This window comes from Cupriavidus sp. GW821-FHT02F09 (assembly GCF_059421605.1).
Window position 1 is genome coordinate 1 of sequence record NZ_JBWKVH010000041.1, and the last position, 56,514, is coordinate 56,514.

Consider the following 56,514-nt stretch of genomic DNA (forward strand, 5'->3'; position numbering starts at 1 on the left):
CTTCTTTGCCTACTTTCTTGGCAAGACAAGAAAGTAGGTCGCCGCCCCGCAGGGGTGGTGAAACTGCAGTTGAAGTTGCCTTTGACGTTAGACCTTTGACTTACCCCAACACGCCCCAACATCACCCCTACGCAAATCCAAACTCAGCCAATCCGCCCGCAAAAGAACCACTTACCCCAAAACCGGCTCCAATAAGCCACTCCCCCGATTAACGCCGTCTCCCCACCATGCCTATCTTCCCCTCCCTCCCCGAATGGCTAACCCATCTCGAATCCGCCCACCCGGTCGGCATCGACATGGGCCTGGCGCGCATCACCCGCGTCAAGGAGGCCCTGGGGCTGCGCATCGATGCGGTGGTGTTCACCGTCGGCGGCACCAACGGCAAGGGGTCCACCTGCGCCATGCTGGAGCGCATCCTGCTTGAGGCGGGCTACAAGGTGGGTTGCCATACGTCGCCGCACCTGATGGCGTTCAACGAGCGTGCGCGCATCAATGGCGAGTTCGCCACCGACGCGCAGCTGTTGCCGCATTTCGAGGCGGTGGAGCGGGCGCGCACGAGCTTTGCGGATCCGGTGAGCCTGACGTATTTCGAGTTCACCACGCTGGCCATCATCCATGCGTTCGCCGCGGCGGGTTTGGATGCCATGATCCTGGAGGTGGGGCTGGGCGGCCGGCTGGATGCGGTGAACGTGATCGATACCGATTGCGCCATCGTGACCAGCGTGGATATCGACCACACAAATTACCTGGGCGATACGCGCGAGAAGATCGGCTACGAGAAGGCGGGGATCTTCCGTCCGGGCGTGCCGGCCATCGTGGCGGATCCGGTGCCGCCGCAGTCGGTGATCGACCATGCCGTGGCGATCGGCGCGGATCTCTGGCTGGTGGGCCGGGACTTCCATCAGCAGGCCTCCAAGGGCCAGGAGCGTCAGCAGTGGGACTGGAGCAGCCGCGAGCGCAAGCTCAACGGGCTGGGCTATCCCGCGTTGCGCGGCGCCAACCAGTTGCTCAACGCTTCGGCTGCGCTGGCGGCGCTGCAGGCGATGCGCCCGCGGCTGCCGGTGAGTGCACAGGAAGTGCGCAACGGCTTGGCCTTCGTGGAGTTGCCGGGGCGCTTCCAGGTCATGCCGGGGCGCCCGACGGTGATCCTGGATGTGGCGCATAACCCGCATGCGGCTGCCACGCTTGGCCAGAACCTCGACAACATGGGCTTCTTCCGCTACACCTACGCGGTGTTCGGCGCGATGGAGGACAAGGACATCGCCGGCGTGCTGCGGCATCTGGCCGACAGGGTCGACCACTGGTGCCTGGCTGATCTGCCGACGGCGCGCGCGGCCAGCGCGGCGGACCTGCTGGAGAAGCTGGAAGAGGGCGGTTTCCATCCGGGGCCAGATGTCACGGCAGCCTGCTTTGCCAGCCCGGAGGCGGCTTACCGGGATGCCCTCGGCAGAGCGACCGAGGATGATAGAATTCTGGTCTTCGGATCGTTCTACACCGTGGCGGGCGTGATGGCATATCGCGCCACCCGGGCAAATTGAGTCGCGCGGCCGCCGGGCAGTTTTCCGGGGCTAACACCGGGGCAAATCGCCGCGCAATCTGAGCGACAATTTCAACGGCCGGTTTTACGGCCGTCGCACCGAACCAATCTATGGGCCTGCTTTCGCTGTTTTCTTCCCGCAAGGGCAACGCCCCGGCACCGGAGCGTGGGCGCCGCTCGCGTTCGGACCCGGGGGCAGGCATCGCGTCGTCGCGGCGCCTGGCCGAGGAGTACGCGGACGACACGCTCGACCCCGAGTTTCCGCAAAAGCAGCGGGCGCGCCGGCGCCTGATCGGCGCGGTGGTGCTGATGGCGGCTGCCGTCATCGTGCTGCCGATCGTCTTCGAGACCCAGCCAAGGCCGGTCGTCGACAATATCGCGGTCAAGATCGATGGTGGCCCGGGGGGCGCCGCGGGCAAGGTGAAGCCTGATGCCCGCAAGGCGGATCCGTTGCCGCCCGCGCCGCAATCCAAGCTCGATAGCCAGGCGCTCGATGCCGGCGAGGAACTGGTTGCCGATTCGGCAGCGGCCAAGCCGGCCGCTGCGGCTACCGTCGCAGCGACCGCGGCAGCGCCTGCCGAGAAAATCGCCGACAAGCCGGCCACCCCCGCAGCCAAGCCGGGCAGCGGCAAGTTCCTGGTGCTGATCGGCGCGTTCTCCTCGGAGGAGAAGGCCAAGCTCTGGCTGAGCAAGCTCAAGGCAGGCAAGGTGCCCGCCTATATCGAGAAGAAGGTGTTGGCTGACGGCGAGCGTGTGCTGCTGCGTGCCGGTCCTTTTTCGGATCGCGACGCGGCTGACGCCGCCGAGAAGCGGGTGCGCGCCGCGGGCCTGACCGCCAAGGTGATCGAACAGTAAAGCCCGGCGCGGGCTGGTTGCCCCATGAGCCCCACTATCCTCATTACCCAGCCGCCGCACCGGGACACCGTATTACGCATGCAGCCGACTTTTTTCGATTACAGCGTTGTTTTCATCCTTATCGCCTCGGGCCTGATCGGCGTGCTGCGCGGGCTGGTGCGGGAAGTGCTATCGCTGATCGGCTGGGTGGTGGCGTTCCTGGTGGCCTACCACTTCGCCGGCACCGCGGCAGGCTGGATCCCCGAATCGGTGCCCGGTGGGCAGCTGGCGCGCAGCGCGCTGGGCTTCGCGGTGGTCTTCATCGGTACCGTGATCGCCGCGGCACTGGCCGGCACGGTGCTGGGCCAGTTGCTGGAGAGCACCGGGCTCAAGCCCGCCGACCGTGGCCTCGGGCTGGTGTTCGGGCTGCTGCGCGGCGCGCTGGTGGTGATGTTCGTGGTGACCGTGGCTGGGTTCACCAAGCTGCCTGAGGAAGCATTCTGGCGCGATGCGCTGTCCCGGCCCTACGTGATGCAGGCGATGGAGTCGCTGCGGCCCTGGCTGCCTCCCGAAGTCGCCAAATACGTCAAGACATGACATGAGGCCGGGCAGACCCGCCCGGCTGGTAGTACGCGGGCTCCTCCCTGAAGGGCGGGGCCGCCCCCTGATTCAAACGCCTTTCCTGGGAGCTTGGCATGTGCGGTATCGTCGGTGTGGTTTCATCCACGCCCGTTAACCAATTGATTTACGACAGCCTGCTGCTGTTGCAACACCGCGGACAGGATGCAGCCGGCATCGCTACCGCAAACGGCAGCACCTTCCACATGCACAAGGCCAACGGCCTGGTGCGCGACGTGTTTCGCACGCGCAATATGCGCGGCCTGCCGGGTGCCGCCGGCATCGGCCAGGTGCGTTACCCCACCGCCGGTTCGGCCTCGAGCGAGGAAGAAGCCCAACCGTTCTACGTCAATGCGCCCTACGGCGTGATCCTGGCCCACAACGGCAACCTGACCAACTGGAAACAGTTGCACGAGGAGCTGTTCAGCCGCGACCGCCGCCACATCAACACGCACTCCGACACCGAAGTGCTGCTCAACGTGCTGGCCGACGAGCTGCAGCGTGCCAGCAGCGGCCTGGCGCTGGATCCGCCCACGATCTTCAAGGCCGTGGCCGGCATGCACCGCCGCGTGCGTGGCTCGTACGCCATCGCCGCGCAGATCGCTGGCTACGGCATGCTGGCCGTGCGCGATCCGTTTGGCATCCGTCCGTTGTGCCTGGGCAGCGTGGAAACGCCGACCGGCAAGGAGTGGATGGTGGCGTCGGAGTCGGTGGCGCTCGAAGGCATCGGCTACAAGCTCGAGCGCGATGTGGAGCCTGGCGAGGCTATCTTCATCGACCTCGACGGCAAGCTCTACACCCAGCAGTGCGCGGATAATCCCGTGCTTACGCCGTGCATCTTCGAGTACGTCTACCTGGCCCGCCCGGATTCGTGCATCGATGGCGTGCCCGTCTACGACGCGCGCCTGCGCATGGGCGACTACCTGGCCGAGAAGATCCGCCGCGAAGTCTCCGCGGGTGACATCGACGTGGTGATGCCGATTCCCGACTCCAGCCGTCCGGCCGCGATGCAGGTGGCCAACAAGCTGGGCGTGAACTACCGCGAGGGCTTCTTCAAGAACCGTTATATCGGCCGCACCTTCATCATGCCCGGCCAGGCGGTGCGCAAGAAGTCGGTGCGCCAGAAGCTCAACGCCATGGGCGTGGAGTTCAAGGGCAAGAACGTGCTGATCGTGGACGATTCCATCGTGCGCGGCACCACGTCTTTCGAGATCGTGCAGATGGCGCGCGAAGCCGGCGCCAACAAGGTGATCTTTGCCTCGGCCGCGCCGCCGGTGAAGTTCCCCAACGTGTACGGCATTGATATGCCCACCCGCAGCGAGCTGGTTGCCTATGGCCGCACGGATGAAGAAATCGCCCGCATCATCGGCGCCGACAAGCTGGTTTACCAGGACGTCGAAGCCATGAAGCAGGCCGTGCGTGACATCAACCCCAAGCTGAACGACTTCGATGCCTCGTGTTTCGATGGCCGTTACGTCACAGGTGATATCGACGAAGCCTACCTGGAGCGCCTGGAAACCGCGCGCAGCCAGGCCGATCGCGATGGCACCGGTGGCCTTGGCGATAGCGAGCGCTCGCAACTGCACTTGCAACGCTCCGGCGGCAACGAGTAAGACGGCGCACGCCCGCAATCGCCGTGATGACCGGCGTGGAGTTGACGAGAAGCGAGGCCCGGCCGTAACATTGCCGGGCGTCGATTTGATTGTCAGCTTGCGGACGCGGGTACTGCCGGAGCGATAGGTTGATCGTTGGTGTTGATCATTGCTCGCGGAACAGGAAATTGCCCGTCACAGGGAAATGCCCGAAACAGCTAAAGCGGAACGCCGGCTTCCCGGTTGTGCGCACCACAGGCACATTGGCAAGCCGGATTCCCGCCGCAGCGCGGGGCCTATCCCAACGAACACAAGCAGCCCGTCGATTCGGCCCCCGGCCAAAGATCGCACGGGCTTTTTTATTGCTGCCGCCGGCGCGCAGCCGGGGCAGCCAGGCTACCACCACTTACACGGATAACCGCGCGGGTACCACCGCCTCCCCATCATGAACGAACCGCTTCCCCTCGACTCCCTTGGCATCGATACGCTTGGCGTGCGTGCCGGCACCATGCGCAGCGAGTTCATGGAGCACTCGGAGGCGATGTACCTGACCTCCAGCTTCTGCTTCAACAGCGCTGCCGAGGCCGCGGAGCGCTTCGCCAATTCGGAGTCGGGCTTCACCTACTCGCGCTTCACCAACCCCACGGTAGCGATGTTCCAGAGCCGCCTGGCGGCGCTGGAAGGCGCCGAGGCGTGCATGGCAACCGCATCCGGGATGAGCGCGATCATGTCGATCGTGATGTCTGCGATGCAAGCGGGCGATCACCTGGTCAGCTCGCGCGCCATCTTCGGCTCCACCATGACGCTGTTCTCCAACATCTTCGCCAAATTCGGCGTGGAAACCACCTTTGTCGATGGCACCGACCTGGCGGCCTGGCGCGCGGCGGTCAAGCCGAACACCAAGCTGTTCTTCCTGGAAACGCCGTCCAACCCGCTCACCGAAGTGGCCGACATCGCCGCGGTGGCGGACATTGCCCACAACGCTGGCGCGCTGCTGGTGGTGGATAACTGCTTCTGTTCGCCGGCGTTGCAGCAGCCGATGAAATTCGGCGCCGATATCGTGGTCCACTCGGCCACCAAGCATATCGACGGGCAGGGCCGCGTGCTGGGCGGCGCGGTGCTGGGCTCGCACGATTTCATCATGGGCAAGGTGTTCCCCTTCGTGCGCACGGCCGGGCCGACGCTGTCGGCATTCAACGCCTGGGTGCTGCTCAAGGGCATGGAAACGCTGGCGATCCGCATGGAGCGCCACAGCCAGAGCGCGCTGGCACTGGCCGAGTTCCTGGAGTCGCATCCGGCGGTCGCGCGCGTATATCACCCGGCGCTGAAGTCCCACCCGCAGTACGAGGTGGCCCAGCGCCAGCAAAGCGGCGGCGGCGCCATCGTGTCGTTCGAACTCAAGGGGGATACCCCGGAGCAGCAGCGCGCCAATGCCTGGCGCGTGATCGACAACACGCGCGTGTGCTCGATCACCGGCAACCTGGGCGATACGCGCACCACCGTGACCCATCCCTACACGACCACGCATGGACGCGTCAGCCCGCAAGCCAAGGCGGCCGCGGGCATCGGCGAAGGGCTGATCCGCCTGGCTGTCGGCCTCGAATCGGTAGCAGACCTGAAGGCGGACTTGCTGCGCGGCCTGCAGGGCTGAAGCGTCAGGGCGCCAAGGCGCCCGAGCGCTCAGTGCGCCGGCACGGCGTCGTCGCCGCTGCCGGCCACGGCCTTGACCCCGGCCTTGGTCACGTCGTAGGTCGTCTCGACCACGGTCGATCCCACGCTCACTGCCGCGGAGCCAACCGTGGCCACGGTAGAGACCGCAGCACTGCCCACTGCCACAGTGGCGCCAACCACGCTGCAAGCGGCCATTGCGCCGCACAGGCTCAAAGCGGCCAACGTTGCAGCAGCGCGCATGACGCGGCTCTCCTGCGGCTCTTTCTTCGCTGGCGCGACGCGGACGTACATTGGAAATGGCATGGACACTGCTCGCGCTTGCGGGACGGTGGAGGTGATGTGGGCGGCCGGCCTCAGGTTTCCAGGGACACCGGACACCTTGCGCCGTGCCCGGCATCATACTCTCCCCCGGGCCGCTCGCTACCGCTATTCGCCCGCCAGCGCCACCACCGGATCCAGCCCCGCCGCCCACGTTGAGCGCCAAGGAGACGTCCCGCGCCAGGGGCAATGTCCGGCGCGGGCGCTCGCGGCAGTCCCTTCCCTCTACCGCAACCTCAGCGCAGCAAGCGCCGGCGCAGCAGCATCAGCGCCACGACCAGCGCCACGGCTGCGTAGGCACCGAGCACGATCAGGTGCAGCGCCAGGTTGTCGACCGGGCGCCCCAGCATGATGGGGCGGATCAACGCCACGGCATGCGCCAGCGGCAGCACCTGCGTGGCGGCCTGCGCGCCTGCGGGCAATTGCTCCAGCGGGAAGAACACGCCGGAGAGCAGCAGCATCGGCGTCATCACCAGCGTCTGGTAGAACATGAAGAAGTCGTAGCTGGGCGCCAGCGCCGTGACGATCATGGCCAGGCTGGCAAACGCGATGCCCGCCAGCACGATCACGGGCAGCGCCAGCAGCGCGCCCGGCAACTGCGCATAACCCAGCACGCCGGCCACCAGCATGATGGCCATGCCCGACAGCACCGCCTTGCTCGCGGCCCACATGATCTCGCCCAGCACCACGTCGCCGAGCGTCAGCGGCGCATGCATGATGGCTTCCCAGGTGCGCTGTACATGCATGCGCGAGAAGGCGGAATACATCGACTCGAAGCTCGCCGACATCATCACGCTGGACGCCGTGGTGCCAGCCGCGAGAAAGGCGATGTAGGACACGCCGTTGACCTGTCCCACCAGCAGGCCGAGCCCGAGGCCAAGCCCGAACAGGTAAATCATCGGATCGGCCAGGTTGCCGATCATCGAGGGAATCGCCAGCTTTTTCCACACCATGAAGTTGCGGTACCAGACCATGGTCCAGTTGCGCATGTTCATCGGCAGCAGCGGCTGCGGGTAATGCTGCCGCGGCGCGGCGCCAGGGCGCGCCGCGGTGGCGGCGGCCGGCGCGACGGCGGGGCGGGGGTCTTGTTCGCTCATGTTCATTCCGTTGTCAGTCTGGCCTCAGTCCCGCATCTCGCGGCCGGTCAGCTTGAGGAAGACGTCTTCCAGGTTGGCGGGGCGGTGCAGGTAACGCACGCCACTGCGGCCGTGCAGCGCCGCCAGCAATGGCGCGGGCTCCTTGACGTAGCAAAACAGCGTCTCACCGCTCATCTCTGTGCGCGTCGCCAGCGGGTGCAGCTCGCCGCGCAGGGGCGCCAGGTTGTCGCCATACACTTCCACCACGTCGCAGCCGATCTGGCTGTCGATCAGTTCATGCGGCTTGCCTTCGGCAATCTTGCGGCCGCTGTCGATCACGCACAGGTAGTTGCACAGGCGCTCGGCTTCTTCCATGAAGTGCGTGGTCAGCAGGATGGTCTTGCCGTTGGCCAACAGCGACTTCAGGCGCTCCCAGATCAGGTGGCGCGCCTGCGGGTCCAGCCCCGTGGTGGGCTCGTCCATCACCAGCAGGTCGGGGTCGTTGATCAAGGCGCGCGCCACCGTCAGCCGCCGGCGCATGCCGCCCGACAGGTCTCTTACCTGCGCCTTGGCACGGCTCTCCAGTCGCGCGAATTCCAGCAGCGCCGGCACGCGCGCCTCGATCACGGCGCGCTCCAGGCCGAAGTAACGGCCAAAGATGCGCAGGTTCTCCACCACGGTGAAATCGGGATCGAGGTTATCGAACTGCGGCACCACGCCCACCCGCATGCGGGCCTGCGGCGCACGTTGTGGAATCGGCTCGCCGCACAGCGTGAGCGTGCCGGACGCCGGCGTGGTCAGTCCCAGCAGCAAGCGCAGCGTGGTGGTCTTGCCGGCGCCGTTCGGGCCCAGCAGGCCGAAGCACTGGCCGCGCTGCACGCTCAGGCTGAGATCGTCGACCACGACGGTGTCGCCGTATTGCTTGCTTACATTGCGTAGTTCAAGAATGGCAGTCAAGGCAGGAGCGGGAGTTGGGCGCGCCGCGGGCGCAATATCCATCATTATGCAGGCAGCTGCGCGGATGCTCTGTGGCGCGCTGCAGCAAGAATTCGTGGATGCGGTTATCTTGCTGGTTCGCGCCGGGGCGCGCCTGCCGGAAAAAGTTGCTGCGTGCACGGGACACAAAAACAGATCAGAGCGGATCATGGAAACAAAGCAGATGAGTGCGCAAGACACCCTGGCACAGTGGCAGGAGGCGGAACGACTGGCGCGCGCCAGGCTGGGAGGACCGGGTGTGGCAACGCTCGCGCAGTTGAGCGAACGTGCCGGGCTGCAGTTCTTCGAGGACATGCTGGCCGGCAAGCTGCCGGGTGCGCCGATTGCGCAACTGATGGACTTCTTCCCGGTGGAGTTCGAAGCGGGACGCTTCGTCTTCCAGGGCACACCTGGCCCCCAGCATTACAACCCGATCGGCAGCGTGCACGGTGGCTATGCCGCGACCTTGCTCGATTCCTGCGTGGGTTGCGCTGTCCATACCATGCTGCCGGCCGGCAAGGGCTACACCACCCTGGAGCTGAAGGTGAACTACGTGCGCCCGCTGACCGCCAAGACCGGTCCGATTCGCGCGGAGGGCAAGGTCATCAGCCTGACCACGCAGATCGGGATTGCCGAGGGCCGCATCGTCGACACGCAGGGCAAGCTCTACGCTTACGCCACTACCACCTGCCTGGTTTTTCCGATGCCGGCTGGCTGAGACGTGGCAGGGCCGGCGCCGCTGTCACCGGCAAGCCACGTTGCTTATACTGATGCGTCACCCGCAGGGTGCCCAATCAACGAAACCTGGAGTTGCAATGTCCTTCGAGCACTGGCTGGCCTTTGTGTTGACAAGCATCGTCGTACTGATCATTCCCGGCCCGACCATCCTGCTGGTGATTGGCGATGCGCTTGCCCATCGTGGCCGCTCCGCCTATGCCACCGTGGCTGGCGTTGCTGCGGGCGACCTGACCGCGTTCACGCTGTCGATGGCCGGCCTCGGCGCAGTGCTGGCCACCTCGGCGGCCTTGTTCACGGCATTGAAGTGGGCCGGTGCGGCTTATCTTGTCTACCTGGGCATCCAGGCCTTGCGCGGCGCCTCGCGTGCCGGCGCCATGGCGGTCACGGCACAGTCCGGGAGCAGCCGCCAGCGCTTTGCCAAGGCATGGCTGGTCACCGCGCTGAATCCCAAGAGCATCGTGTTCTTCGTGGCCTTCGTGCCGCAGTTCCTTGACGCGCGCCTGGCCTTCTGGCCGCAGGCCGTGGTGCTGATTCCCACCTTCGTGGTGATGGCGACCGCCAACGCGGCTGTCTACGCGCTGCTGGCGCGTGCGCTGGCCAAGCGCCTCACTACCCAGCGCGCCCAGGCCAATGTACAGCGCGCGGGCGGCATCACGTTGATTGGTGCGGGCGCGCTGATTGCGGCGCGCAGCTGACGCGGGGGGCGTTGCCGACCAAGCGGGCCGCCATGCATAGTGCGGCCTGTTTGTTGCCAGTCGCAGCGGCAAGTGCCGTAGCATTAACGCGAGGCAACGCGGCAGTAGCACATACGTGCGTCTGGAACCATTAAAAAGCGAAGAGGGGAGTAAAAGTGCTGGCCGTGTCGCACGCAAAGGGCGAACGCAAGCATAGCGCCGGCCGCGCTCGATCCGATTGGAGCGATGGGCAGGGCGGTATCAGGGCCGGTCGGCGGTTGTCAGGCCACGAAGGGCCGGACATCCGACGGCGCCGCTAAAACAAGAAAAATCCGCCAGGCAATGACTGGCGGATTTATGCGGCCTGCGGCAGAAACGCGTCGAAGCGCGCTCGCCGCTTGCTGTGCCGAATCAGTACATCTTCTTCGGCAACATCTGCATGCGCAGGCGTTTGCGAAGGCGCGATTCCGCGGCTTTCTTCTTGCGCTTGCGCTCGGTCGTGGGCTTCTCGTAAGCGGTACGGCTCTTGAGTTCAACGATCAGGCCGGTCTGGAGGATGGCCCGACGGAAACGCCGCATTGCAACTTCAACGGGCTCACCTGGTTTCAAGACGATCTTAGTCAATTCTGTCCTTTAGCTTTGCCGCAAAGCGGCGGGTTCAAACGGGGGAAACATTGGCCGCTTCAGGACCCTTCTTGCCCTGTTGCGACTGGTATTGCACTCGCTGGTTATCTTGCAGCGGAGCACCCCCGCGAACCTGAGAGATGTGGACGAACAAGTCCTTGCCACCAGCGTCCGGGGTGATGAAGCCAAAACCCTTCTGGGCGTTGAAGAACTTGACGGTACCAGTTTCCATGGAAAAATCCTTTTTTGAGCGCAAAGAATGCGCCCACTTGCTTTTACACGTTTACGTAAACGCTGTCAAGAAAGCGTGCCGGAAAAGCTATGCAAATCCGTCAGGGTGGCGTATAGTACGCCCCTCTGACGCGGGGTGGAGCAGTTGGCAGCTCGTCGGGCTCATAACCCGAAGGTCGCAGGTTCAAGTCCTGCCCCCGCAACCAGACCGTATTCTACTAAAAAGCCTGCCCGGAGTCCCGGCAGGCTTTTTGTTTTGTTGCGCGGGCAGATTCCGTCACTACCGCGTTACGACTGCGCCGTCAGGCCGGAAAACGCCATCGCCAGCCAGCCGGCGGCGGCGCAGGCGCCCATCCACGCGAGCAGTACGGTAACAATCGTCGACCATTTCATGGGGGGGCGGCTCCTCAACTCGCCGGCTTGCCGGGCGTGGCGGGCTCGTCCATGGCTGGCAAGCTGATCACAAAGCGCGCGCCGCCCTCGCTGCTGCTGTCCAGCCTGACTTGGCCGCCATGCAGCAGCGCGATGCGCCGCACAATGGCCAGCCCCAGGCCGAACCCCCCGGTATGACGGTTGCGGCTGGAATCGGGCCTGTGGAAGGGCTCGAAAATGCGGGCGCGCTCCTCCGGCGCAATGCCGGGGCCATCGTCCTCCACAGTCAGGGTCAAGGCGCCTGCCGCGTCGGTCTCGGCGTGCAAGTGGATGGCGCTGCGCGCGTAGCGGGTGGCGTTGCGGCAGAGGTTGAGCAGCGCCCGCGCCACCAGCCGCGGATCGCAGACGTGATGGGGCGCCGGGCCGCTGGCGTAGGCCGACAGCGTGAGCTTGTTATCCGCCACCTCGTCGGCCACGCTGGCCGCGACACTGTCGATCAGCTCACTCACTGATACGCGCATCAGCATCATCGGCGCCGCGCCTTGCTCGAGCTGGCCTAGCGTCAGCAGCTCGGTGACCAGCTCGTCGAGCTCGCGCACGTCGCGGCGCAGGTCTTCCAGCCGCAGCACCTGGCGCGCCTGCTCCGCTTCGCCGGTGCCGGCCGACTGCAGCAGCGCGATGCCGAACTCCAGCCGCGCGATGGGCGTCTTCAGCTCGTGCGAGATGCCGTGCATCATTTCGCGCTGGTGCACGATCGAGGCTTCGATCTGTTCGGCCATCTCATTGAATTGCCCGGCGAGTGCGGAGATGTTGGAGCGCCGGGGCAGGTTGGCCCGGGTCGACAGCTTGCCGTTGCCGAAATCCCTCGCCGCCTGCTGCAGCTTGTCCAGGTCGCGCCAGTGGTACCACACCCAGGCGATGATCGACAGCAAGGTTGCGAGGGCGATCAAGCCGTAGGCCAGCACCGAGATGTTGGTGTGGTCGTCTTCCTCGCTGTACGCGTGCAGGATCTGGCCATCGCGCAGCGGCAGGTAGTAGTGCTTGGCGTCCTGGCTCAGCACCAGCTTGCCGGCGGCTAGGTCGCTGCGCTGCTGCGCATCGAGATGCGTCAGGCTGGCGGCGTCGACCAGGTCAAACATCTCGCGCGAGTGCTTTTGCAGGATGGCAAGCGCGGCTTCGCGCTCGGGGCCCTGTTGCGGCCCGAGGAATTGGGAGAGCGTAAAGGCATAACCCTTGCGGTTTTCCCGTTCGGTCTCGGTGAAATGCTCATGGAACAGCGGGATAAACGTGTTGTTGATGACGGTCACTGCCCCGGCCGCGGCCAGGATCACCAGCAGATAGAGCTTGAGTAGCGAGCGGACCATTCATTCCTCCCATGCCGACGGGCTGAACAGGTAGCCGCGGCCCCAGATGGTCTTGATCTTGTGCGGCTCGGGCGAGGCATCCTCGAAGCGGCGGCGCAGCCGCGAGATGCCGGAGTCGACGGTGCGGTCGATGCCATCGAACTCGATGCCGCGCAATGCCTTGAGGATGTCGTCGCGGCTCAGCACGGTGCCGGCGGCGCGCGCCAGGATCAGCAGCAGGTTGAACTCGGTGGTTTTCAGGTCCACCTCCTGTCCGCGCCATGTCACCTGCCGGTTCGGCGGCGAGATCACCAGCGCGCCGAATACCAGTTCATGGTCCCGTTGCGCCGGCGTGGCGGTCTCGGCAACCCGCTCTGCGGCGGCTCGCCGTAGCAGGGCGCGGGCGCGCGCCACCAGCAGCCTCGGCTCGATGGGCTTGACCACATAGTCGTCGGCGCCGATCTCCAGCCCCGCCACCTGGTCATACGTATCGACGCGCGCGGTCAGGATCAGCACGGGCACACGCGAGAAAGCGCGAATGCCGCGGCACACCTCCATGCCATCCATATGCGGCAGCATCAGGTCGAGGATGACCAGTGCCGGCCGCAGGGCCTGGACGGCGGCCACCGCGATATCGCCGCGCCGCACCACCTCCACCACGAATTCGTAGTTGCCCAGATATTCGCTGACAAGCTGCGCGAGGCGATCATCGTCCTCGACCAGTAATACCTTGTACTTGGCCATGGTATCGCTCATGACAGGGCTCCCCGGGGCAGAAAAGTGCCGATTCTATCCGGCGAACGACTTGGTTTGGGTGCCGGAGACGCTTCAAGACAAATTTGCACAATTGAACAAGATTTCGCGCGATTTCAGGACAGACAGCCCGGCGCGCCATCCCTAATCTGCGTGCTTCGACATCAAGGCGGAGCATCCGTGCAAGAGCAAACAAGAAATCAGGGGGGCGTGGCAAGGTTGCCGGCAGCGTGCAAAGGCGTGCTTCTCGTGGCCGCGCTGGCGAGCCTGTGCCCGGCAGCGCATGCGGAAAGAACCTATTCCGTTGGCCTGGCCGCCGGCGCCGCACCGCGCTATGCGGGAAGCCGCGACTACCGGGCTGTCGGCGCACCAATACTGCGCGCCGACTTCGGCAACGGCGCCTTCATCGATATGCTGCAAGGCGCTGGCTATACCTACAAGTTCGGCAACGGCATGTTTGCCACCGCCTCGCTCGGCTACGCGCTGGGCCGTACCGACAAGAACCGCGTGGACCTGCCTGGCTCCGATCACCTGAAGGGCATGGGCGATATCCGCGGCTCGCTGATGGGTGCGTTCCAGCTCGGCGCGCGCGTGTACGGCGACACCACATTGAGCGTGACGCTGGACGCGCCGCTGACGCATCGCGAACGCGGGCTGAGCGGGCACATCGATCTGGTCATGCCGGTGATCCAGTCGGGCGCGCATATCGTGACGCTCGGTCCGAGCGTGCACTACGGCTCGGGCCGCTACATGCAGACCCTGTTCGGCGTGACCGATGCGCAGGCCGCCAACAGTGCCTTCAGTGCATATGCCCCCAAGGCCGGCTTCGACGCCGCGACGCTGTCGCTCGCATGGAACTACACCCTGTCCAAGGAATGGTCGGTGCGCACCCTGGTGGCGGCGACACGCCTGCTGGGGGACGCCGCGAAAAGCCCGATCGTGCAGAGCAAGCAGTCGTACTTCGGCATGAGCTCGATCAACTATACGTTCTGAGGAGAACGCCATGATGTGGGATTGGCACGCCAGCCTGCCCGCGCAGGATCTCGCCGCCCGTGCGCGTGCCTGCGAGACACGCCTGCCCGGCGTCGACTCCCTGCTGCTGACCGGCGCCACCGGCTTTATCGGCGGCAATGTGATGGTGGCCGCCATCAACGCCGGCCTGGCCCGGCGCTTGCTCTGCCTGGTGCGCGGCGTGGATGCCGCGGGTGCACTGGCTCGCCTGCGCGAGAACGCCATCCAGTGCGGCCTGTTGCGCAGCCGGGTGGACTGGCTCACCGAAGACAACGTATTGCTTGGCGCGCTGGACAGCGATTTTGAGCCTGCCGCGCAGGCGCGCCTAGCTGGCGTCACCCATGTCATCAACTGCGCCGCGATGGCCTCGTTCTCCGCCGATGCGCAGGTCACGCGCATCAACGTGCAAGATACGTTGCGCTTTGCCTCGCGCTTCGCGGGCAGCGCAGCCTTGCAGCGCTTCATTCATGTCGGCACCGCGATGGCTTGCGGCACGCAGCGCGGGCCGAGGATTGCCGAGCGGGATGCTGGCCATGGCGGCACCAGCGATCTCAGCCACCTGGTGCCTTACACGCGCAGCAAGCAGGAAGTGGAGGTGCTGCTGCGCCACAGCTTGCCCGACCTGCCGCTGGTGGTGGCGCGTCCCTCCATCGTGGTGGGGCATACCGTGCTGGGCACGCAGCCCTCGGCCAGCATCTTCTGGCTCTTCCGGATCATCCATCAGTCGCGCCGCTATACCGCGGGCCCGCTTACCCGCATCGACGTGATCGCGGTGGACGACTGCGCGCGGGCGCTGCTGCGTCTCGCGGTCAAGCCCGAACTAGCTTTCGATGCCTACCATCTCTCGGCCGGCGCGCGCGCGCCCACTATCGCGCAGGTGATCGCCGCCATGGACGAGGCGGTCTCGAGCGATGGCGAGCCCGCTTATCGCAGGTGCCCGGCCAGCGAACTCCCCGCGCTGGCGAGCGACGTGGCGCGCAAGGAGCGCAACAGCAACCGGCGCCTGATCGAGCGCGCACTGCGGCTGTACTCGGGTTTTGCCGAGCTTGGCTATGTCTTCGACAACGGGCGCATCCGGCAGGAGATCGATTTCGAGCCCTTGTCGATCACGGACTATGTCAGCGAATGCATGCGCACGTCGCGCGGCGTTGGCATCCTCGAGCAGATGAGTTGGGATTTCAAGTCATGACGGGCATGCGTTGCGCCGTGGCCGCTTGCGTTGTCATTGGCCGTGGCATGGTGCTGGCCGGCGGGCTCAGTGCCGTGCTGGCCGCCTGCGGCAGCGGGGACGAGGGCGGGCAGGCACAGGGCGAGCGCTACCGCGCGCAGATTCGCCGCACGAGCTACGGTGTGCCGCATGTGATGGCCAACGATGAAGCGGGCCTGGGCTTCGGCGTGGGCTATGCGCAGGCGGAGGATAGCGTGTGCGTGCTGGCCGACCAGTTCCTGACAGTGGCGGGCGAGCGCGCGCGCTACCTGGGCGGCAGCGCAATGGCTGACCCGGACCGGCTCTTCGACAACCGCGGCTCCGATTTTTTCTACGCGCAGCTCAACCAGGCCAGCACGCTTGACGACGCGTGGCGCGCGCAGCCGCCCGAAGTGCGCCAACTGCTCATGGGCTATGCGGCGGGCTACAACCGCTTCCTGAAGGAAGCCGGCCGGCTGGCGTTGCCTCAGGCCTGCCGCAACGCGCCGTGGGTGCGGGATATCACCGAGCGCGACCTGTTGCGCCTGATGCGCTTCTACACCTCGCTGGACGGCGCGGTGGCTTTCGCCCCATGGTTGGTGGCTGCCGAGCCGCCGCGCGCCGATGCAGCGCCCGAGCCGGCGCGCCGTGCGCGGGTGGCGCTCGCGCAAGCGGCGGTGGCAGGGCGCGCGAGCGCCTATCGGACCGGCAGCAACGGCGTGGCCCTGGGCCGCGATGCTACCGAGAATGGCCAGGGCATGCTGCTGGGCAATCCCCACTTTCCCTGGCAAGGCATTACGCGCATGGTGCAGCTGCATCTCACGCTGCCGGGCCGCATGGATGTGATGGGCGCCACGCTGCCGGGCATCCCGCTGGTTGGCATCGGCTTCACGCGCGAGTTTGCCTGGACCCACACCACGACGTCCTCCGCGCATGAAACCTTGTTCGAGCTGGAGCTCGATCCGGCCGATCCCACGCGCTACCGCGTGGGCGGCGCCTACCGGCCGATGCGGCGCCAGCTGGTGACGATCGACGTGCGCCGCGCCGACGGCACCATCGCGCAAGAGTCGCACACGTTCTACTTAAGCGATTTCGGCATGGTGCTGGCGCTGCCGGACATCGTGCCAGGTTACGGCTGGACCACGGCCAAGGCCTACGCCTTGCGCGATGCCAATACCGAGAATCACCGGATGCTGGCCCAGTGGCATGCGATGAACAGTGCGCGTTCGCTGCGACAGCTCAGGGAGTCGGTCGAGCGTGTCCTGGGCAATCCGTGGAACAACACCATCGCGGTGGACAGCGGCGGCACGGCATTGTTCATGGCGGCAACGCCGGTGCCGAATGTCAGCGAGGCTCAGCTTGCCCAATGCGGGCGAGGCACGGCGGCAGGCAGGTTTGTGCTGCGCGGCACGCAGTTGTGCCATTGGGGCGATTATCCAGACACCCCGCAACGCGGCATCGTTGACGCCGCGCATCTGCCGGCCATCGAGCGCCACGACTACGTGCAGAACGCGAACGACAGCGCCTGGCTGACCCAGCCGGCCGCGCCGATCACCGGGTACTCGCCACTGGTGAGCCAGTCCGGCTATCCGCAAGGCGGGCGTACGCGCATTGGCATCGCGCAGCTGGAAGCCCGGCTCGCTGGCAGCGATGGCCTGCCGGGGCGCCGCATGACGCAGGCGCAGCTCAAGGACATGACCCTCAGCAATCGTGTGTACTTCGCGGAGCAGGTGATGGACGACGTGCTCGCGCTGTGCCGCACCACGCCGGTAGCGCAGACGCGCGATGGCGTGCCGGTCAGGCTGGGCGCCGCTTGCGAACGCCTGGCGCAATGGGACCGGAAGGCCGAGCTGGGCAGCAACATCGGCTATCTCTACTTCGAGAAATTCTTCGCAGCCATCAGCACGCAGCCCTCGGTCTGGGCCGTGCCATTCGATGCGCGCGACCCGGCCCGCACGCCGCGCGGCCTGAAGCTGGGCGATGCCGCCGTCGCGGGGCAGCTGCGGCGGGCGCTGGCCGACGCGGTGCATGCGGTGGATAGCACTGGCATGCGGCCCGATATCACCTGGGGCGAGGTGCAGGGCGCACAGCGCGGCACGCGCAGGGTTCCGATCCATGGTGGCGCCGATGCGCTGGGTGTCTACAACATGATGGAAACCCGGGATCTGCCCGATGGCAAGCGCGAGGTCGTGCATGGCACCAGTTACCTGCAAGTGGTGTCGTTCAGCGTTGCGGGGCCGCATGCCGAAGCGTTCCTTGCCTATTCGCAGTCGTCGGACCCGGCGTCGCCGCATGCAGCCGACCAGACCGAGCGTTTTTCCGGCAAGCGCTGGATTGCCTTGCCATTTACCGACGCGCAGATTAACGCCGACCCTGGTTTCAGCGAGAGGCAGATCGCGCAATGAAGGGGCCCCTGGCCGCGGCACGCTTGCCGGCCTGGCACTGGCGCGAACGTGATGCTGGCGGTACTTGCCGCCGGCGCATGAGCTAGGGCGAGGTAGGCCGGCACTGGCCGTGCCGGCCCGGCGAGCCGCGCGTGGCGTACCTTACGATGCGGCGCCTGTAGAAGTGTTACTCTTTTGAGTGATGCCTACCAGGAGATCACCGTGAGCCGCAAAACCCCCATCGAGCGCTATCGGAACATCGGTATCAGCGCGCACATCGACGCTGGCAAGACCACCACCACCGAACGCATCCTCTTCTACACCGGGGTCAACCACAAGATCGGCGAAGTCCACGACGGCGCAGCCACCATGGATTGGATGGAGCAGGAGCAGGAGCGCGGCATCACCATCACCTCGGCCGCCACCACGGCGTTCTGGAAGGGGATGGCCGGCAATTATCCTGAACATCGCATCAATATCATCGACACCCCCGGGCACGTGGATTTCACGATCGAGGTGGAGCGCTCGATGCGCGTGCTCGATGGTGCCTGCATGGTCTATGACGCGGTGGGCGGCGTGCAGCCGCAGTCGGAAACGGTCTGGCGCCAGGCCAACAAATACAAGGTGCCGCGCATCGCCTTTGTCAACAAGATGGACCGCGTCGGCGCGGACTTCTTCCGGGTGCGCTCGCAGATTGCCGAGCGGCTCAAGGGCACGCCGGTGCCGGTCCAGATACCGATCGGCGCCGAGGAAGGCTTCCAGGGGGTGATCGACCTGGTCAAGATGAAGGCGACCGTCTGGGACGACACCAGCCAGGGGCTGCACTTCGAATATCGCGAGGTGCCGCCCGAACTGCTGGAACTGGCCAAGGAATGGCGCGAGAAGATGGTCGAGGCCGCGGCGGAAGCCAGCGATGAGCTGCTGCACAAGTACCTCGGCGGCGAGCTGCTGACGGAGGACGAGATCAGGGCCGCGCTGCGCAAGCGCACCGTTGCCAACGAGATCGTACCGATGCTGTGCGGCAGCGCGTTCAAGAACAAGGGCGTGCAGACGCTGCTCGATGCGGTGATCGACTACCTGCCGTCGCCGGCGGACGTGCCCGCGATTCTCGGCCATACCGAGGACGACAAGGAGGCTGAGCGCCATCCCAATGACGACGAGCCGTTCTCCGCGCTGGCCTTCAAGATCATGACCGATCCCTTCGTCGGGCAGTTGATCTTCTTCCGCGTCTACTCGGGCGTGGTGAACTCCGGCGACACGGTCTACAACCCGGTCAAGGAAAAGAAGGAGCGGCTGGGGCGGATCCTGCAGATGCACGCCAATGTGCGCAGCGAAATCAAGGAAGTGCGCGCTGGCGACATTGCCGCGGCGGTAGGGCTGAAAGAGGCCACCACCGGTGACACGCTATGCGATCCCGATCATGTGATCATCCTCGAACGCATGAGCTTCCCGGACCCGGTGATCTCGCAGGCGGTCGAGCCCAAGACCAAGGCCGACCAGGAGAAGATGGGCCTGGCGCTGAATCGCCTGGCGCAGGAAGACCCTTCGTTCCGCGTGCATACCGACGAGGAGTCGGGCCAGACCATTATCTCTGGCATGGGCGAGCTTCACCTGGAAATCCTGGTCGATCGCATGCGCCGCGAGTTTGGCGTGGAGGCCTCGGTCGGCAAGCCGCAGGTGGCTTACCGCGAGACCATCAAGCAGGGGGTGAAGGACATCGAAGGCAAGTTCGTCAAGCAGTCCGGTGGGCGCGGCCAGTACGGCCACGTGGTGCTCGATCTGGCGCCGCAGGCGCCGGGCAAGGGCTATGAGTTCGTCGATGCCATCAAGGGCGGCGTGGTGCCGCGCGAGTTCATTCCCGCCGTGGACAAGGGCATCCGCGAAACGCTGGCGTCGGGCGTGCTGGCCGGCTACCCGGTGGTGGACGTCAAGGCCACGCTGGTGTTCGGCTCCTATCACGATGTCGACTCCAACGAGAATGCCTTCCGCATGGCCGGCTCGATGGCGTTCAAGGAGGGCATGCGCCGCGCCAAGCCGATCCTGCTCGAGCCGATGATGGCAGTGGAGGTCGAAACGCCCGAGGAATTCACTGGCAACGTGATGGGCGACCTGTCATCGCGCCGGGGCATCGTGCACGGCATGGAGGACATCGCGGGCGGAGGCGGCAAGTCGGTGCGCGCAGAAGTGCCGTTGGCCACCATGTTCGGCTACTCGACCTCGCTGCGGTCCCTGACCCAGGGCCGCGCCACCTACACCATGGAGTTCAAGCACTACACGGAAGCCCCGGCGAGCGTGGCCGAGGCAGTCATCAACAGCCGGCACACGCGCTAGCGCGCATGGAATGGCAGGGCAGGGAAATGGCGCCGCGCGCCACGCGGCGCCGCTTCGACTTGACGGGAGAGTGCAATGGCCAAGCATCCGTTTTCCCAATTCCCCGAGGACGAACAACGAGAAGTCGTGGCCCTGTGCACGCGGCTCGGCTTTGTGCCGGGGGACTTCGAGATCTCCGACGAAGGCTTCCAGCCCGATGACGGCGACCCGGCGCAACGCCAGGTCAGTGTGCGGCGCCCCGCAATGGACGCGCAGAGCGCCTATGATGCGAGCGAAGGGGCCGGCTGGATCGAGGAGTTCGAGAGCGATCTCGAGTGCGGCCTGTTCGGGCAACCTTCAAGGCAGGCGCCAGCCTAGTGTCCACGCATCGGCGCGGCGTCCTGCCGCGCCACGAAAATAATTTGGAGATAATCTATGCAGCAGGGTTTGCCGGCTGGCGTGTCAGCGCTTGTGCGTTCTTTCTGGCCATCTTTTTCGTCTGCCTTCCCGTCGGTTTTTGCCTCATCGTCCCCGGCCGTGCATGCCGGCAGGCGCAGGCAGCTTGCCGCATGGCTCGCCACCGCGCTCCTTGGCCTGCCGGCGTTGGTCGCGGCACAGGCGGTGGATAGCTATCCCTCCAAGCCGATTCGCGTCGTGGTGCCTTATTCGGCGGGCGGTGGCGCGGACAGCGCGGCGCGCGTCATCACCGCTCAGATGAGCGTGCTGCTCAAGCAGCAGGTGGTGATCGACAACAAGCCGGGCGCCAGCGGCACCATCGGCGCCGCGGCGGTCGCGCAGGCGCCGGCCGATGGCTATGTGGTGCTGTACGACGCGTCCACTTTCGTTGTCAATCCGGCGCTGCGCAAGCTGCCGTTCGATGCGGCCAAGGATTTCCTGCCGGTCTCGCTGGCGGTCACGGCGCCCAATATCCTGGTGGTGCCACCCAACGCCCCCTACAAGACGGTTGGCGAGTTCCTCGGCTACGCACGTCAGCATCCCGGCAAGACAACCTACGCGTCGTACGGTCCCGGCAGCCCCGCACACATGGTTGGGGAACTGCTCAAGAGCCAGGCCAAGGTCGACCTGCTGCATGTGCCGTACAAAGGCGGCGCGCCGGCGCTGACCGACGTGATGGGCGGACAGGTCGATGCCTACTTCGCCAACGCGGCGTCGGGCTTGCCCTATGTGAAGGCCGGCAAGCTGCGGGCGCTGGCCGTGACTTCCGCCAAGCGCATGCCGGCGTTGCCCGACGTGCCGACGTTGGTGGAAAGCGGGCTGGCGGGTTTCGACGTGCTGGAGTGGAATGGTTTCTTCGTGCCCAAGGGCACGCCGCCGCAGGTGGTGGAGCGGCTGGCGGCGGCCGTGCAGGCCGCGGTCAGCGATCCCAAGGTTCATGCCCGGTTGCTGGATCTTGGTGTGGTGCCGGTCGGCAGCGGTCCACAGGCCTTCGGGCAATTCCTGCAAACCGAGCTGACGCGCTGGGCGCGGCTGGTCAAGCAGAACGGCATTGCGATCGAGTAGGGGGGGGGCTGGGCGGGCGGGATGTGGCTGCGGGGCTTGGACCCGCAGCGGTTCCGCGGCCGGGCGCGGCGTTACGATGCCGAAGCACGATGCATCGAAGAAGGTAGACGTACAAATGGAAAAGGCCCGCAATTTCTTGCGGGCCCTTCACATTCTTTGGCTCCCCGAGCTGGGCTCGAACCAGCGACCTGCGGATTAACAGTCCGTCGCTCTACCAACTGAGCTATCAGGGAACAGCTGAGAAAAGGATTGTAACCAGTTTCTCGTTTATCCGTCAACACCTGCGCTGTAATTTCTTACTGCCGGTACTGCGGAACTTCTGGTTCCGCCCCGATGTTCCGAGGCAGGGCCGCATTATAGAAGGTCTTTCAGGTCTTTGCCATAAAAAAACCGCCCCGAAGGGCGATTTTTTTTCCACGCGCTGAGTCAGGCGCGCCAGGTTCAGTCGAACACCGGCGAATCGACACCGAGGATCTTGTGCAGCTTTGGCGAGGTGGTCGTGTACTGCATGTGGATCTTCTTCTCGGGGAAGATGTAGGGCGCGGCGCCGAAGGCAGCCAGCGCGGCTTCATGGAAGCCCGAGAGGATCAGCTTCTTCTTGCCGGGGTAGGTGTTGATGTCACCCACCGCGAAGATGCCCGGGATGTTGGTCTCGAACTTCTCCGTGTCCACCTTGATCTGCTTGCGCTCCAGGTCCAGGCCCCATTCGGCGATCGGGCCCAGCTTGGGCGACAGGCCGAAGAACACCAGCAGGTCGTCGAGCGGCAGGCGGCGGGTCACGCCGTCGGCGCCCGTCACCTTGATCTCCGTGAGCAGGCCGTCCTTTTCCTCATAGCCGCTGATTTGGCCCACCAGGAACTGCATCTCCATCTGCTCGCACAAGTCCTTCATCTTGGCGACCGATGCCGGCGCGGCGCGGAAGCCGTCGCGGCGATGGATCATCACCACCGATTCGGCCTTGCCGACCAGGTCCAGCGTCCAGTCGAGCGCGGAGTCGCCACCACCGACCACGACCAGGTTGCGGCCGTGGAAGCGGCTCGGATCCTTGACGCGGTAGAACAGCTGCTTGCCGTCGAACTTGTCGATGCCGTCCACCTTGACCGTGCGTGGCTGGAATGAACCCACGCCGGCGGCGATGAAGATGGTCTTGGTGATGAAGCGGGTGCCGAGCGAGGTTTCGACGAAGAAGCGGCCATCTTCGCGGCGCTCCACCACGGCCACTTCCTGGCCCAGGTGGAAGGTCGGCTCGAACGGCTCGATCTGCTTGAGCAGGTTGTCCGTCAGTTCCTGGCCGGTGCAGATGGGCACGGCTGGGATGTCGTAGATGGGCTTGTCCGGATAGAGCTCCACGCACTGGCCGCCAACCACCTTGAGGGAGTCGATCACGTGCGCCTTGATTTCGAGCAGGCCCAGTTCGAAGACCTGGAAGAGTCCGACCGGACCGGCACCGACGATCAGCGCGTCGATTTCCAGCGGGTGACCGCCGCCAGCGTTGCCGGCGGCAACGTGGTTGGTGGCGTCGGCAACGGGGTTAGGGATGCTCAAGTCCATATTCGTCCTGATACGTTGTGGGCACAGGCGTGCCCGGCATTACGGGAAAGCGCGTGGGTGGGGACGGCTTTCTGACCTGTCTTTTGGCGTTGCAGGTATCAGCGTTGCAGGTACTGCAGCTTCTCGGCCGTGTCCTTCCATTCCTCGGCTTCGGCCAGCGGGGCCTTGGTCTTAGTGATGGAGGGCCAGTTGCGTGCCAGCTCGGCGTTCAGGTCGATGAACTGTTGCTGGTCGCCCGGCACGTCTTCCTCGGCGTAGATCGCGTTGACCGGGCATTCCGCCACGCACACCGCGCAATCGATACACTCATCCGGGTCGATGGCGAGGAAGTTGGGGCCTTCGCGGAAACAATCGACCGGACACACGTCAACGCAGTCGGTATAGCGGCAACGGATGCAGGATTCGGTGACAACGTGAGTCATTTCGGTTCCAGAAAAACGGGATCGGCTTCGATGGGAATGGATTTGGCCTGTTGTGCCTTGCTCATCACGCCGGTGCGGACCCAACCCAGAGTTCACCGGGTTCACCATACGCGGCGCGAGCGAAGGCCGTGGCCTATCAAAGACCGATATTGTAGCTGAGCCATAACGCTAGGGTAGTCGCTCTATATAGCCAGATCAGATAGTTTTCTTATTTCTTTATGTGCATTTGATCCAAGACAGTTGGCGTCACGCCTGCCGATGTGCTTTTCTGGCCGGTGCGGCGTTGCCGTTGTATGCTGCCTGAGCTTGCCTGCGCGGTATTGCCGCGTGCCTAACCGAGTGAGGAGTGCTCCATGCCAAGACCAGTCCGGGAGTCGCCGCGCAACTGCCGTTTCAGCCAGGCGGTGAGCGCGTTGCTATGCCTGGCGGCGCTGGCCATGCCTGCCGCGCATGCGCAGACCCTGGCCAAGGCCGGACCGCCGGACAGCGTGGTGGCCCGCCTGATGGCCTGGCGCATGATGAGCGACAGGCCGGTATCGCTGAGTGCGCTGGCACTCTTCGACTGGGATGATTTCGGCGTGGTGGTCGAGGCGGCGGGGGAGGGCATGGCCAACTGCGGCCAGGCCGGCTTCCTGCCATGCGACGCCAGCCTGCAGCCCGAACGCGGCGCGCCGGTGCAGGTGCTGGTGTTCCGTCGCGGCACGCGGCGGGTCTACCAGGAGCGCATCACGGCCCGTTCGGCAACCTTCGCCGAACCGCTGCCCGCCGAAGTGCCCCGGGCGCAGGCCACGCTGGTTGGCTGCCCTGGCTATCGCGGGCAGGTCCTGTGGTGCCTGCGCGGCAGCGCGCGGGGCCGCCAGCCTGATCCTTTCCTCGATGGCGCATGAGGCCGGCGTGGCCGATGCGGCTCCATAGCTTGAGCGCCGCGCTTTCGGGTAGCATGGCGCTCTGACCCGGCACTGCCGTTTGGCCCGACATGATCATTACCTCATTGCTCGACACCGACCTGTACAAGTTCACCATGATGCAGGTGGTGCTGCATCACTTCCCGGCGGCACAGGTCGAATACCGCTTCAAATGCCGTAACGCGGGGGTCGACCTGACGCCCTACGTGGACGAGATCCGCGAAGAAGTGGCGCAGCTCTGCCAGGTCCGCTTTACGCCGGACGAGCTGCAATACCTGCGCGAGCTACGTTTTATCAAGAGCGATTTCGTCGACTTCCTCGGCCTGTTCCACCTCAACGAGAAATACGTGACGATCGCGCCTGCCGCTCCCGGCAGCGGCGAGATCGAGATCACCATCCGCGGGCCGTGGCTGCATACCATCCTGTTCGAGGTGCCGTTGCTGGCCATCGTCAACGAGGTCTATTTCCGCCGCACCCAGCCGCAACCTGACTGGAGCGAGGGGCGCAAGCGCCTGGAAGACAAACTGGCCTTGCTGAAGATGCCTGCCCACGCGGACTGCGTGATCGCCGACTACGGCTCGCGTCGCCGCTTTTCGCGCGACTGGCAGGAGGAGGTGTTGCGGACCATGCGCCGGGTACTCGGCCCGCAACTGGCCGGCACCAGCAATGTGCATTTCGCGCGCACGCATAACCTGGTTCCGCTCGGCACCATGGCGCATGAATACCTGCAGGCCTGCCAGGCCCTGGGGCCGCGGCTGCGCGACTCGCAGGTGTTCGCGCTGGAAGTCTGGGCCAAGGAATACCGAGGCGATCTCGGCATTGCCTTGTCCGACACCTATGGCTTCGACGCCTTCCTGCGCGATTTCGACCTGTACTTCTGCAAGCTGTTCGACGGCGTGCGGCACGATTCCGGCGACCCCATCGCCTGGGGCGAACGCATGCTGGCGCACTACGCCGCCAGCCGCGTCGACCCGTTGGGCAAGACGCTGATCTTCAGCGACAGCCTCGACATCCCGCGCGTGATCGAGCTGTACGAGCGCTTTGGCGGGCGCTGCCGGCTTGCCTTTGGCGTGGGCACCAACCTGACCAACGATCTGGGCTACACGCCGCTGCAGATTGTCATCAAGATGACCCGCTGCAATGGCCAGCCAGTGGCCAAGCTGTCGGACACGCCCGAGAAGACCATGTGCGACGATCCCGCCTACCTGGCGTACCTGCGGCAGGTGTTCGGCATCAAGGCGCCGGCGTAGCGCTCGAGTTCGATGCAGGCGCGCCGTTGCTGCAGCCCACAGATCCCTAAGCCACTAAGTCACGAAGCCTCCAACCTCCGGAAACCGACTCATGGATACCACCTCCGCCCGCGATCGCATCTTTGCCCGCATCCGCGCCGCCCAGGGCCGCGCGCCCGGGGTGAGCAACGGCGAGCGCGCGGCGGTGGCCGACTATCTCGCGCGCCATCCCGCCGGGCCCCGTCCGCCAGCGCCGGTGGACCGGATCCAGGCCTTCCACGAACAGGCGCAGAAAATGGCCTCCACGGTGGAGCGGGTGGCCACGATGGCCGATGTGCCAGCCGCGGCCGCGCGCTACCTGGACAGCCTTGGCCTGGCGCGCCGCGCCGTGGCCTGGGATACCCTGGCGGCACTGGACTGGCAAGGGCAGGGCATGATCGTGGAGTGCCGCCCGCCCATCCGCGACGCGCAGGCCGATCACGACCATGGCGACATGGTCGGCATCACGGGCTGCTTTTGCGCGATCGCCGAGACCGGCTCGCTGATGCTGCTGTCCGGCCCGCAGACCTTCGCTTCGGCGGCGCTGCTGCCGGAGACGCATATCGCGGTGGTGCCGGTCTCGCGCATCGTCGATGGCCTGGAGGACGCCTTCGCGCTGGTGCGCAGCGAGCGCGGGGAGCTGCCCCGTGCTACCAATACCATCAGCGGGCCCTCGCGCACCGGCGACATCGAGCAGACCATCGTGCTCGGCGCGCACGGCCCTTACCGCGTGCACGTGATCCTCGTCGAGCAGGACTGAGCGCGGTAGTCCAGGGCGTCCGGAATCGGCGGCGCCGCGCGGCGATTGCTTTACACTTGAGGGTCTCGCCGCGCGCCTGCGGCCCGCTTGCCGGGCCATTCGGGCTCGTGCGCTTTCTCCGCTCGCGGCCGCCATCAGGCCCGGGTGACGCAATCCGATACAAGGAGATCCCGCCCGATGCGACGTGCCCCCGCACTGCTGTCCCCGCTGGCCCCGCTGTTGTTCACCCTGCTGTTCACGCTGGCGCCGAGCCTGGCTCATGCCGCCGATCTCGATGGCGCCACGCTGTCGCCAATGTGGGCGTTGCCCTTCGCCGGCACCTTGCTGTCGATCGCGCTGTTCCCGTTGATCGCGCCGCGCTTCTGGCATCACCACTACGGCAAGATCATCGCAGCCTGGGCAGTGCTATTCCTGGTACCGTTCGCGCAGGCCTTCGGCATGCATGCCGCCGCCGCCAATGCCGTGCACGCGCTGCTGTCGGAGTACATCCCCTTTATCGCGCTGATCGCCGCACTCTATATCGTGGCCGGCGGCATCTGCGTGCGTGGCAACCTGCATGGCACGCCGCGCCTGAATACCGGCCTGCTTGCACTCGGCACGGTGCTGGCCAGCCTGATGGGCACCACCGGCGCCGCCATGCTGCTGATCCGGCCGCTGCTGCGCGCCAACGACAACCGCAGGCATGTGGCGCACGTGGTGGTGTTCTTTATTTTCCTGGCGGCCAATGCGGGTGGCGCGCTGACGCCGCTGGGCGATCCGCCGCTGTTCCTGGGTTTCCTGAAAGGCGTGGATTTTTTCTGGACCCTGCGCAACATCCTGCCCGAGACGCTGTTCATCTGCATCGCGCTGCTGGTGATTTTCTATTTCGTCGATCGCTACTACTACCTGAACAAGGAAGAAGAGTTGCCGCAGGCAGCGGACCCCACGCCCGATTCCGCGGGCATCCGCATTGAAGGCAAGCGTAATTTCGTGCTGCTGCTGGCGGTGGTGGGCCTGGTGCTGATGAGCGGGCTGTGGAAGCCCGGTATCGAGTTCAACGTGATGGGCACCATGGTCGGCCTGCCGGCGGCGGTGCGCGATGTGTTGCTGGTGGTGGTGGCGCTCGTGTCCCTGGCAATCACGCCGAGCACGGCGCGCACGGGCAACGAGTTCAACTGGGAACCGATCCTGGAAGTCGGCAAGCTGTTCGCCGGCATATTCCTCACCATCATTCCCGTGATCGCCATGCTCAAGGCCGGTACCGACGGCGCCTTCGCCAGCGTGATCCGCATGGTCAGCGATAGCGGCGGCCAGCCCATCGACAGCATGTACTTCTGGGCCACGGGCATTCTTTCGTCTTTCCTGGACAATGCGCCGACCTACCTGGTGTTCTTCAACACCGCGGGCGGCGATCCCGCCACGCTGATGACGCGCGATGCCTCAACGCTCGCGGCCATCTCGGCCGGCGCCGTGTTCATGGGCGCCAATACCTATATCGGCAACGCGCCCAACCTGATGGTCAAGGCAATTGCCGAAAGCCGCGGCGTGCGCATGCCCAGCTTCTTCGGCTACATGCTGTGGTCGATCTGCGTGCTGGTGCCGCTGTTCCTGGTGATGACCTTTATCTTCTTCCGCGTGTGAGTGTGAGCATGACCAAGCCTTCCGTTCTCGTGACCCGCGCCGTCTTTCCCGAAGTGATCGAACGGCTCGCGCAGTACTTCGACGTCGACGACAACCAGCCGGACGTGGCGCTGGATGGCGCCGCGCTCAAGGCGCGCCTCGCCGGCAAGGCCGGTGTCCTGGCCAATGCCGCGGACCGCATCGATGCCGGCCTGGTGGCCGGGTTGCCGGCCTTGCGCGCGGTCTGCAACATGGCGGTGGGGTACAACAACCTCGATGTGCCGGCGTTGACCGCCGCCGGGATCGTGGCCACCAATACGCCCGATGTGCTGACCGAGACCACGGCCGATTTCGGCTGGGCCTTGCTGATGGCGACCGCGCGCCGTGTGACCGAGTCCGAGCATTGGCTGCGCGCTGGCAAGTGGGAGCGGTGGAGCTACGACATGTTCCTCGGCATGGACCTGTACCGCAGCACGCTTGGCATCCTTGGCATGGGCCGCATCGGCCAGGCCCTGGCACGCCGCGCTGCGGGGTTTGGCATGTCGGTGCTCTATCACAACCGCAGCCGTTTGCCCGAGGACACCGAGCGCGCGCTAAACGCGCGCTATGTCAGCAAGGCCGAGCTGCTGGCACAGTCCGATCATGTGCTGCTGGTGCTGCCGTATAGCGCGCAGAGCCATCACAGTATCGGCGCCGCCGAGCTGGCGCAGATGAAGCCGTCGGCCACGCTGGTCAACCTGGCGCGCGGCGGTGTGGTCGACGACGCTGCGCTGGCCCGGGCGCTGCGCGAACGGCGCATCTTTGCTGCCGGGCTCGACGTATTCGAGGCAGAGCCACAGGTCCATCCCGACCTGCTGACGGTGCCCAACGTGGTGCTGACCCCGCATATCGCCAGTGCCTCGGAGAAGACCCGCCGCGCCATGGCAGATCTGGCCGCTGACAACCTGATCGCCGCGCTCGGCGTAGGACCGCAGGCAGGGCAACCGCCTTCCGTGATCAATCCCGAAGTGATGGCGCGCCGCCGCTGATCCTCTCGCTGCCAATACCTGCCAACCTATTCATGACTTTGATTTCCCTGTTGACCCTGGTCCTTGCACTGGCAGCCGTACTGCTGCTGGTGGTGTTGCTGCTGCGGCCGCGCGTTGCACAGGACGGCGCCGGCCCGGAGCTGCTGCGCCAGCTCGCCGATCTGCGCGCCGAAGGCGCGCGCGGCAATGAGCGCCTGGAGCGTGAGCTGCGCACCGAGGTCACTGAGAGCGCGCGCGTTGGCCGTGGCGAAGCCGGCCAGCAGATGATGCGTTTCCAGCAGGCTCTGTCCTCGCAGCTCACCAGCATCGCCACGCTGCAGAACAACCAGATCGACATGTTCGCGCAGCAGCTTGCCAAGCTGACCGAGTCCAACGCCCAGCAGCTCGAGCAGGTCCGGCAGAACCTGCTGCAACAAGGCCAGCAGGCGCGCGACGAGCAAGGCAGCGCGTTGCGCCGATTTGGCGACGGGCTGCAGCAGCAACTGGCGCAGATGTCCGAGGGCAACGAGCGCCGCCTGGGCGAAGTGCGCGCCACGCTTGAGCAACGGCTCAAGGAGATCGAGGTCAACAACGCGGCCAAGCTCGAGGAGATGCGCCGCACCGTCGACGAGAAGCTGCACGCCACGCTGGAGCAGCGGCTGGGCGAGTCCTTCAAGCTGGTCTCGGACCGGCTCGAGCAGGTGCACCGGGGCCTTGGCGAAATGCAGGCGCTGGCCCAGGGCGTGGGCGACCTCAAGCGGGTGCTGACCAACGTCAAGTCGCGCGGGACATGGGGCGAAGTGCAGCTGGAGATGCTGCTAGAGCAGGTGCTAACCGCCGAGCAGTACGCCAAGAACGTGGAGACGGTGCGCAATACCGGTGCGCGCGTGGAGTTTGCGATTCGCCTGCCGGGCAAGGACGCTGCCGGCGGGCAGGTGTGGCTGCCCATTGATGCCAAGTTCCCGAAGGAACAGTACGAGCGCCTGCTCGACGCGCAGGAGCGCGGCGATGTCGATGGCGTGGCGCTGGCCGGGCGCGAACTGGAAGCCGCGATCAAGCGCGAGGCTCAGACGATCTCCGAGAAATATGTGTCGCCGCCGGCGACGACGGACTTCGCCATCCTCTTTCTCCCCACCGAGGGGTTGTATGCCGAAGTCTTGCGGCGCCCGGGGCTGGCCGACCTGCTGCAACGCAATTTCCGCGTCACGGTAGCCGGGCCGACCACGCTGGCCGCGTTGCTTAACAGTTTGCAGATGGGGTTTCGCACCCTGGCGCTGGAGCGCCGCTCAAGCGAAGTCTGGGAGGTGCTGGGCGCGGTCAAGACCGAGTTCGGCAAGTTCGGCGATGTGCTGGCCAAGACCCGCGATACGCTGGAACGCGCTGCCCGCAACATCGAGCAGGCCGAGGTGCGTACGCGCCAGATGGAGCGCAAGCTGCGCACCGTGGAAGCGCTGCCGGGCGAGAACGCGCAGGAACTGCTTGGCCTGGCCGCTGTGGTGGATGACGAGACCGCAGGCGGTTGAGGGGCAAAGAACGCTGGGCAAAAAAAAGCGCATCGATTCGATGCGCTTTTTACATTCCGGCGGCTGGCCGTTTCAGGACAAGTCGCGGATTGTCACCTCGATGCCGCCAAAACGCGCTGCCACCCAGTTGTAGGCCTTGCAGGCCAGCCACAGCAGGCCGAAACCGATCAGCGCATTGAGAATCAGTGCCGTGAAGACGGTGATCCCGGGCAGGTCGCCATAGCGGATAAAGGCCACGAACAGCCCCAGCGAGACGATGGGTACCGAAAAGCACAGGTACACGAGCACGAGCGCGCGGGCGGTTTTGACCGGGTGGAGGTACGCAATCTCCTGATTCATGACAGCTTGGGCAGTAAGCAAAGTAATGTTGCGCAAGTGTATCCAATGGGGGAGGCGGCGCATAGTCCGGCACTCGCGGGGTACGGAAAACCGCCGATCTGCTTGCTAAACCCCGGCAAAACTGCTGCGCAAAAACGACACAAAGGTGCAGCCGGCGTACCGTGGCGGGCTTTCTGCCAGCGCTTACATCAGCCCGTCGAACAGCATGACTTCAACCTCGTCGCCGGCGGCGACCATGCCCTGTTCGTGCCTGAGCACGATGAAGCAATTGGCCTCGCTCATCGAGCGCAGCACGCCCGAGCCCTGCTGCCCGGTGATGCTAGCCTGCCAGCCGCCCTCCGGGGCAGGCGCCAGGATGCCGCGCTGGTACTCGGTGCGGCCAGGTTTCTTGCGGATCGCCTGGGCGCTGCGCACGCGCATCAGAGGCAGGGGCGCCACCTTGGCGCCCATCTGGCGGTGCAGGGCGGCCCGCACGAAATGATAGAACGTCACCATCACCGCCACGGGGTTGCCCGGCAGGCCGAACAGCAGCGCTTCGCGGCCGTGAGAAGCGATGCGCCCGAAGGCCATGGGCCGGCCGGGGCGCATGGCGATCTTCCAGAAGGTCACATCGCCAAGCTGGGCCATGATCTGCTTGGTGTAGTCGGCTTCTCCCACCGAGACACCGCCCGAGGTGATGACCGCGTCGGCGTTTTCGCACGCGCTGCGCAACGCCGCTTCGAGCGCGGCGGGATCATCGTGCACCACGCCCATGTCAATCAGGTCCACGTTCAGCCGCCGCAGCATGCCGTGCAGCGTGTAGCGGTTTGAGTCGTAGACGCAGCCCGCATCGAGCGGCTCGCCAATGGAGCGCAGTTCGTCCCCGGTGGAGAAGAACGCCACGCGCAGGCGGCGCCGCACCTTGACTTCGGCCACGCCCAGCGACGCCAGCAGCCCGAGGTCGGCCGGCTGCAGGATGCGCCCGGCGGCCAGTGCCGGCTGGCCGATGGCGAGGTCTTCGCCCCGCAGGCGGCGGTTGTCGCCGGCCCGTACCGCCTTGGCATCAAAGCGAATCAGCTCGCCCTCGACGTCGACGAATTCCTGTGGAATCACGGTGTCGCAGCCGGCCGGCATGATGGCGCCCGTCATGATGCGCGCTGCCTGCCCGCGCGCAACCGCTTGCTCGCAGGCAGCGCCGGCGAAGGCGCTGCCGACCACAGCCAGGGTCACGTTGCCGCCCGCGGCCAACTCGCTGCTGGCGAACGCATAGCCGTCCATGGCGGAGTTGTCGTGCGCAGGCACGTCCAGCATGGAGATGACGTCTTCGGCCAGCACGCGGTCGAGCGCGGTGCGCAGGGCGACCTGCTCGGTGCCCCTCACGGGCTCGACCACCTCGCCGATGATCTGGTTGGCCTGCGCCACCGGCAATGCACCGGGATCGTAGTCGGACAGGCAGGAAATGACGGATTGTAGTGATGGCATGGACCGTTCCCGGGGCAGCGGCCTGGCTTGGGTTGTCAGCGCGCCTCGAGCGTGCGCAACTCATCCAGGGTATTGATATTGGCGAAGGCGCCGGCGTCTTCGAACAGCACTTCGGCCAGGCGGTGCGAGGCGGCCCAGGTTTCGATCTTGCGGCCGCCGCCGTTGAGGAAAGCCACCAGGCCGTCGAGCGCCGTGACCGGCATCAGGCAAAACACCGGCTGGACCTGCCGGCGGCCATCCGCGTCGATGGTGACGGGAATGGCCATCTCGGCGCCTTGCGCGTCGATCGCGCTCGCTAGGCGCGCGGCCAGGTCGGATGGCAGGAAAGGCGAGTCGCAGGGCGCGCTCAGCATCCAGCCCGTCTGGCACTGTTCCAGCCCGGCCAGCATGCCAGCCAGGGGCCCGGCGAAGTCCGGCACCGAATCGGTGACCACCGGCACGCCGAAGGACTCATACGCGGCCAGGTTGCGGTTGGCGTTGATCAGCATGCCGCCGGTCTGCGCGGACAGGCGCATCAGCGTATGCATTGCCATGGGCGCGCCACGAAACGGCTGCAGGCCCTTGTCGGTGCCGCCCATGCGGCTGCCCCTGCCGCCGGCCAGGATCAGGCCGGTAATGTCTTCGCGAGAAATCATCGGGGGATGGGAGGATAGAGTGATGGGCGGGGCGGCTGTCATCAGCCGCCAATATAGGACATCTCGATCTTGTTCTCGGCACGCGCCTGCCGCACCGCGGGGTCGCTGCGCTGTTCGGAGTAGTGATCGGTGCGCCCTTGCCAGACCCCGGCAATGGCGTTCGAGATTTCCAGGTCGCTGTGCTCGCCGCGCAACAGCGCGCGCAGGTCGTAGCCTTCGGTGGCGAACAGGCACAGGTAGAGCCGGCCTTCGGTTGACAGGCGGATGCGGCTGCAGTCGCCGCAGAAGGCGTGGGTCACGCTGGAGATCACGCCGATCTCGCCGGCGCCGTCGCGGTAGCGCCAGCGCTCGGCGGTCTCGCCGCTGTAGTTGGCTGGGATGGCTTCCAACGGGAAGGCCTCGTGGATGCGGCGCACTACTTCGGCCGAGGGCAGCACCTCGTCCATCTGCCAGTGGTTGCTTGCGCCCACGTCCATGAACTCGATAAAGCGCATGATGATGCCGCTGCCGCGGAAATGTGCGGCCATCGGCACGATTTCCCCATCGTTGGTGCCGCGCTTGACCACCATGTTGACCTTGATCGGCGCCAGGCCGGCCGCCTGGGCGGTCTCGATGCCGTCCAGCACGTCGCGCACCGCGAAGTCGACATCGTTCATGCGGCGGAAGGTGGCGTCGTCGATGGCGTCCAGGCTCACGCTCACCCGCGTCAGGCCTGCATCGCGTAGCGCGCGCGCCTTGCGGGCCAGCAGCGAGGCGTTGGTGGTGAGGGTGAGGTCCAGTGGTTTGCCGGACACCGTATCGATACGCGCCAGCATTTCCACCAGCTTCTCGATGTTCTTGCGCAGCAGCGGCTCGCCGCCGGTCAGGCGGATCTTCTCGACGCCGTGCGCAACGAAGAGGCGAGCCGCGCGCTCGATTTCCTCGAAGCTCAGCAACTCGGAATGGGGCAGGAAGGTGTAGTCCTTGTCGAACACTTCCTTGGGCATGCAGTAGACGCAGCGGAAATTGCAGCGATCCGTGACCGAGATACGCAGATCATGGAGCGGCCGGCCGCGCGTGTCGGCAACCAGCCCGGACGGTGCGGTGAGCACGGCCGGAATGCTTGGCGTCATCGAGCGGTAGCGATGATCGCGCAGGTCGAAAATGGGAATGACGGATTCGGTCATGGCCTGGGGGCGTGGCAGTGCGGGTGACGGGCGGTTCTGGCGCGATTGCATGGGGCAGCATCGCCCGTTCCGGGCACCATCTTTCGGGTGCCATCTATTTGTCATTCTAGCCGAGCCGGGCATGGTACCGCCGGCATCACCCGGGACATTGCCCGCAAACAAAGCCCGCAGGCATGAAAAAGGGACGGCATCGCCGTCCCTTTTCTTGCTACCCGCGAGGGTGCCGCTTACTTCTGCGGCGTCCCAGCGGTATCGCCACCGGTTTCGACCAGGATCATCGGACCTTCAGGCAGCGGCGGCAGGGGCTTGCGCTCCCGCACGACGCGCGGTGCCGGCGGGATGCTGGCAGCCGCTTCCTGCGCAGCGCGCAGCTTGCTGGTGTCGGTGTTGACCCACTCGAGGCCAGCCGAGGCCAGCATCGGCTGCAGGCTTTCGACCGCCACCGGGGCTACCCGGGCTACCGTTGCCACCGGGGCAGCGACCGGCACTTCAACGGCAGGCGCCACAACAACAGCAGGGGCTTGCACGACTGCTTCAGCCACAACCGGAGCCGGTGCCGGCTGGTAGGCGGCCGGGCTTGCTGCGATCGTCTCAACCACCGTTTCAGCCACCGGCTCGGCAACCGTTTCGATGATCGGCGCAGCGACTGGCGCAGCGACCGGCGCCGAGATCGGCGCGGCCTGCACGAACACCGGCTCCGCCGGCAGTGCCACGGGCTGTTGCGTCACTACGGCAGCTTCGGCGGGCTGGTAAGCCGGAGCGCTCGGCGCGGCTTCGGCAACCGGCACGGTGGCTTCGATCGCAGGCGCTTGGGCGACCACAGCCGGGGCGGCGGCCTGGGTGCTTTCGCGCACTTCCGCCGTGTACTCGCCTTCAGCGCTTTCCGCACCTTCGGTTGCCTGGGCGCCGTCGTCGCGTTCGCGGCGATAGCGGTTGCGGCCACGGCGATTGCGGCGGCGGCGTTCTTCGCCTTCACCGTTCTCGGTGCCTTCCGTGCCTTCCGGCAGGTCGGTGCGTGCGTTGTCGGCGTCATCGTGCGAGGCAACCGCTGCGGCTACGGCCGGCGCTGCCACGACAGCTGCGGCGGTCGCGGCTACGGCTTCGGCAGCCAGGCCTTCGGTGGCTTCGCCTTCGCGCGGCGCGTCGCCTCGTTCACGCTGGCGGTCGCGCTGGCGCTCGCGGCGTTCCTGGTTGCGGTCGCGGCGGCCTTCGCCACGGCCTTCCGTACGCTCGGCCGGTGCGCCTTCGGGCTGGCGGGCCGGCTGGACTTCCAGTGCGGCCTGGCGCGGGGCCCGGCTGTTGCGCTCGCCGCGTTGTTCGCCACGTTCGCCGCGCGCTTCGACGCGCTCGCCACGCTCCGCGCGCTGTTCGCCGCGGTCCGCGCGTTCGGTGCGCTCGCCACGTTCCTGGGGTGCGCGCTCGCCGCGCTGGCCACGGCCCTGGCGGTCACCACGTTCGCCTCCCCGCTCACCACGCTCGCCACCGCGTTCGCCGCGCTGGCCACGGCCTTCACCGCGTTCGCCACGTTGGCCGCGTTCGCGACGGTTCTCAGCGCTGCGTTGCTCCGCGTCAACCGGCTTGGCCGGCTCGACGGCGGGCGCTGCGGGCTTGGCGCCGAACAGGTTCTTCAGCCAGCCGATAAAACCACCGCCGACCACCGGCTGGGTAGCCGGCACCGGACGTGCGGCTGCCGCCGCGGCTTCCGGGCGCGGGGCGCGCTCTGCGCGCGGCACGGAGACGGGCGCCGGCTGTTCCGGGGTGATGCCCTTGACGGCAGCTTCCTGGCGCGGCTTGGCATCTTCCTTCTTGCGGCTGCTGTAGCTGGTGTCGGCTTCCAGTTCCTTGGCGGCAGCCTCGGCCATCTTGTAGCTGGCCATGCTGTCTTCCAGGCGCGGGTCGTCGTGACGCAGGCGCTCCAGCTTGTAGTGCGGGGTCTCCAGGTGCTTGTTGGGGATCAGCAGCACGTTGACCTTGAAGCGCATCTCGATCAGGTTGATGTCCTGGCGCTTCTCGTTGAGCAGGAACGCGGCCACTTCCACCGGCACCTGGCAGTGGATGGCGGCGGTGTTTTCCTTCATCCCTTCTTCCTGGATGATGCGCAGGACCTGCAGGGCGGAGGATTCGGTATCCCGGATATGGCCGGTGCCGTTGCAGCGCGGGCAAGTGATGTGCGAGCCTTCCGACAGCGACGGGCGCAGGCGCTGGCGCGACAGCTCCATCAGGCCGAAACGGCTGATCTTGCCCATCTGCACACGGGCACGGTCATGGCGCAGTGCATCCTTCAGGCGCGTTTCCACGTCCTTCTGGGCCTTGCTGGCTTCCATGTCGATGAAGTCGATCACGATCAGGCCGCCCAGGTCGCGCAGGCGCAGCTGGCGGGCGATTTCGTCGGCGGCTTCGAGGTTGGTGCGCAGCGCGGTTTCCTCGATGTCGGCGCCCTTGGTGGCGCGGGCCGAGTTCACGTCCACCGAGACCAGGGCTTCGGTGTGGTCGATCACGATGGCGCCGCCCGAGGGCAACATCACCATGCGCGAGTACGCCGACTCGATCTGGTGCTCGATCTGGAAGCGCGAGAAGAGGGGGACGTCGTCCCGGTACTTCTTCACGCGGTTCATGTTGTCGGGCATGACCACGCTCATGAAGGCGCGGGCCTGCTCGTAGATTTCGTCGGTGTCGATCAGGATCTCGCCGATATCCGGCTGGAAATAATCGCGGATGGCGCGAATCACCAGGCTGGACTCGAGATAGATCAGCAGCGGGGCCTTGTTGTCGCCGGCGGCGCCGTCGATGGCCTTCCACAGCTGCAGCAGGTAGTTCAGGTCCCACTGGAGCTCTTCGGCCGAGCGGCCGATGCCCGCGGTGCGGGCGATGATGCTCATGCCCTCGGGCACGGCCAGCTGGCCCATGGTCTCGCGCAGTTCCTGGCGGTCCTCGCCCTCGATGCGGCGCGATACGCCGCCGCCGCGCGGGTTGTTGGGCATCAGCACCAGGTAACGGCCGGCCAGCGAGATAAAGGTGGTCAGCGCCGCGCCCTTGTTGCCGCGCTCTTCCTTTTCTACCTGGACGATCAGTTCCTGGCCTTCATGCAACGCGTCCTGGATGCGCGCGTTGCGCACGTCCACGCCTTCCTTGAAAAAGGCGCGTGCGACTTCCTTGAAGGGCAGGAAACCGTGGCGTTCTTCGCCGTAGTTGACGAAGCAGGCTTCCAGCGAGGGCTCGATCCGGGTGATGACACCCTTGTAGATGTTGCCCTTGCGCTGTTCGCGCCCGGCGGCTTCGATGTCGATGTCGATCAGCTTCTGACCATCGACGATGGCGACGCGCAGTTCCTCTTGCTGCGTCGCGTTGAAAAGCATGCGTTTCATCGCATTACCTCACTCAATGCCGCGGATTGCACCGGCATGCGGTGCCCGCGGCGTTCGTTCCGTGGAGCACGCGAGGGAGCGAGTGAGGGCGCGAGAATTGCCGAAAGCGCCGTCGCGCAAATGAGCGCGGCCGGCTGGGCACGGGTGAAAGAGAGGTAACGACGTCGAAAGCGCCGTCCGCATGGTCGGAGAGAACGCCGGTGTGCTGCTTTGCGCAGCGACCCAGCGGGTTTCCGGCTGGCATGGCGGCGGTGCGGGCGCAAAGAGGCGCCATCGCACCGCGGCCGGCCGCGGAAGGGCTAGACGCGTCAAAGAGCAAGTTTGTCGTCACGGCAATGCTGCTTCGCTTCCTGACATCTCCTGGCGGGCGCACCTACTGCTTCTTGGAGTTCTGCGACCGGGCGCCGGTATAACCAGTCAGGCGGCGTTGGAAGCATGCCGGCGGCACCGTTTCCCGGTGCGGGCGGGACTTCTCTCACCAGAGTGGATGCCGGGTGGGCATCCACTATCAAATTCTGTTCTACCTGAACACTACTCCCACGTGACCGCCGTCAGCGCCGAAGTTGCCTTTGGGCGACTTCCTGCGCGGGCGATACCGTGCGTGCTGCGTTTTTGCTGCCATTTACCAGCCCCGGGCTCGCGTGGTACGCAAAGAAGCGGGAGGCTGGCAGGGTTGGCGGCAACCCGAAGTGTAAAATACGACGAATCGCCTACACCTGACTTGCGCTGCCGGTCTTTGGCCGGAACAGCGAGGAAATTATATTGAAAATGAATGAGTTACGCCATCAAATTGAAAAAGAGGTGCGGCCCGCCGCGGCCGGGCCCCAGGTGGCGTACGTAACGATTGGCGACGAAGCCGATGGCCAGCGTATCGACAACTTCCTCCTGAAGCTCTCGAAAGGGGTGCCCAAGAGCCATGTCTACCGCATCCTGAGGTCGGGTGAAGTGCGTGTGAACAAGGGGCGGGTCGACGCCACCTATCGCCTGCAGTTGGGCGATGTGGTACGGATTCCGCCTATGCGTGTGGCGGCTTCGGCACCCGATGCCGGCAAGTTCGTGCCGCCGGCCAGCTTTCCGGTGGTCTTCGAGGATGAATACCTGCTGGTGATCAACAAGCCTGCCGGCGTGGCCGTGCATGGCGGCTCTGGCGTGGCATTCGGCGTGATCGAGCAATTGCGGCGCGCCCGCCCGCAGGCCAGGTTCCTGGAGCTTGTGCACCGTCTCGACCGCGAGACCTCCGGCCTGCTGGTGCTTGCGAAGAAGCGTACGGCGCTGGTGAACCTGCATGAGCAGATGCGCGGCAGTGCGCTGGACAAGCGCTACTTCGCCTGTGTGGCGGGGCATTTCGAGAATGCCCGGCAGCACGTGAAATTCCCCCTATATAAGTACACCACCCCGGAAGGCGAGCGCCGCGTGCGGGTGCAGGAAGATGGCATTGCCTCGCATACCGTGTTCAACCGGCTCGAGGTCATGCCCGGCTACACCTTGCTCGAGGCCGAGTTGAAGACAGGGCGGACCCACCAGATCCGGGTCCATCTGGCGCATTCGGGCTTCCCGATCCTGGGCGACGAAAAATACGGCGATTACGCCCTCAACAAGGCGCTGGCCCGCAGCGGCGCCAATCCTGGGCTCAAGCGCATGTTCCTGCACGCGCACAGCCTGACATTTACGCATCCGATAAGTGGAGAAATCACCACTGTAGTTGCACCCATGCCGCCGGAGTGCGAAGCGTTCCTGCAGCAAGCCCGTAACCTGCGCGCCGCCGACTAAGGCGCTAACAAGGATATTCATGGCCAGGCAACGCTTCGACCTGATCGTGTTCGACTGGGATGGAACCCTGATGGATTCCACCCCGACCATCGCCAAATGCATCCAGCTGGCCAGCCGCGACCTCGGCTTGCCGGTGCCCGACGACAGCGCCGCCAGTCACGTGATCGGGCTGGGACTCAAGGACGCGCTGTCGTACGCCGTGCCCACGCTCGATCCCGCCGACTATCCCCGGCTGGCCGAGCGCTACCGTTTCCACTTCCTGACCCGCGACGCCGAACTGGTGCTGTTCGACGGGGTGCGCGAGATGCTGGAAGCCCTGCGCGCCGAGCACTATTTCCTTGGCGTGGCGACGGGCAAGACCCGCGTCGGCCTGCAGCGCGCCCTGGAAGCAACCGACCTCGTGCGCCTGTTCGACGGCACGCGTTGCGCCGACGAGACCTTTTCCAAGCCCCACCCGGCCATGCTGCAAGAGCTGACCCGCGAACTGGGGCAGGACATGGAGCGCACGGTGATGATCGGCGATACCACCCATGACCTGCAGATGGCGGCCAATGCCGGCGCGGCGGGCATCGGCGTAGGCTACGGCGCGCATCCCGCGGACGCCCTGCGCGCGATGGCGCCTCTGCATTGCGCGACGTCCATCGCCGACCTGAAAGACTGGCTGCTGGCGCATGCTTGACGCAACGGGCCAGGGGATGAGGGGCGCGCGTCACCTGTGTGCGGCCGAGGACCTGGCTGACGGCGGCGCCGGGGTGCGTTTTGTGGTCGAAGTGGGTGGGCGCGCCGTGAGCGCGTTTGTCGTGCGCTTCGAGGGGGCTGTCCACGGCTACCTGAACCAGTGCGCGCATGTGCCGATGGAGCTCGATTGGCAGGAGGGACAGTTTTTCGAGTCCTCGGGCCTATACTTGATGTGCGCGACACATGGCGCGGTTTATGCGCCGGACAGCGGCTTGTGCGTGGGCGGCCCCTGCCGGGGCGCTTCATTGTCCAAGCTGCGCGTCGAAGAGCGCGACGGCAATGTGTACTGGCTGCCTGAAAGTCCATACGAAGCACCCGCGGGCTAGCGGGCAGCCGGCAGGCCCGGCGCCCCGGCCCGCCTATCTATTCATAATCAAGAGCCAACTGCATGACTGAACAGCAAAAACCGCCGCAGGACGAACCCGGCAAGGCGCAGGAACCGGTGGCTTCGGCCAGCGCCGGGGCGCCCGGGGCGGGGGATGACCGGCTGGAAACCGCCTCGCAGGCCGATTACCCGCTGGAGCAAGAGCTGCGCGCCGGAGATGCTGCTTCGCAGAGAGAAGCCGGCCAGCGCCAGGCGCGCATGGCCGGTCGTGACGTCGGCCCCGTCCCCACGGGGACAGGCTGGGAGCGGGATGTGCTGGAAAGGGTGCTGATGGCGACGCTGCGCGAGCAGCGCGCGGCACGCCGCTGGCGCATTTTCTTCCGCTTCGCCGGGCTCGCTCTGCTAGTGCTGATTTTCTTTGCCGTTTTCGACTTCAAGGGCGACGGCACCATTGCCACGAGCGGTCGCCATACGGCGATGGTGTCGCTCGACGGCGAGATCGCTGCGGGGACGCCGGCCAGCGCCGAATCGATCAACGCAGCCCTGCAAGCCGCATTTGCCGATACCAATGCCGCCGGGATCATCCTCAAGATCAACTCGCCGGGTGGCTCGCCGGTACAGGCCGGCATGATCAATGACGAGATCCGGCGCCTGCGGACGCTTTATCCCGCCAAGCCGTTCTACGTGGTGGTGGAGGAGATCTGCGCCTCGGGCGGCTATTACGTGGCGGCGGCGGCCGACAAGATCTATGTCGACAAGGCTAGCATCGTCGGCTCGATCGGCGTGTTGATGGACGGCTTTGGCTTCACCGGGCTCATGGACAAGCTGGGCGTCGAGCGCCGGCTTTATACCTCTGGCGCCAACAAGGGCATGCTCGACCCATTCTCGCCGCAGGTGCCTAGGCAGAAGCAATATGCCGAAACCATGCTCAAGCAGATCCACCAGCAGTTCATCGACGTGGTCAAGGAAGGCCGAGGCGATCGCCTGAAGGACGATCCGGACCTGTTCTCCGGCTTGTTCTGGTCCGGCGAGCGCAGCGTTGAGCTGGGCTTGGCCGACGGCCTGGGTAACGCGGACTACGTGGCGCGGGATCTCTTCAAGGCAGAGGACATCGTCGACTACACCGTCAAGGAGAATATTGCGGAGCGGGTAGCCAAGCGTTTCGGCGCGGCGATGGGCACGGCGGCGATGAAGACCATGCTGTTCGGCACGCGCGTGCAGGCCATGCATTAAGCCAGCCGAGCTGGGCACGGAGTAAAAAATGGGGCGAAAACGCCCCATTTTTCGTTTGCTTCTTCGTTGGCCGACCGTCGCTCAGGCTGCCAGCAAGGAGAAAATGGCCGGGCGCTTGTTCAGTGCCAGCCGCTCCGGGCGCCAATCGGAGATGGGCAGCGTGACGATCGTCTCGCTTGGCAAGGTCAGGTCTACCGCGATCGACAGCAGGCTGGTGCCTGCGCAATGCTGGCGCATCGCTTCCAGCAAGGGGCCATTGCGGTACGGCGTCTCGATCCAGACCTGGGTCTGGCGTGCCTTGCGCGATAGCTGCTCCAGCTCGCGCAGGCGCTTGGCGCGCTCGCCGGCATCCACCGGCAGGTAGCCGTTGAAAGCAAAGCTCTGGCCATTGAGGCCGGACGCCATGACGGCCAGCAGAATCGAGCTCGGGCCCACCAGCGGGCGCACGCGCACGCCCTTGGTGTGAGCCAGGCGCACCAGGTTGGCGCCGGGATCGGCCACCGCCGGCACGCCGGCTTCCGACAGCAGGCCGCCGTCGCGCCCTTCGCGGATCGGTGCCAGCAGTGCGGCCAGTTCGCCTTCGCGCGTATTGACGTTGAGTTCGCGGATCTCGATCTGCTGGATTGGCTTGCCCAGCGGGCAGGTTTCGCTGAGTTTCTTCAGGAAGGCGCGTGCCGTCTTGGCATTTTCCGCCACCAGGTAGTCCAGGCTGGCCGTGATTTGCTGCACGCCAGCCGGAATGACATCCGCGAGCGGGTCGAACTCGTCGCGTTTGCCCAAGGTGTTGGGGATCAGGTACAGGGTGCCGCTCATGCTTGGGTTCTCATTTGTCTTCTGTGGCTTGGCGCGGGGTGGGCGAAGCCCTTAGTCCTGGAAGAAAGGGTAGCCGGCCTGGCGCAGCATATTGGTCAGCGCGATCAGGGGCAGGCCTACCAGCGCGGTGGGATCGTCGGACTCCATATGCGAGAGTAGGGCGATGCCCAGTCCTTCGGATTTGGCACTGCCCGCGACATCATAAGGGCGCTCGATGCGCAGGTAGGCGTCCAGCTCCTGGTCGGAAAGATCGCGGAAAGTCGCGCGCGTCTGGATATCCGCCAGTTGAGCCTCGCCGTTACGACTGTCAAGCAGGCACAACGCCGAGTGAAAAGTGACGGTACGGCCGCGCATCCACTGCAATTGCGCCAGGGCCTTCTCGTGGGAGCCGGGTTTGCCGATCTGCCTGCCGTCCAGCGTGGCGACCTGGTCGGAGCCGATGACCAGGGTGCCCGGATGCCGCTCGGCAATGGCCTGTGCCTTGGCGTGGGAGAGCCGCAGCGCGGTGGCCTCGGGGCTTTCGCCAGGCTGTGGCGTTTCGTCGATGTCGGGAATCGCCACCTCGAAAGGAATGCGCAGGCGCTCCAGCAATTCGCGGCGATAACGTGAGCTGGAACCCAGGATCAGGGTGGGGCGGGAAGTTTGCGACATAAGTAATTGAGCGAAAAGGGAAAGCGGCGAATGGCCGTCTTCCAAAATTTTGACCGCGGCAGCAGAATCGACGTATAATCTCGCGTTTAGCCAAGCAAGTCCGGCGCAATACCGTGTTTTTTCCGGTGTTGTGTAGCTTCCGAGTCACGTTTCGACGGTGCGTTATACAGGTATATGTCAGGTATACGTAAAAATGCGTCGAAGCCGCGATCCTCCGGGATGCCTCCCGGCATGACGGCACGATAAGACATGACCCAGCCGATTGACCTGCGCGCGCTCGATCTCTTTGCGTTCTGCCGCGCTGGCGACGACGCCACCGGCGAAGTTGCCGCACGCGATTTGCCGCGCATCATAGCCGAGACTGCGGCGCAAGCGCCAGCGTCGGCGACGGACGAGGTGTTCAGCTACGCGCTTTCCGGCTTTGTCGAGGAGGAAGCGAGCGAGCCCGGCAAGCCCGCGGTGGAGCGCCTGTTCGTCGACCTGGCCGTGAATGGCCGGGTCTGGCTGGATTGCCAGCGCTGCCTGCGGGTCTACGAGCAGCCGATCGCCACGGACATGTGTTTCGAGGTGGTCGCCAGCGAGGCGGATGCCGATGCGGCGCCCATGGACGATGACGAGCTCGATGTGATTGTTGGCTCCAAGCGCTTTGACCTGCTGACGCTGATTGAAGATGAAGTGCTGTTGGCTTTGCCGGTGGCGCCCAAGCATGACGTTTGCCCCACGGTGCACGAAAGTCTCGTGACCGGGGTGGACGGACAGGCGGAACCTGAACCAGAGGTTCTGCCGGAAGAAGAAAAACGGCCTTCGCCCTTTGCGGCGCTGGCCGGCCTGAAAACGAAGCACTGAAGCCGGTTCGTCGGCATCTGGCAACGTTTGAAGGCACCAGGATCAGCATCCGGCCGGGCCCGGCTACGCCTCGTGCGGGATGCGTGTGTTACCATTGAAAAATTCTCGAAGGAGTCATCATGGCAGTTCAACAGAACAAGAAGTCGCCCTCCAAGCGCGGCATGCATCGCTCGCACGACCACCTGACCACGGCAGCGCTGGCAGTGGAGCCGACCACGGGCGAAACCCACCTGCGTCACCACGTGAGCCCGAACGGCTACTATCGTGGCCGCAAGGTCATCAAGACCAAGAACGACTGACAGATCGTTCGGCGTGACTTTGCGTCTCGTACGCGCACGTTGTTAGGTCAAAAACAAAAAAGCGGCAAAATCGTTGCCGCTTTTTTGTTGCGCGCTCGCAGCGCAAACCGTAGCGCAGGCTTCCATCGGGCCGATTTGCGCCGCCGGCTCAAGCTGAGTGCATGGCTAGATGCCATGCGCGGCCGCGAGGGCGGCGCCAGATCTCGCCGTGGAGCGCTCCGGGAGTGCCGTCGGGTTGCCACCGGCTGGTCAGGGTCATGCCTGCCCGGCTCGGGAGCCAGGATTTCAAGTCACGCCGACCAGCGCTTCTGCACCAGGAAACAATGACGATCAAACTAGCTATCGACTGCATGGGTGGCGATCACGGTGTCTGCGTGACCGTACCAGCGGCGATCAGTTTTCTCTCAAGCCATAGCGACGCCGAAGTGGTGCTGGTCGGCTTGCGGGACAGCATCGAGCCGCAGCTCAAGAAGCTGCATGCGCTCGACCATCCGCGCGTGCGCATTGTGACCGCGTCCGAAGTCATCACCATGGATGACCCCGTTGAAGTAGCGCTGCGCAGGAAGAAGGATTCCTCGATGCGCGTGGCGGTGACCCAGGTGAAGGAGGGACTGGCTGGCGCATGCATCTCGGCGGGCAATACCGGCGCCCTGATGGCGGTGTCGCGCTATGTGCTGAAAACGCTCGAAGGCATCGAGCGGCCGGCTATCGCTACCACCATTCCCAACGAGCAGGGCTGGGGTACCACGGTGCTAGACCTCGGTGCCAATGCCGACTGCGAGCCCGAGCACCTGCTGCAGTTCGCGCGCATGGCGGAGGCCATGGTTGCCGTGGTGGATCAGAAGGAACGCCCGAGCGTCGGCCTGCTTAACATCGGCGAGGAAGTGATCAAGGGCAACGATGTGGTCAAGCGCGCGGGTGAGCTGCTGCGCGCTTCGGAACTCAACTTCTACGGCAACGTGGAAGGCAACGACATCTTCAAGGGCACCACCGATATCGTGGTGTGCGATGGCTTTGTCGGCAACGTCGCGCTAAAGAGCAGCGAAGGGCTGGCCAAGATGATCGCCAACATGATCAAGGAAGAATTCACGCGTTCGTGGTTTACCAAGCTGCTGGCGGTCCTGGCTTTGCCGGTACTCAAGCGATTGTCCCGGCGCCTGGACCCGGCGCGCTACAACGGCGCGTCCCTGCTCGGCTTGCGCGGGCTGGTTGTCAAAAGTCATGGTTCCGCCGACGCGCACGCTTTTGAGTGGGCTATCAAACGCGGGTATGATGCGGCCAGGAATGGTGTGATCGAACGCACCATTCAGGCCTTCGCCAACAAGTCAGGTAACAGCACTCCGGCTACCGGCCCGCAGTCAGGCGCCGAGGATTCCAGTCCAAGCCCGCACGCCGCCTGAGGTCTTGATGTAGATGCCGCGGGCGACGACCCGTGGCCAGACGATCGATCCGACATTACATGACAAGCTACGCAAAAATCATCGGGACCGGGAGCTATTTGCCTCCGCGGCGCGTCACTAACCAAGATATCGCGGCGCAACTGGCTGAGAAGGGCATCGAGACCAGCGACGAATGGATCTTTTCGCGCAGTGGCATCTCGGCCCGCCATTGGGCCGAGCCGGATGTCACCAGCAGTGACCTCGCCGTCAAGGCGGCGGAGCGCGCGCTGGAGGCTGCCGGCATCGATCGCCAGAGCATCGACCTGATCATCGTTGCCACTTCCACGCCCGATTTCGTCTTCCCCAGCACCGCCTGCCTGGTGCAGCAGAAGCTTGGTATCACCAACAACTGCGCGGCGTTCGACCTGCAAGCGGTGTGCTCCGGCTTTGTCTATGCGCTGGCCACCGCCGAGAAATTCATCCGCAGCGGTTCACACCGCAATGCGCTGGTGATTGGCTCGGAAGTGTTTTCCCGCATCCTGGATTTCAACGACCGCACCACCTGCGTGCTGTTCGGCGACGGTGCCGGCGCAGTCGTGCTGTCGGCCTCCGAGGAGCCCGGCATCCTGTCGTCGGCGATGCACTCCGACGGCAGCCACGTGGATATCCTGTGCGTGCCGGGCAACGTCTCGGGCGGCAATATCACCGGCAACCCCTTCTTGCACATGGATGGCCAGGCGGTGTTCAAGCTGGCGGTCACCGTGCTCGACAAGGTAGCGCGCGAAGCACTCGCGGGCGCGCAGTTCCCGGCGGAAAAGGTCGACTGGCTGATCCCGCACCAGGCCAATATCCGCATCATGCAAAGCACGGCCAGGAAGCTTGGCCTGCCCGCCGAGCGCATGGTGGCTACGGTGCATGAGCACGGCAACACCTCGGCTGCCTCGATCCCGCTGGCGCTCGACGTGGCGGTGCGCGATGGCCGCATCGGCGCAGGGCATCACGTGCTGATGGAAGGCGTGGGTGGCGGCTTCACCTGGGGCGCGGTACTGCTGCGCATGTAATATTCGGGCCGGCGTGGCGGTGTCATGCCGCTGCGCCGACCTGGCGCTATTCATCTTTACGATTCGATTGCGATGAAATTCTCCTTTGTATTCCCAGGGCAAGGCTCGCAGGCAGTTGGCATGCTCAACGCCTTTGCCGGCAATGCGGTAGTTCGTGCCACGCTGGATGAGGCATCCGCCGCGCTTGGGCAGGACCTGGGCCAACTGATCGCCGAAGGCCCGGCCGAGGACCTGAACCTCACCACCAACACGCAACCGGTGATGCTGACCGCCGCGGTGGCCATCTACCGCGCCTGGCTCGACGCCGGCGGTCCGGCTCCGGCCGTGGTGGCGGGGCACAGCCTGGGTGAATATTCCGCGCTGGTGGCAGCCGGAGTGATCCCCTTTGCTGATGCGGTGCCGCTGGTGCGCTTCCGCGCACAAGCCATGCAGGAAGCCGTGCCGGTTGGCGAGGGTGGCATGGCGGCCATCCTGGGGCTGTCCGACGATGACGTGCGCGCCGCTTGCGCCGAAGCGTCGGCGACCGGCGCCGGCGTGGTGGAGGCCGTGAACTTCAACGCTCCGTTGCAGGTGGTGATCGCTGGCAACAAGGGTGCCGTGGAGAAGGCCTGCGAATTGGCCAAGGCACGTGGCGCCAAGCGCGCGCTGCCGCTGCCGGTGTCGGCACCGTTCCACTCGTCGCTGCTCAAGCCCGCATCGGACCGCCTGCGCGAGCGCATGGCCGGCATGGTGTTTTCCGCACCGTCGATTCCGCTAGTGAACAACGTCGATGTGGCCATCGTCAATGACCCGCAAGCCATCAAGGACGCGCTGGTCCGCCAGGCCGCAGCCCCGGTGCGCTGGGTCGAGTGCGTGCAGAAGATCGCTGCCGAAGGCGTGACCCATGTGATTGAGTGCGGCCCTGGCAAGGTGCTGGCCGGCATGACCAAGCGCATCGATGGCAGCCTGGTGGGCGGAGCGATCTTCGACCCGGCCTCGCTGCAGGACACGCTGGCGCTGCTGAAGTAAACAAGGACCAACGCAATGACAAAATTTCTGGAAAACCAGGTCGCGCTGGTAACCGGCGCATCGCGCGGCATTGGCCGCGCCATCGCACTGGAACTGGCCGCCCAGGGTGCCACGGTGGTGGGTACCGCCACCAGCGAGGCGGGTGCAGCAGCCATCAGCGAATACCTGGCGGCAGCTGGCGGCAAGGGCCGCGGCGCCGTGCTCAACGTCAATGATGCGGCGGCGTCAGAAGCGCTGATCGACGAACTGGTCAAGGCGCATGGCAGCCTGGGCGTGCTGGTGAACAACGCCGGCATTACCCAGGACCAGCTCGCCATGCGCATGAAGGACGAGGACTGGAGCGCGGTGATCGAAACCAACATGACGGCGGTGTTCCGCCTGTCGCGCGCCGTGCTGCGCCCAATGATGAAGGCCCGCGGTGGCCGTATCATCAACATCACCTCGGTGGTCGGCTCGACCGGCAACCCGGGCCAGATGAACTACGCGGCGGCCAAGGCCGGCGTGGAAGGCATGAGCCGCGCGCTCGCACGCGAGATCGGCAGCCGCAACGTCACCGTCAATTGCGTGGCGCCGGGCTTTATCGATACCGACATGACCAAGGTCCTGTCGGAAGAGCAGCATGCTGCACTGAGGACGCAGATCCCGTTGGGCCGGCTCGGCCAGCCGGAAGACATCGCGCATGCGGTGGCCTTCCTGGCAGGTCCGCAGGCGGCCTACATCACTGGTACAACGCTCCATGTGAATGGTGGCATGTACATGAATTGATCACCTTGTGCAGTGGCCGGTTTCGAGGGAGAAGCCGGCAGAAGCTGTGCGAAGTGGTTATTTTTAAAACTGATCGGGCGCAGTTCTTGCAATAGATGGCGGGGGGCATTTTTATGGCCCAAACCTGCTAAAATGCGCCCACTTTTTGTCGAACTTCCCTGGAGGGTTACATGGACAATATCGAACAACGCGTCAAGAAAATCGTGGCAGAGCAACTCGGCGTGGCCGAGGCAGACATCAAGACCGAATCGTCGTTTGTGAACGACCTGGGCGCTGACTCGCTCGACACGGTTGAACTGGTGATGGCGTTGGAAGATGAATTCGGCATGGAAATTCCTGATGAGGAAGCCGAGAAGATCACGACCGTGCAACAGGCAATCGATTACGCCACTGCACACGTCAAGGCTTAAGCCTGTCGTATCTGAATTCCGAGCCACAGAAGGCAGGCGCGTGGGCCCATGGGTCCGCTGCGTTGTTTTCTGTGGCTTTCGTCTGTTCGAAGAAGCACAATTGGATGCGTTGCGCCGGTGTCGGTGCGGCCAGTTGCTGGCCGTTGGCTGGCATCGATTCCCAATCCGGTTTTGCTTCACGTACCCGTAGGAAATCATAGTGAGCCGTCGTCGCGTCGTCGTCACTGGGCTTGGCCTTGTGTCTCCGGTCGGAAACACGGTTGCCGAAGGCTGGGCCAACCTGGTTGCCGGCAAGTCTGGCATTGCCACCGTCACCAAATTCGATCATTCCGCGCTTGCCGTGCACTTCGCTGGCGAGGTCAAGGGGTTCAACGCCGAGGACTACATCCCGGCCAAGGAAGCCCGCCATATGGATACCTTTATCCACTATGGCATCGCAGCGGGTTCGCAGGCGCTGAAGGATAGCGGCTACGAAGTGACCGAAGCCAATGCCGACCGCATTGGCGTGCTGGTCGGATCGGGCATCGGCGGCCTGCCGATGATCGAGGATACCCACGCGGAGCTGACCAATCGCGGTCCGCGCCGGATCTCCCCGTTCTTCGTGCCTGGCTCGATCATCAACATGATCTCGGGCCACCTGTCCATCATCCATGGACTCAAGGGTCCCAACCTGGCCGCGGTCACGGCTTGCACCACCGGCCTGCACAGCATTGGCCTGGCGGCCCGCCTGATCCAGGCGGGGGACGCCGACGTGATGCTGGCCGGTGGCGCTGAATCCACCGTCTCCCCGCTGGGCATTGGCGGTTTTGCCGCAGCGCGTGCGCTGTCGACCCGTAACGATGACCCCGCAGCCGCCTCCCGCCCCTGGGACAAGGATCGCGATGGCTTCGTGCTGGGCGAGGGCGCCGGTGTGGTCATGCTCGAGGAGTACGAGTCGGCCAAGGCGCGTGGCGCCAGGATCTATGCGGAGCTGATCGGCTTCGGCATGAGCGGCGACGCTTACCACATGACCGCGCCCAATATGGACGGCCCCCGCCGCTGCATGGCCAACGCCCTCAGGGATGCTGGCATCAATGCGGATGAAGTCGGCTACCTGAATGCGCACGGCACCTCGACTCCGCTTGGTGACAAGAACGAGACCGAAGCGATCAAGCTGGCCTTTGGCGATCATGCCTACAAGCTGGCTGTCAACTCGACCAAGTCGATGACTGGCCACTTGCTGGGTGGCGCGGGCGGGCTTGAGTCGGTCTTCACCGTGCTGGCGCTGCACCACCAGGTGTCGCCGCCGACCATCAACATTTTCAACCAGGATCCCGAGTGCGACCTGGATTACGTGGCCAATACGGCACGTGAACTGAAGATCGATGTAGCGGTGAAAAACAACTTCGGCTTCGGCGGCACCAACGGCACGCTTGTCTTCCGTCGCGCCTGAACCCGGCGGCCGCCGGGTGGCTTCCCCTTTGCGTTCCAGGATCCATCCCTTGCGGTGGGCCTTGGTGCTGTTCCTGGCCTGCGAGCTGGCAACGTTCGCGTTGCTGGCCTGGCAAGGCGTGCAGGAACTGGGGCGCTCGGCGCAAGGCTGGGATTTCACGCAGTGGCTGTTGGTAGCCGGCCTGGCCGGGTTGTGCGGCTGGCTGGCCTGGCATTGGCCCAAGCTCTGGCACGGTGCCGCCTGTGCCTACGGCGGCCTTGCGCCAGGGCGGGACCGTACCGGCCGGCCTGGCATCCTGGTCGATATGCCGGACGGCAGCCGCGCGATAGCGAGGGTGGAATCCAGCTGGGAACTGGGCGAGCTGGCGCTCGTGCTGGCCCTGGAGCCGGTGGCCGGACGGCCACCACGTGTGCTGGTGGTCAATCGCGCATTTGCCGGTGCCAGCGCTTTGCGCGCCCTGAGGCGCACTATTCGGGTTGCGCGCCGTGAAGGCCCGGCGGCCGGCGAGGCCGGCTGATGTGCGGCTATTTCAACCATTCTTCACAATATGCGTTGCAACGCACTGACCGTGCGGTCCGCAACGTAGGTAAAATACAACGTTTGTCGTGAAGACGATACCAAGAGATACACTGCAGGTGAAATATTCGTGAGCGAACGCGAAGCCGATCAGCTCCTCGTTGAACGCGTCCAGCAGGGCGATAAGCGGGCCTTTGAATTGTTGGTGGTGAAATACCACCGCAAGATCATCAGGCTCATTTCGCGTTTGGTGCGGGATTCCGCGGAAGTGGAGGATGTGGCACAAGACGCCTTCATCAAGGCGTATCGTGCGTTGCCGCAATTTCGCGGTGAGTCGGCGTTCTACACCTGGTTGTACCGGATTGCGGTGAACACGGCGAAGAACTACCTGGCGACCCAGGGGCGCCGGCCGGAAGCCTCCAGTGATATCGATGCCGAAGAGGCTGAAACTTTTGCGGACGGTGAGCAACTAAGAGATATCAATACGCCGGAGTCGATGCTCCATACCCGCCAGGTGGCCGAGACGGTCAACCGCGCGATGGAAGCACTGCCGGAGGAATTGCGCACCGCCATCACCCTTCGCGAGATCGAGGGCCTCAGTTATGAGGAGATCGCGGAAGCCATGGGTTGCCCGATCGGCACGGTCCGGTCACGCATCTTCCGGGCGCGCGAGGCGATTGCCGATAAATTGCGCCCGCTGCTCGGAACAGCAGAGGGCAAGCGGTGGTAGTAGGTAGTGATACCTAGTGGTAAGCAGTAAATAAAATGTCGTGCGGCCAGCGTTGCAGCCTATTCCTGCATCGAAAAACGACAAAGCAGTAGACGGGATTGTCGGTTGTTCAATGGTTTTTCTAGGGGTGGGAAATGGGTCAGGCTCATAAGCAGTCGGTTCATGAAGTGGAAGCAGCGGAGCAAATCTCCGTGCTGATGGATGGCGAGCTGGCGCCGCACGAAGTAAACGCCGTGTTGGATCTCGCGAAAAGCGAGGCAGGCATGGCGAGTTGGGCCTCTTATCAATTGATTGGCGATGCCCTGCGTTCGGAAGAACTGACGCATGCCGGCTCGACCGATGACTTTCTTTCCCGGTTTTCCGCTCGTCTGGACAGTGAGCCGCATGTGCTGGTGCCCGCCGTCGCCAAGGCGTCGTCGGCTCATCGCCTGCTGTTCAAGCCGTCGTGGGTGCGGCGCGTCATGCCGAGCACCGCGATTGCCGCTGCAGTGGCCGCCGTCAGCTGGGTAGCCGTGCCGCAGATGCGCGGCGCCGCCGACCTCGGCACACCGGATGCGGTAGTGGCGCGTGTCGAGCAACCTGCAGCGCCCAAGGCTGGCGGCATCGTGACTGTCTCCGCCGATAACGCGCAGATGATCCGCGATCCCCGTCTGGATGAATATCTTCGCGCTCACCGCGTCTCGGTTGCCACCGATGCGGTAGTGCCGACCATGCGCCAAGTGGCTAACAGCGCAAACTTCTCTCAGGACAATTCGCAGGAATAATGCCGGACATGCATAAAGGATGGTCGCCCGCCAACGTAGCGGGCGCACACAGAATTAGGGCCCTTCGCAGGTCCTTTTTTCTGGCCTTGTGTCTGACTGCGGCTGCGGCAACTGCGCAGCCGCCGGACAATACGCTGGCCCGTCGCGACGCAACGGCCTGGCTCAACAAGATCCATCGCGCGGCCCAGCGCGAGAATTATGTCGGCACGCTGATTTATCAGCGTGGCAGCGTGATGCATGCATCGCGTATCCAGCACTACAGCGATCTCGTCAACAACGAGTATGAACGGCTTGAAACCCTTGACGGCAAGCCGCGCGAGGTGCTGCGCCAGAACGACATCGTCCACAGCCTGATTCCCGAGGCCAAGCTGGTGGTGGTGGAGAAGCAGGAGGCCAAGGATCGTTTCCCGGCGCTGCTGGCCACCAACAAGAACGATGTGCTCGATATCTACGATATGCGCAAGCTTCCGGGCGAGCGCGTGGCTGGCGTCGAGTGCGAGGTCTTTTCGCTCGAGCCGCATGACGCGGCGCGCTACGCCGTGCGGCTTTGGGCGGAGAAGAATTCCGGCTTGCTGATGCGTGCACAGACCCTGGGCGAGGGCGGCAAAGTGCTGGAACAGGTTGCTTTTTCGCAAGTCGATATCGGCGTGCCATCGGAAAAGCAGCGCATTCTCACGGCCATCAAGAACTCCGGCTCCTGGACTCACTATGAGGTGACCAACCATCCGGCCAATATTGCCGATGAAGGCTGGAGCATCGCGGTTCCGGTCAAGGGGTTCCTGAAGATCCGCGAGGTTCGCCGCCCGCTGGGAGAACTGCGCGCACCGCAGGCCAACCCGCGCGGCAATGTCTTCGAAGTGCTCCAGGTCGTCTACAGCGATGGCTTGACCGGCCTGTCGGTGTTTATCGAGCCGGTTTCCGAGCAGCGCGTGCGCCGCGAAGGCGTCGCCTCGCTGGGTGCCACGCAGGTCGTGGTACGCCGCGTAGCCGATTTCTGGATCACCGTGGTGGGTGAAGTCCCGCCGGCCACAGTGAGGCAGTTTGCCTCGGCGGTAGAATACAAACCACCGAAAGCCCACTAGGCCGGATCGCGGCGTTGCCGCAGGCGTGAACACCGCCTGTGGGCCGCCACCGATCGGCAACCCTGCCGCCTGTGCTTTCTTCCTCTTTTCGCTGATTTCCCGGGAGTCGACGATGTCACCAAGATCTCCAGCCTTGGCTCGGACCGTGCTCATGGCTGCCATTCTCGCCTTTGCGCCCTTTGTCGCGGAGTTGAGTCACGCGCAGGCCGCCGCGCCATCCTATAACCTGCCCGACTTCACCGATCTGGTGGAAAAGGCCGGACCGGCTGTCGTGAACATCCGCACCACCGAGCGCGTGCGCGCGCGCGGCACGCCGGGGGGGACGGAAGATGACGAAATGGCAGAGTTCTTCCGCCGTTTCTTTGGCGTGCCCATGCCAGGTGCACCCACGCCGCCGGGTGCCCCGCGCCGTGGCCAGCCGCCGCAAGGCGAGGAGCAGAGTCGTGGCGTGGGATCGGGTTTTGTCATTAGCCAGGATGGCTATGTGATGACCAATGCCCACGTTGTTGCTGATGCGGAAACCATCTACGTCACGCTGCCCGACAAGCGTGAATTCAAGGCCAAGCTGATCGGCTCGGACAAGCGCACCGATGTCGCCTTGCTCAAGGTCGAGGCGACCGGCCTGCCCAAGCTGACGCTCGGCGATTCGGACAAGGTTCGCGCTGGCGAATGGGTGCTGGCCATTGGTTCTCCCTTTGGCCTCGATAACACCGTGACTGCAGGCATCGTCTCCGCCAAGGGGCGCGATACGGGTGACTACCTGCCGTTCATCCAGACCGATGTGGCGGTCAACCCCGGCAATTCTGGCGGTCCGCTGATCAACCTGCGTGGCGAGGTGATCGGCATCAACTCACAGATCTACAGCCGCAGCGGCGGCTATATGGGTATCTCCTTCGCCATCCCGATTGACGAAGCCATGCGGGTCACCGAGCAGCTCAAGGCGACCGGCAAGGTCACGCGCGGACGCATCGCGGTGGCAATCGGTGATGTGACCAAGGAAGTTGCCGATTCGCTCGGCCTGGGCCGCGCCCGGGGCGCGCTGGTCGGCAGCGTCGAGCCTGGCGGCCCTGCCGAGAAGGCGGGGATCGAGGCTGGTGACATCATTCTCAAGTTTAACGGCCGCGACATCGAGAAGGCGTCGGATCTGCCGCGCATGGTTGGCGACATCAAGCCGGGCACGCGCGTTCCGCTGCAGCTCTGGCGCAAGGGCGCGACGCGCGAGATGTCCATCACCGTGGCCGAGCTGGATGCGGATGCGAAGGTGAAAACCCGCGGCAATGGACCGCGCGACGATAACACCCCGCCGGCGGCCAAGCCCAATGCGCTTGGATTGATCGTCAATGAGATTCCCGACGCAAAGCTCAAGGAGCTCAAGATCAAGTCGGGGGTCGAGGTCGAGCAGGCGGATGGTCCGGCGATGCGTGCCGGCATTCGACAGGGCGACATCATCCTGCGGTTGGGTGACAGCGACGTGACCAGCCCTAAGCAGTTCAACGAACTGGTCAAGGGACTCGACAAAGCCAAGATCGCAGCGGTGTTCGTGCGCCGCGGGGATGCCACCCAGGTGCTGACCCTGAGGCCGGGCACGATGTCCTCGCGCTGACCGGCGCCGCCATCATGGCCGATCTCACACTGTATGGCAGGAGCTACTGCCATCTGTGCGAGGACATGAAAATCGCGCTGGAGCCGCTCCGGCGCGATTTTTCCTTTGTCTTGCACGAGGTGGACGTGGATGCCGATCTGGCGGCCATAGCCCGTTTCGACGAGCTGGTGCCCGTGCTGATGGCCGGTTCCCCGGCCGGCCCGGACGTGGAGCTGTGCCATTACTTTCTTGACGAAAAGCGGGTGCGAGCGTGGTTGGCCGCACATGCGGGGCCGCGGGCGGGCGAACAGGTGGGTAATGGGGCGTTCGATGGCACATAAGTGCGCCCGGCAAAGCCTGGTCTGGCTGCAGGGCTAGCGCCGTGGTCCATTTCGCAATACGGAAGTCCTTGAAAATACGGTAAAATCGCACTTTGGCGCAAAGTCTGCGTCACCAACCTGCGGCCGGGATCGGCGTGCGCCCAGCAGGGCGCCAGTTCCAGGCCGTTCATAATTGCTGCGCCGCCCGGCGTGCCCACGCGGGCACTTCGTGGCCTGAAACGGCGCACCCCTGAGTATCAGATGGACCATATCCGCAATTTCTCGATCATCGCCCACATCGACCACGGTAAATCGACCCTGGCCGACCGCATCATCCAACTCTGCGGAGGCCTGTCCGATCGCGAGATGGAAGCGCAGGTGCTTGACTCGATGGACATCGAGAAGGAGCGCGGCATCACCATCAAGGCGCAGACCGCCGCGCTGAGCTACAAGGCGCGTGACGGCAAGATCTACAACCTCAACCTCATCGACACCCCGGGACACGTCGACTTCAGCTATGAAGTGAGCCGCTCGTTGTCCGCCTGCGAAGGCGCGTTGCTGGTGGTCGATGCCTCGCAGGGCGTGGAAGCGCAGACCGTCGCGAACTGCTACACCGCGATCGAGCTCGGCGTGGAAGTGGTGCCGGTATTGAACAAGATCGACCTGCCGTCGGCCGATCCCGAAAACGCGATCCGCGAGATCGAGGAAGTGATCGGCATCGACGCGCATGACGCCACGCCTTGCTCGGCCAAGACCGGCCTCGGCGTGCAGGACGTCATTGAGGCGATGATCGCCCGCGTGCCGCCGCCCAAGGGCGATCCCGCCGCTCCGCTGCAGGCCCTGATCATCGACTCGTGGTTCGACAACTACGTGGGCGTGGTGATGCTGGTGCGCGTGGTCAACGGCACCCTCAAGCCCAAGGACAAGGTCCTGCTGATGGCCACGGGCTCGCAGCACCTGGTCGAGCAGGTCGGCGTGTTCTCGCCCAAGTCGCTGCCGCGCGAGTCGCTGCAGGCAGGGC

Annotated in this window: 54 protein-coding genes and 2 tRNA genes (1 of these 56 only partly in view); 39 read left to right on the top strand and 17 right to left on the bottom strand. The window is 65.0% G+C overall.

Annotated features, from left to right (window positions below; genetic code table 11):
- The first annotated feature begins 227 nt into the window (after positions 1-227).
- From folC to AC07XB_RS30995, 5 genes are all read left to right on the top strand, one after another.
- Positions 228-1,538 (top strand): bifunctional tetrahydrofolate synthase/dihydrofolate synthase, encoded by a 1,311-nt coding sequence (gene folC / locus AC07XB_RS30975; protein WP_492831306.1) that lies wholly within the window; start codon positions 228-230, stop codon positions 1,536-1,538.
- Positions 1,539-1,648: 110 nt separating this feature from the next.
- Positions 1,649-2,392 (top strand): SPOR domain-containing protein, encoded by a 744-nt coding sequence (locus tag AC07XB_RS30980; RefSeq protein ID WP_150983122.1) that lies wholly within the window; start codon positions 1,649-1,651, stop codon positions 2,390-2,392.
- Between the two features lie 78 nt (positions 2,393-2,470).
- Positions 2,471-2,968 carry a CvpA family protein gene (locus AC07XB_RS30985; protein ID WP_183034345.1) on the top strand — a complete coding sequence of 166 codons (498 nt, stop codon included), beginning with the start codon at positions 2,471-2,473 and terminating at the stop codon, positions 2,966-2,968.
- Between the two features lie 98 nt (positions 2,969-3,066).
- Positions 3,067-4,602 carry an amidophosphoribosyltransferase gene (purF, locus tag AC07XB_RS30990; RefSeq protein ID WP_492376264.1) on the top strand — a complete coding sequence of 512 codons (1,536 nt, stop codon included), beginning with the start codon at positions 3,067-3,069 and terminating at the stop codon, positions 4,600-4,602.
- Between the two features lie 424 nt (positions 4,603-5,026).
- Positions 5,027-6,232, top strand: coding sequence for an O-succinylhomoserine sulfhydrylase (locus AC07XB_RS30995; RefSeq protein ID WP_492813790.1), 1,206 nt, complete (start codon positions 5,027-5,029; stop codon positions 6,230-6,232).
- 29 nt (positions 6,233-6,261) lie between these two features.
- Here AC07XB_RS30995 and AC07XB_RS31000 read toward each other — a convergent pair whose 3' ends face one another.
- The 3 genes from AC07XB_RS31000 to nodI all read right to left on the bottom strand — a co-directional run bounded on the left by AC07XB_RS31000 (position 6,262) and on the right by nodI (position 8,603).
- Complete coding sequence (locus AC07XB_RS31000; RefSeq protein ID WP_174425061.1) at positions 6,262-6,492, bottom strand: hypothetical protein; 231 nt, start codon at positions 6,490-6,492, stop codon at positions 6,262-6,264.
- Positions 6,493-6,806: 314 nt separating this feature from the next.
- The gene (locus AC07XB_RS31005; protein WP_492376262.1) at positions 6,807-7,667 is read right to left on the bottom strand and encodes an ABC transporter permease; all 861 of its coding nucleotides are present in this window, start codon (positions 7,665-7,667) and stop codon (positions 6,807-6,809) included.
- A gap of 24 nt (positions 7,668-7,691) precedes the next feature.
- Positions 7,692-8,603, bottom strand: coding sequence for a nodulation factor ABC transporter ATP-binding protein NodI (gene nodI / locus AC07XB_RS31010; protein ID WP_492376261.1), 912 nt, complete (start codon positions 8,601-8,603; stop codon positions 7,692-7,694).
- 202 nt (positions 8,604-8,805) lie between these two features.
- Here nodI and AC07XB_RS31015 point away from each other — a divergent pair, with 202 nt between their 5' ends.
- Together AC07XB_RS31015 and AC07XB_RS31020 are read left to right on the top strand one after the other, a co-directional pair.
- The gene (locus AC07XB_RS31015) at positions 8,806-9,339 is read left to right on the top strand and encodes a PaaI family thioesterase (protein WP_174425065.1); all 534 of its coding nucleotides are present in this window, start codon (positions 8,806-8,808) and stop codon (positions 9,337-9,339) included.
- Between the two features lie 97 nt (positions 9,340-9,436).
- Positions 9,437-10,054: a LysE family translocator gene (locus AC07XB_RS31020; RefSeq protein WP_174425066.1), complete on the top strand. Its 618-nt coding sequence runs from the start codon at positions 9,437-9,439 to the stop codon at positions 10,052-10,054.
- A gap of 390 nt (positions 10,055-10,444) precedes the next feature.
- Here AC07XB_RS31020 and rpsU read toward each other — a convergent pair whose 3' ends face one another.
- Positions 10,445-10,657: a 30S ribosomal protein S21 gene (rpsU, locus tag AC07XB_RS31025; protein WP_006158571.1), complete on the bottom strand. Its 213-nt coding sequence runs from the start codon at positions 10,655-10,657 to the stop codon at positions 10,445-10,447.
- Positions 10,658-10,691: 34 nt separating this feature from the next.
- On the bottom strand, positions 10,692-10,889 hold the full coding sequence (locus tag AC07XB_RS31030; protein WP_006158572.1) for a cold-shock protein: 198 nt from the start codon (positions 10,887-10,889) through the stop codon (positions 10,692-10,694).
- Between the two features lie 129 nt (positions 10,890-11,018).
- Here AC07XB_RS31030 and AC07XB_RS31035 point away from each other — a divergent pair.
- Positions 11,019-11,094: transfer RNA gene (locus tag AC07XB_RS31035), tRNA-Met, on the top strand.
- 201 nt (positions 11,095-11,295) lie between these two features.
- Here the strand turns inward: AC07XB_RS31035 and AC07XB_RS31040 are convergent.
- Positions 11,296-12,624, bottom strand: a complete 1,329-nt coding sequence (locus AC07XB_RS31040; RefSeq protein WP_492831305.1) for an ATP-binding protein — start codon at positions 12,622-12,624, stop codon at positions 11,296-11,298.
- Positions 12,625-13,359: a response regulator gene (locus tag AC07XB_RS31045; protein ID WP_150983133.1), complete on the bottom strand. Its 735-nt coding sequence runs from the start codon at positions 13,357-13,359 to the stop codon at positions 12,625-12,627.
- A 237-nt stretch (positions 13,360-13,596) separates the two neighbouring features.
- Here AC07XB_RS31045 and AC07XB_RS31050 point away from each other — a divergent pair, with 237 nt between their 5' ends.
- From AC07XB_RS31050 to AC07XB_RS31075, 6 genes are all read left to right on the top strand, one after another.
- A complete protein-coding gene (locus AC07XB_RS31050; RefSeq protein WP_492831304.1) occupies positions 13,597-14,349 on the top strand; it encodes a MipA/OmpV family protein in 753 nt (250 codons plus the stop codon).
- Positions 14,350-14,359: 10 nt separating this feature from the next.
- Positions 14,360-15,556: an SDR family oxidoreductase gene (locus tag AC07XB_RS31055; protein WP_492831303.1), complete on the top strand. Its 1,197-nt coding sequence runs from the start codon at positions 14,360-14,362 to the stop codon at positions 15,554-15,556.
- Positions 15,553-17,958 carry a penicillin acylase family protein gene (locus AC07XB_RS31060; protein ID WP_492831302.1) on the top strand — a complete coding sequence of 802 codons (2,406 nt, stop codon included), beginning with the start codon at positions 15,553-15,555 and terminating at the stop codon, positions 17,956-17,958. The genes AC07XB_RS31055 and AC07XB_RS31060 overlap by 4 nt, the downstream gene beginning before the upstream one ends.
- 201 nt (positions 17,959-18,159) lie before the next feature.
- On the top strand, positions 18,160-20,268 hold the full coding sequence (fusA, locus tag AC07XB_RS31065) for an elongation factor G (RefSeq protein WP_416049202.1): 2,109 nt from the start codon (positions 18,160-18,162) through the stop codon (positions 20,266-20,268).
- A 75-nt stretch (positions 20,269-20,343) separates the two neighbouring features.
- On the top strand, positions 20,344-20,625 hold the full coding sequence (locus tag AC07XB_RS31070) for a hypothetical protein (protein WP_492376256.1): 282 nt from the start codon (positions 20,344-20,346) through the stop codon (positions 20,623-20,625).
- A gap of 159 nt (positions 20,626-20,784) precedes the next feature.
- Positions 20,785-21,768 (top strand): tripartite tricarboxylate transporter substrate binding protein, encoded by a 984-nt coding sequence (locus AC07XB_RS31075; protein ID WP_492813805.1) that lies wholly within the window; start codon positions 20,785-20,787, stop codon positions 21,766-21,768.
- Between the two features lie 157 nt (positions 21,769-21,925).
- On the opposite strand, the gene AC07XB_RS31080 is transcribed toward AC07XB_RS31075, so the two are convergent.
- The 3 genes from AC07XB_RS31080 to fdxA form a co-directional block, all read right to left on the bottom strand.
- Positions 21,926-22,001, bottom strand: a tRNA-Asn gene (locus tag AC07XB_RS31080).
- A gap of 208 nt (positions 22,002-22,209) precedes the next feature.
- Positions 22,210-23,319, bottom strand: coding sequence for an NAD(P)/FAD-dependent oxidoreductase (locus tag AC07XB_RS31085; RefSeq protein ID WP_150983139.1), 1,110 nt, complete (start codon positions 23,317-23,319; stop codon positions 22,210-22,212).
- 98 nt (positions 23,320-23,417) lie between these two features.
- Positions 23,418-23,741: a ferredoxin FdxA gene (fdxA, locus tag AC07XB_RS31090; protein ID WP_043347955.1), complete on the bottom strand. Its 324-nt coding sequence runs from the start codon at positions 23,739-23,741 to the stop codon at positions 23,418-23,420.
- A 353-nt stretch (positions 23,742-24,094) separates the two neighbouring features.
- Between fdxA and AC07XB_RS31095 the strand changes: the two genes are divergently transcribed.
- The 6 genes from AC07XB_RS31095 to AC07XB_RS31120 all read left to right on the top strand — a co-directional run bounded on the left by AC07XB_RS31095 (position 24,095) and on the right by AC07XB_RS31120 (position 30,803).
- The gene (locus AC07XB_RS31095; protein ID WP_492813808.1) at positions 24,095-24,628 is read left to right on the top strand and encodes a hypothetical protein; all 534 of its coding nucleotides are present in this window, start codon (positions 24,095-24,097) and stop codon (positions 24,626-24,628) included.
- 89 nt (positions 24,629-24,717) lie between these two features.
- Positions 24,718-25,896, top strand: coding sequence for a nicotinate phosphoribosyltransferase (gene pncB, locus AC07XB_RS31100; protein WP_150983141.1), 1,179 nt, complete (start codon positions 24,718-24,720; stop codon positions 25,894-25,896).
- Between the two features lie 91 nt (positions 25,897-25,987).
- Positions 25,988-26,674 (top strand): LutC/YkgG family protein, encoded by a 687-nt coding sequence (locus AC07XB_RS31105; RefSeq protein WP_492813810.1) that lies wholly within the window; start codon positions 25,988-25,990, stop codon positions 26,672-26,674.
- A 177-nt stretch (positions 26,675-26,851) separates the two neighbouring features.
- Positions 26,852-28,294: a sodium:proton antiporter gene (locus tag AC07XB_RS31110; RefSeq protein WP_492813812.1), complete on the top strand. Its 1,443-nt coding sequence runs from the start codon at positions 26,852-26,854 to the stop codon at positions 28,292-28,294.
- Positions 28,295-28,302: 8 nt separating this feature from the next.
- Positions 28,303-29,301: a 2-hydroxyacid dehydrogenase gene (locus AC07XB_RS31115; RefSeq protein WP_492374607.1), complete on the top strand. Its 999-nt coding sequence runs from the start codon at positions 28,303-28,305 to the stop codon at positions 29,299-29,301.
- 32 nt (positions 29,302-29,333) lie between these two features.
- A complete protein-coding gene (locus tag AC07XB_RS31120; protein WP_492374606.1) occupies positions 29,334-30,803 on the top strand; it encodes a DNA recombination protein RmuC in 1,470 nt (489 codons plus the stop codon).
- A gap of 72 nt (positions 30,804-30,875) precedes the next feature.
- Here AC07XB_RS31120 and AC07XB_RS31125 read toward each other — a convergent pair whose 3' ends face one another.
- From AC07XB_RS31125 to AC07XB_RS31145, 5 genes are all read right to left on the bottom strand, one after another.
- The gene (locus AC07XB_RS31125; protein WP_006158586.1) at positions 30,876-31,142 is read right to left on the bottom strand and encodes a hypothetical protein; all 267 of its coding nucleotides are present in this window, start codon (positions 31,140-31,142) and stop codon (positions 30,876-30,878) included.
- Between the two features lie 183 nt (positions 31,143-31,325).
- On the bottom strand, positions 31,326-32,603 hold the full coding sequence (gene moeA, locus AC07XB_RS31130) for a molybdopterin molybdotransferase MoeA (RefSeq protein ID WP_492831301.1): 1,278 nt from the start codon (positions 32,601-32,603) through the stop codon (positions 31,326-31,328).
- Between the two features lie 35 nt (positions 32,604-32,638).
- The gene (gene mobA, locus AC07XB_RS31135) at positions 32,639-33,238 is read right to left on the bottom strand and encodes a molybdenum cofactor guanylyltransferase MobA (protein WP_183034275.1); all 600 of its coding nucleotides are present in this window, start codon (positions 33,236-33,238) and stop codon (positions 32,639-32,641) included.
- Positions 33,239-33,279: 41 nt separating this feature from the next.
- On the bottom strand, positions 33,280-34,404 hold the full coding sequence (gene moaA, locus AC07XB_RS31140; protein ID WP_416049191.1) for a GTP 3',8-cyclase MoaA: 1,125 nt from the start codon (positions 34,402-34,404) through the stop codon (positions 33,280-33,282).
- A 227-nt stretch (positions 34,405-34,631) separates the two neighbouring features.
- Complete coding sequence (locus AC07XB_RS31145) at positions 34,632-37,769, bottom strand: Rne/Rng family ribonuclease (RefSeq protein WP_492831300.1); 3,138 nt, start codon at positions 37,767-37,769, stop codon at positions 34,632-34,634.
- Positions 37,770-38,537: 768 nt separating this feature from the next.
- On the opposite strand from AC07XB_RS31145, the gene AC07XB_RS31150 reads away from it, so the two are divergent.
- From AC07XB_RS31150 to AC07XB_RS31165, 4 genes are all read left to right on the top strand, one after another.
- Positions 38,538-39,539: an RluA family pseudouridine synthase gene (locus tag AC07XB_RS31150; RefSeq protein WP_150983149.1), complete on the top strand. Its 1,002-nt coding sequence runs from the start codon at positions 38,538-38,540 to the stop codon at positions 39,537-39,539.
- 19 nt (positions 39,540-39,558) lie between these two features.
- On the top strand, positions 39,559-40,218 hold the full coding sequence (locus AC07XB_RS31155; RefSeq protein WP_492374602.1) for an HAD-IA family hydrolase: 660 nt from the start codon (positions 39,559-39,561) through the stop codon (positions 40,216-40,218).
- A complete protein-coding gene (locus tag AC07XB_RS31160; RefSeq protein WP_492374601.1) occupies positions 40,211-40,603 on the top strand; it encodes a Rieske (2Fe-2S) protein in 393 nt (130 codons plus the stop codon). The genes AC07XB_RS31155 and AC07XB_RS31160 overlap by 8 nt, the downstream gene beginning before the upstream one ends.
- 62 nt (positions 40,604-40,665) lie before the next feature.
- Complete coding sequence (locus AC07XB_RS31165; protein ID WP_492831299.1) at positions 40,666-41,835, top strand: S49 family peptidase; 1,170 nt, start codon at positions 40,666-40,668, stop codon at positions 41,833-41,835.
- 81 nt (positions 41,836-41,916) lie between these two features.
- On the opposite strand, the gene AC07XB_RS31170 is transcribed toward AC07XB_RS31165, so the two are convergent.
- The gene (locus AC07XB_RS31170) at positions 41,917-42,648 is read right to left on the bottom strand and encodes an SAM-dependent methyltransferase (protein ID WP_492813828.1); all 732 of its coding nucleotides are present in this window, start codon (positions 42,646-42,648) and stop codon (positions 41,917-41,919) included.
- A gap of 51 nt (positions 42,649-42,699) precedes the next feature.
- Positions 42,700-43,299, bottom strand: coding sequence for a Maf-like protein (locus AC07XB_RS31175; RefSeq protein ID WP_492374598.1), 600 nt, complete (start codon positions 43,297-43,299; stop codon positions 42,700-42,702).
- A gap of 249 nt (positions 43,300-43,548) precedes the next feature.
- On the opposite strand from AC07XB_RS31175, the gene AC07XB_RS31180 reads away from it, so the two are divergent.
- From AC07XB_RS31180 to lepA, 15 genes are all read left to right on the top strand, one after another.
- Positions 43,549-44,145: a DUF177 domain-containing protein gene (locus AC07XB_RS31180; protein WP_492813830.1), complete on the top strand. Its 597-nt coding sequence runs from the start codon at positions 43,549-43,551 to the stop codon at positions 44,143-44,145.
- Positions 44,146-44,264: 119 nt separating this feature from the next.
- The gene (gene rpmF, locus AC07XB_RS31185; RefSeq protein WP_006158597.1) at positions 44,265-44,444 is read left to right on the top strand and encodes a 50S ribosomal protein L32; all 180 of its coding nucleotides are present in this window, start codon (positions 44,265-44,267) and stop codon (positions 44,442-44,444) included.
- Positions 44,445-44,767: 323 nt separating this feature from the next.
- Positions 44,768-45,844, top strand: coding sequence for a phosphate acyltransferase PlsX (gene plsX / locus AC07XB_RS31190; protein WP_492831298.1), 1,077 nt, complete (start codon positions 44,768-44,770; stop codon positions 45,842-45,844).
- Positions 45,845-45,903: 59 nt separating this feature from the next.
- Positions 45,904-46,884, top strand: a complete 981-nt coding sequence (locus tag AC07XB_RS31195; protein ID WP_150983156.1) for a beta-ketoacyl-ACP synthase III — start codon at positions 45,904-45,906, stop codon at positions 46,882-46,884.
- Between the two features lie 72 nt (positions 46,885-46,956).
- A complete protein-coding gene (gene fabD, locus AC07XB_RS31200) occupies positions 46,957-47,892 on the top strand; it encodes an ACP S-malonyltransferase (RefSeq protein WP_492374595.1) in 936 nt (311 codons plus the stop codon).
- Positions 47,893-47,907: 15 nt separating this feature from the next.
- A complete protein-coding gene (gene fabG / locus AC07XB_RS31205) occupies positions 47,908-48,657 on the top strand; it encodes a 3-oxoacyl-ACP reductase FabG (RefSeq protein ID WP_492831297.1) in 750 nt (249 codons plus the stop codon).
- 170 nt (positions 48,658-48,827) lie between these two features.
- Positions 48,828-49,067: an acyl carrier protein gene (acpP, locus tag AC07XB_RS31210; RefSeq protein WP_009522116.1), complete on the top strand. Its 240-nt coding sequence runs from the start codon at positions 48,828-48,830 to the stop codon at positions 49,065-49,067.
- 199 nt (positions 49,068-49,266) lie between these two features.
- The gene (fabF, locus tag AC07XB_RS31215) at positions 49,267-50,499 is read left to right on the top strand and encodes a beta-ketoacyl-ACP synthase II (protein ID WP_492374594.1); all 1,233 of its coding nucleotides are present in this window, start codon (positions 49,267-49,269) and stop codon (positions 50,497-50,499) included.
- Between the two features lie 49 nt (positions 50,500-50,548).
- Complete coding sequence (locus tag AC07XB_RS31220) at positions 50,549-51,016, top strand: hypothetical protein (RefSeq protein ID WP_492374593.1); 468 nt, start codon at positions 50,549-50,551, stop codon at positions 51,014-51,016.
- A 129-nt stretch (positions 51,017-51,145) separates the two neighbouring features.
- Positions 51,146-51,745 carry an RNA polymerase sigma factor RpoE gene (gene rpoE / locus AC07XB_RS31225; protein ID WP_006158605.1) on the top strand — a complete coding sequence of 200 codons (600 nt, stop codon included), beginning with the start codon at positions 51,146-51,148 and terminating at the stop codon, positions 51,743-51,745.
- Between the two features lie 134 nt (positions 51,746-51,879).
- Positions 51,880-52,509 carry a sigma-E factor negative regulatory protein gene (locus tag AC07XB_RS31230; protein ID WP_150983159.1) on the top strand — a complete coding sequence of 210 codons (630 nt, stop codon included), beginning with the start codon at positions 51,880-51,882 and terminating at the stop codon, positions 52,507-52,509.
- An 8-nt stretch (positions 52,510-52,517) separates the two neighbouring features.
- Complete coding sequence (locus AC07XB_RS31235; RefSeq protein ID WP_492374592.1) at positions 52,518-53,591, top strand: MucB/RseB C-terminal domain-containing protein; 1,074 nt, start codon at positions 52,518-52,520, stop codon at positions 53,589-53,591.
- A 112-nt stretch (positions 53,592-53,703) separates the two neighbouring features.
- On the top strand, positions 53,704-55,194 hold the full coding sequence (locus AC07XB_RS31240) for a DegQ family serine endoprotease (RefSeq protein WP_492374611.1): 1,491 nt from the start codon (positions 53,704-53,706) through the stop codon (positions 55,192-55,194).
- A gap of 14 nt (positions 55,195-55,208) precedes the next feature.
- Entirely contained in the window at positions 55,209-55,514 is a 306-nt protein-coding gene (locus AC07XB_RS31245) for a glutaredoxin family protein (protein ID WP_492374591.1), read from the top strand.
- Between the two features lie 240 nt (positions 55,515-55,754).
- Positions 55,755-56,514, top strand: the 5' portion of a protein-coding gene (lepA, locus tag AC07XB_RS31250) for a translation elongation factor 4 (RefSeq protein ID WP_150983163.1). It continues 1,034 nt past the right edge of the window; only the first 760 of its 1,794 coding nucleotides appear in the window; the start codon lies at positions 55,755-55,757; its stop codon lies beyond the right edge, outside the window.

Coding starts and splice junctions, on each gene's coding strand:
- folC (WP_492831306.1), top strand. CDS start 228: ATGCCTATCTTCCCCTCCCTCCCCGAATGGCTAACCCATCTCGAATCC.
- AC07XB_RS30980 (WP_150983122.1), top strand. CDS start 1,649: ATGGGCCTGCTTTCGCTGTTTTCTTCCCGCAAGGGCAACGCCCCGGCA.
- AC07XB_RS30985 (WP_183034345.1), top strand. CDS start 2,471: ATGCAGCCGACTTTTTTCGATTACAGCGTTGTTTTCATCCTTATCGCC.
- purF (WP_492376264.1), top strand. CDS start 3,067: ATGTGCGGTATCGTCGGTGTGGTTTCATCCACGCCCGTTAACCAATTG.
- AC07XB_RS30995 (WP_492813790.1), top strand. CDS start 5,027: ATGAACGAACCGCTTCCCCTCGACTCCCTTGGCATCGATACGCTTGGC.
- AC07XB_RS31000 (WP_174425061.1), bottom strand. CDS start 6,492: ATGCGCGCTGCTGCAACGTTGGCCGCTTTGAGCCTGTGCGGCGCAATG.
- AC07XB_RS31005 (WP_492376262.1), bottom strand. CDS start 7,667: ATGAGCGAACAAGACCCCCGCCCCGCCGTCGCGCCGGCCGCCGCCACC.
- AC07XB_RS31015 (WP_174425065.1), top strand. CDS start 8,806: ATGAGTGCGCAAGACACCCTGGCACAGTGGCAGGAGGCGGAACGACTG.
- AC07XB_RS31020 (WP_174425066.1), top strand. CDS start 9,437: ATGTCCTTCGAGCACTGGCTGGCCTTTGTGTTGACAAGCATCGTCGTA.
- AC07XB_RS31030 (WP_006158572.1), bottom strand. CDS start 10,889: ATGGAAACTGGTACCGTCAAGTTCTTCAACGCCCAGAAGGGTTTTGGC.
- AC07XB_RS31040 (WP_492831305.1), bottom strand. CDS start 12,624: ATGGTCCGCTCGCTACTCAAGCTCTATCTGCTGGTGATCCTGGCCGCG.
- AC07XB_RS31045 (WP_150983133.1), bottom strand. CDS start 13,359: ATGAGCGATACCATGGCCAAGTACAAGGTATTACTGGTCGAGGACGAT.
- AC07XB_RS31055 (WP_492831303.1), top strand. CDS start 14,360: ATGATGTGGGATTGGCACGCCAGCCTGCCCGCGCAGGATCTCGCCGCC.
- AC07XB_RS31060 (WP_492831302.1), top strand. CDS start 15,553: ATGACGGGCATGCGTTGCGCCGTGGCCGCTTGCGTTGTCATTGGCCGT.
- AC07XB_RS31070 (WP_492376256.1), top strand. CDS start 20,344: ATGGCCAAGCATCCGTTTTCCCAATTCCCCGAGGACGAACAACGAGAA.
- AC07XB_RS31085 (WP_150983139.1), bottom strand. CDS start 23,319: ATGGACTTGAGCATCCCTAACCCCGTTGCCGACGCCACCAACCACGTT.
- fdxA (WP_043347955.1), bottom strand. CDS start 23,741: ATGACTCACGTTGTCACCGAATCCTGCATCCGTTGCCGCTATACCGAC.
- AC07XB_RS31095 (WP_492813808.1), top strand. CDS start 24,095: ATGCCAAGACCAGTCCGGGAGTCGCCGCGCAACTGCCGTTTCAGCCAG.
- pncB (WP_150983141.1), top strand. CDS start 24,718: ATGATCATTACCTCATTGCTCGACACCGACCTGTACAAGTTCACCATG.
- AC07XB_RS31105 (WP_492813810.1), top strand. CDS start 25,988: ATGGATACCACCTCCGCCCGCGATCGCATCTTTGCCCGCATCCGCGCC.
- AC07XB_RS31110 (WP_492813812.1), top strand. CDS start 26,852: ATGCGACGTGCCCCCGCACTGCTGTCCCCGCTGGCCCCGCTGTTGTTC.
- AC07XB_RS31115 (WP_492374607.1), top strand. CDS start 28,303: ATGACCAAGCCTTCCGTTCTCGTGACCCGCGCCGTCTTTCCCGAAGTG.
- AC07XB_RS31120 (WP_492374606.1), top strand. CDS start 29,334: ATGACTTTGATTTCCCTGTTGACCCTGGTCCTTGCACTGGCAGCCGTA.
- AC07XB_RS31125 (WP_006158586.1), bottom strand. CDS start 31,142: ATGAATCAGGAGATTGCGTACCTCCACCCGGTCAAAACCGCCCGCGCG.
- moeA (WP_492831301.1), bottom strand. CDS start 32,603: ATGCCATCACTACAATCCGTCATTTCCTGCCTGTCCGACTACGATCCC.
- mobA (WP_183034275.1), bottom strand. CDS start 33,238: ATGATTTCTCGCGAAGACATTACCGGCCTGATCCTGGCCGGCGGCAGG.
- moaA (WP_416049191.1), bottom strand. CDS start 34,404: ATGACCGAATCCGTCATTCCCATTTTCGACCTGCGCGATCATCGCTAC.
- AC07XB_RS31145 (WP_492831300.1), bottom strand. CDS start 37,769: ATGAAACGCATGCTTTTCAACGCGACGCAGCAAGAGGAACTGCGCGTC.
- AC07XB_RS31150 (WP_150983149.1), top strand. CDS start 38,538: ATGAATGAGTTACGCCATCAAATTGAAAAAGAGGTGCGGCCCGCCGCG.
- AC07XB_RS31155 (WP_492374602.1), top strand. CDS start 39,559: ATGGCCAGGCAACGCTTCGACCTGATCGTGTTCGACTGGGATGGAACC.
- AC07XB_RS31160 (WP_492374601.1), top strand. CDS start 40,211: ATGCTTGACGCAACGGGCCAGGGGATGAGGGGCGCGCGTCACCTGTGT.
- AC07XB_RS31165 (WP_492831299.1), top strand. CDS start 40,666: ATGACTGAACAGCAAAAACCGCCGCAGGACGAACCCGGCAAGGCGCAG.
- AC07XB_RS31170 (WP_492813828.1), bottom strand. CDS start 42,648: ATGAGCGGCACCCTGTACCTGATCCCCAACACCTTGGGCAAACGCGAC.
- AC07XB_RS31175 (WP_492374598.1), bottom strand. CDS start 43,299: ATGTCGCAAACTTCCCGCCCCACCCTGATCCTGGGTTCCAGCTCACGT.
- AC07XB_RS31180 (WP_492813830.1), top strand. CDS start 43,549: ATGACCCAGCCGATTGACCTGCGCGCGCTCGATCTCTTTGCGTTCTGC.
- rpmF (WP_006158597.1), top strand. CDS start 44,265: ATGGCAGTTCAACAGAACAAGAAGTCGCCCTCCAAGCGCGGCATGCAT.
- plsX (WP_492831298.1), top strand. CDS start 44,768: ATGACGATCAAACTAGCTATCGACTGCATGGGTGGCGATCACGGTGTC.
- AC07XB_RS31195 (WP_150983156.1), top strand. CDS start 45,904: ATGACAAGCTACGCAAAAATCATCGGGACCGGGAGCTATTTGCCTCCG.
- fabD (WP_492374595.1), top strand. CDS start 46,957: ATGAAATTCTCCTTTGTATTCCCAGGGCAAGGCTCGCAGGCAGTTGGC.
- fabG (WP_492831297.1), top strand. CDS start 47,908: ATGACAAAATTTCTGGAAAACCAGGTCGCGCTGGTAACCGGCGCATCG.
- acpP (WP_009522116.1), top strand. CDS start 48,828: ATGGACAATATCGAACAACGCGTCAAGAAAATCGTGGCAGAGCAACTC.
- AC07XB_RS31230 (WP_150983159.1), top strand. CDS start 51,880: ATGGGTCAGGCTCATAAGCAGTCGGTTCATGAAGTGGAAGCAGCGGAG.
- AC07XB_RS31235 (WP_492374592.1), top strand. CDS start 52,518: ATGCATAAAGGATGGTCGCCCGCCAACGTAGCGGGCGCACACAGAATT.
- AC07XB_RS31240 (WP_492374611.1), top strand. CDS start 53,704: ATGTCACCAAGATCTCCAGCCTTGGCTCGGACCGTGCTCATGGCTGCC.
- AC07XB_RS31245 (WP_492374591.1), top strand. CDS start 55,209: ATGGCCGATCTCACACTGTATGGCAGGAGCTACTGCCATCTGTGCGAG.